56 protein-coding genes and 4 tRNA genes (1 of these 60 only partly in view) are annotated in these 56,886 nt (G+C 72.2%); 20 read left to right on the top strand and 40 right to left on the bottom strand.

Annotation, left to right across the window (positions count from 1 at the left end):
• A protein-coding gene (gene katG / locus QL987_RS02045) for a catalase/peroxidase HPI (protein WP_290156057.1) crosses the window boundary here: on the top strand, window positions 1–15 show its final stretch. It extends 2,292 nt beyond the left edge of the window; 15 of the gene's 2,307 nt are visible here — the last part of the coding sequence; the start codon falls outside the window, past its left edge; the stop codon is at window positions 13–15.
• Between the two features lie 182 nt (window positions 16–197).
• Window positions 198–683, top strand: a complete 486-nt coding sequence (locus QL987_RS02040) for a hypothetical protein (protein WP_290156056.1) — start codon at window positions 198–200, stop codon at window positions 681–683.
• Window positions 684–695: 12 nt separating this feature from the next.
• On the opposite strand, the gene QL987_RS02035 is transcribed toward QL987_RS02040, so the two are convergent.
• The 4 genes from QL987_RS02035 to QL987_RS02020 form a co-directional block, all read right to left on the bottom strand.
• Window positions 696–1,280, bottom strand: a complete 585-nt coding sequence (locus tag QL987_RS02035; RefSeq protein WP_290156055.1) for a hypothetical protein — start codon at window positions 1,278–1,280, stop codon at window positions 696–698.
• Between the two features lie 190 nt (window positions 1,281–1,470).
• Window positions 1,471–1,542 (bottom strand) — tRNA-Val (locus QL987_RS02030).
• A 23-nt stretch (window positions 1,543–1,565) separates the two neighbouring features.
• A tRNA-Cys gene (locus tag QL987_RS02025) sits at window positions 1,566–1,639 on the bottom strand.
• An 86-nt stretch (window positions 1,640–1,725) separates the two neighbouring features.
• Window positions 1,726–1,797, bottom strand: a tRNA-Gly gene (locus QL987_RS02020).
• A 248-nt stretch (window positions 1,798–2,045) separates the two neighbouring features.
• Between QL987_RS02020 and QL987_RS02015 the strand changes: the two genes are divergently transcribed.
• The 5 genes from QL987_RS02015 to QL987_RS01995 all read left to right on the top strand — a co-directional run bounded on the left by QL987_RS02015 (window position 2,046) and on the right by QL987_RS01995 (window position 8,408).
• A tRNA-Val gene (locus QL987_RS02015) sits at window positions 2,046–2,118 on the top strand.
• A gap of 110 nt (window positions 2,119–2,228) precedes the next feature.
• Complete coding sequence (locus QL987_RS02010; protein WP_253463026.1) at window positions 2,229–3,764, top strand: DUF3375 family protein; 1,536 nt, start codon at window positions 2,229–2,231, stop codon at window positions 3,762–3,764.
• Window positions 3,761–4,627: a DUF4194 domain-containing protein gene (locus QL987_RS02005; RefSeq protein ID WP_290156054.1), complete on the top strand. Its 867-nt coding sequence runs from the start codon at window positions 3,761–3,763 to the stop codon at window positions 4,625–4,627. The genes QL987_RS02010 and QL987_RS02005 overlap by 4 nt, the downstream gene beginning before the upstream one ends.
• Window positions 4,624–7,989, top strand: a complete 3,366-nt coding sequence (locus QL987_RS02000) for an SbcC/MukB-like Walker B domain-containing protein (RefSeq protein WP_253463022.1) — start codon at window positions 4,624–4,626, stop codon at window positions 7,987–7,989. The genes QL987_RS02005 and QL987_RS02000 overlap by 4 nt, the downstream gene beginning before the upstream one ends.
• Window positions 7,990–8,066: 77 nt before the next feature.
• Window positions 8,067–8,408, top strand: a complete 342-nt coding sequence (locus tag QL987_RS01995) for a hypothetical protein (RefSeq protein WP_253463020.1) — start codon at window positions 8,067–8,069, stop codon at window positions 8,406–8,408.
• A gap of 216 nt (window positions 8,409–8,624) precedes the next feature.
• On the opposite strand, the gene QL987_RS01990 is transcribed toward QL987_RS01995, so the two are convergent.
• The gene (locus tag QL987_RS01990; RefSeq protein WP_290156053.1) at window positions 8,625–10,088 is read right to left on the bottom strand and encodes an oligopeptide:H+ symporter; all 1,464 of its coding nucleotides are present in this window, start codon (window positions 10,086–10,088) and stop codon (window positions 8,625–8,627) included.
• Between the two features lie 232 nt (window positions 10,089–10,320).
• Between QL987_RS01990 and QL987_RS01985 the strand changes: the two genes are divergently transcribed.
• Complete coding sequence (locus QL987_RS01985; RefSeq protein ID WP_290156052.1) at window positions 10,321–12,441, top strand: acyl-CoA dehydrogenase; 2,121 nt, start codon at window positions 10,321–10,323, stop codon at window positions 12,439–12,441.
• 514 nt (window positions 12,442–12,955) lie between these two features.
• Here the strand turns inward: QL987_RS01985 and csrA are convergent.
• The 17 genes from csrA to aztB all read right to left on the bottom strand — a co-directional run bounded on the left by csrA (window position 12,956) and on the right by aztB (window position 27,919).
• On the bottom strand, window positions 12,956–13,207 hold the full coding sequence (csrA, locus tag QL987_RS01980; RefSeq protein WP_111044175.1) for a carbon storage regulator CsrA: 252 nt from the start codon (window positions 13,205–13,207) through the stop codon (window positions 12,956–12,958).
• 76 nt (window positions 13,208–13,283) lie between these two features.
• Window positions 13,284–14,243 (bottom strand): hypothetical protein, encoded by a 960-nt coding sequence (locus tag QL987_RS01975; protein ID WP_290156051.1) that lies wholly within the window; start codon window positions 14,241–14,243, stop codon window positions 13,284–13,286.
• Window positions 14,218–16,272 carry a flagellar biosynthesis protein FlhA gene (locus QL987_RS01970; RefSeq protein WP_290156050.1) on the bottom strand — a complete coding sequence of 685 codons (2,055 nt, stop codon included), beginning with the start codon at window positions 16,270–16,272 and terminating at the stop codon, window positions 14,218–14,220. Before QL987_RS01970 ends, QL987_RS01975 begins: the two co-directional genes overlap by 26 nt.
• A complete protein-coding gene (locus QL987_RS01965; RefSeq protein WP_290156049.1) occupies window positions 16,269–17,468 on the bottom strand; it encodes an EscU/YscU/HrcU family type III secretion system export apparatus switch protein in 1,200 nt (399 codons plus the stop codon). Before QL987_RS01965 ends, QL987_RS01970 begins: the two co-directional genes overlap by 4 nt.
• Window positions 17,469–17,472: 4 nt before the next feature.
• Window positions 17,473–18,234: a flagellar biosynthetic protein FliR gene (locus tag QL987_RS01960; RefSeq protein WP_290156047.1), complete on the bottom strand. Its 762-nt coding sequence runs from the start codon at window positions 18,232–18,234 to the stop codon at window positions 17,473–17,475.
• Complete coding sequence (locus QL987_RS01955) at window positions 18,234–18,509, bottom strand: flagellar biosynthetic protein FliQ (protein WP_110902510.1); 276 nt, start codon at window positions 18,507–18,509, stop codon at window positions 18,234–18,236. Before QL987_RS01955 ends, QL987_RS01960 begins: the two co-directional genes overlap by 1 nt.
• Before the next feature lie 24 nt (window positions 18,510–18,533).
• Window positions 18,534–19,361: a flagellar type III secretion system pore protein FliP gene (gene fliP / locus QL987_RS01950; protein WP_290156046.1), complete on the bottom strand. Its 828-nt coding sequence runs from the start codon at window positions 19,359–19,361 to the stop codon at window positions 18,534–18,536.
• Window positions 19,358–19,915: a flagellar biosynthetic protein FliO gene (locus QL987_RS01945; protein WP_290156044.1), complete on the bottom strand. Its 558-nt coding sequence runs from the start codon at window positions 19,913–19,915 to the stop codon at window positions 19,358–19,360. The genes fliP and QL987_RS01945 overlap by 4 nt, the downstream gene beginning before the upstream one ends.
• Window positions 19,916–19,919: 4 nt before the next feature.
• Complete coding sequence (gene fliN, locus QL987_RS01940; protein ID WP_290156043.1) at window positions 19,920–20,633, bottom strand: flagellar motor switch protein FliN; 714 nt, start codon at window positions 20,631–20,633, stop codon at window positions 19,920–19,922.
• A complete protein-coding gene (locus QL987_RS01935; RefSeq protein ID WP_290156041.1) occupies window positions 20,630–21,511 on the bottom strand; it encodes a flagellar motor switch protein FliM in 882 nt (293 codons plus the stop codon). Before QL987_RS01935 ends, fliN begins: the two co-directional genes overlap by 4 nt.
• Window positions 21,512–21,579: 68 nt before the next feature.
• On the bottom strand, window positions 21,580–22,509 hold the full coding sequence (locus tag QL987_RS01930) for a flagellar motor protein MotB (protein ID WP_221851386.1): 930 nt from the start codon (window positions 22,507–22,509) through the stop codon (window positions 21,580–21,582).
• 2 nt (window positions 22,510–22,511) lie between these two features.
• Entirely contained in the window at window positions 22,512–23,324 is an 813-nt protein-coding gene (locus tag QL987_RS01925; RefSeq protein ID WP_290156038.1) for a MotA/TolQ/ExbB proton channel family protein, read from the bottom strand.
• A 1-nt stretch (window position 23,325) separates the two neighbouring features.
• A complete protein-coding gene (locus tag QL987_RS01920; protein ID WP_221851382.1) occupies window positions 23,326–23,607 on the bottom strand; it encodes a flagellar FlbD family protein in 282 nt (93 codons plus the stop codon).
• An 85-nt stretch (window positions 23,608–23,692) separates the two neighbouring features.
• Window positions 23,693–24,922: a hypothetical protein gene (locus QL987_RS01915; RefSeq protein WP_290156035.1), complete on the bottom strand. Its 1,230-nt coding sequence runs from the start codon at window positions 24,920–24,922 to the stop codon at window positions 23,693–23,695.
• Between the two features lie 26 nt (window positions 24,923–24,948).
• Entirely contained in the window at window positions 24,949–25,860 is a 912-nt protein-coding gene (gene aztC / locus QL987_RS01910) for a zinc ABC transporter substrate-binding protein AztC (RefSeq protein WP_290156117.1), read from the bottom strand.
• Between the two features lie 8 nt (window positions 25,861–25,868).
• The gene (locus QL987_RS01905) at window positions 25,869–27,080 is read right to left on the bottom strand and encodes an ABC transporter (protein ID WP_290156034.1); all 1,212 of its coding nucleotides are present in this window, start codon (window positions 27,078–27,080) and stop codon (window positions 25,869–25,871) included.
• Window positions 27,005–27,919, bottom strand: coding sequence for a zinc ABC transporter permease AztB (gene aztB / locus QL987_RS01900; RefSeq protein WP_290156033.1), 915 nt, complete (start codon window positions 27,917–27,919; stop codon window positions 27,005–27,007). Before aztB ends, QL987_RS01905 begins: the two co-directional genes overlap by 76 nt.
• Before the next feature lie 50 nt (window positions 27,920–27,969).
• Between aztB and QL987_RS01895 the strand changes: the two genes are divergently transcribed.
• Window positions 27,970–28,599, top strand: coding sequence for an ABC transporter ATP-binding protein (locus QL987_RS01895; protein ID WP_290156031.1), 630 nt, complete (start codon window positions 27,970–27,972; stop codon window positions 28,597–28,599).
• A gap of 172 nt (window positions 28,600–28,771) precedes the next feature.
• Window positions 28,772–29,986 (top strand): DUF475 domain-containing protein, encoded by a 1,215-nt coding sequence (locus QL987_RS01890; RefSeq protein WP_290156029.1) that lies wholly within the window; start codon window positions 28,772–28,774, stop codon window positions 29,984–29,986.
• Between the two features lie 40 nt (window positions 29,987–30,026).
• Here the strand turns inward: QL987_RS01890 and QL987_RS01885 are convergent, their stop codons facing one another.
• The gene (locus QL987_RS01885) at window positions 30,027–31,616 is read right to left on the bottom strand and encodes a Na+/H+ antiporter (protein ID WP_290156027.1); all 1,590 of its coding nucleotides are present in this window, start codon (window positions 31,614–31,616) and stop codon (window positions 30,027–30,029) included.
• Between the two features lie 107 nt (window positions 31,617–31,723).
• Window positions 31,724–31,942: a hypothetical protein gene (locus QL987_RS01880; RefSeq protein ID WP_290156025.1), complete on the bottom strand. Its 219-nt coding sequence runs from the start codon at window positions 31,940–31,942 to the stop codon at window positions 31,724–31,726.
• A gap of 138 nt (window positions 31,943–32,080) precedes the next feature.
• Between QL987_RS01880 and QL987_RS01875 the strand changes: the two genes are divergently transcribed.
• On the top strand, window positions 32,081–33,613 hold the full coding sequence (locus QL987_RS01875) for a glycoside hydrolase family 36 protein (protein WP_290156024.1): 1,533 nt from the start codon (window positions 32,081–32,083) through the stop codon (window positions 33,611–33,613).
• Here the strand turns inward: QL987_RS01875 and QL987_RS01870 are convergent.
• A complete protein-coding gene (locus QL987_RS01870) occupies window positions 33,610–34,461 on the bottom strand; it encodes a DeoR/GlpR family DNA-binding transcription regulator (protein WP_290156023.1) in 852 nt (283 codons plus the stop codon). The genes QL987_RS01875 and QL987_RS01870 overlap by 4 nt on opposite strands.
• A 115-nt stretch (window positions 34,462–34,576) precedes the next feature.
• On the opposite strand from QL987_RS01870, the gene QL987_RS01865 reads away from it, so the two are divergent.
• The 3 genes from QL987_RS01865 to QL987_RS01855 are packed head-to-tail and all read left to right on the top strand — an operon-like array spanning window position 34,577 to window position 37,723.
• Window positions 34,577–35,917: an extracellular solute-binding protein gene (locus QL987_RS01865; RefSeq protein ID WP_290156022.1), complete on the top strand. Its 1,341-nt coding sequence runs from the start codon at window positions 34,577–34,579 to the stop codon at window positions 35,915–35,917.
• Between the two features lie 10 nt (window positions 35,918–35,927).
• Window positions 35,928–36,878, top strand: coding sequence for a sugar ABC transporter permease (locus QL987_RS01860; RefSeq protein ID WP_290156021.1), 951 nt, complete (start codon window positions 35,928–35,930; stop codon window positions 36,876–36,878).
• Window positions 36,878–37,723: a carbohydrate ABC transporter permease gene (locus tag QL987_RS01855; RefSeq protein ID WP_111073348.1), complete on the top strand. Its 846-nt coding sequence runs from the start codon at window positions 36,878–36,880 to the stop codon at window positions 37,721–37,723. The genes QL987_RS01860 and QL987_RS01855 overlap by 1 nt, the downstream gene beginning before the upstream one ends.
• A 117-nt stretch (window positions 37,724–37,840) precedes the next feature.
• On the opposite strand, the gene QL987_RS01850 is transcribed toward QL987_RS01855, so the two are convergent.
• On the bottom strand, window positions 37,841–38,542 hold the full coding sequence (locus tag QL987_RS01850; RefSeq protein ID WP_290156020.1) for an SDR family oxidoreductase: 702 nt from the start codon (window positions 38,540–38,542) through the stop codon (window positions 37,841–37,843).
• A 96-nt stretch (window positions 38,543–38,638) separates the two neighbouring features.
• On the opposite strand from QL987_RS01850, the gene QL987_RS01845 reads away from it, so the two are divergent.
• Together QL987_RS01845 and QL987_RS01840 are read left to right on the top strand one after the other, a co-directional pair.
• Window positions 38,639–39,043, top strand: coding sequence for a MerR family transcriptional regulator (locus tag QL987_RS01845; RefSeq protein WP_290156019.1), 405 nt, complete (start codon window positions 38,639–38,641; stop codon window positions 39,041–39,043).
• An 89-nt stretch (window positions 39,044–39,132) separates the two neighbouring features.
• A complete protein-coding gene (locus QL987_RS01840; RefSeq protein ID WP_290156018.1) occupies window positions 39,133–40,467 on the top strand; it encodes an LCP family protein in 1,335 nt (444 codons plus the stop codon).
• 67 nt (window positions 40,468–40,534) lie between these two features.
• Here QL987_RS01840 and QL987_RS01835 read toward each other — a convergent pair whose 3' ends face one another.
• Window positions 40,535–41,725 carry an MFS transporter gene (locus QL987_RS01835; protein ID WP_290156017.1) on the bottom strand — a complete coding sequence of 397 codons (1,191 nt, stop codon included), beginning with the start codon at window positions 41,723–41,725 and terminating at the stop codon, window positions 40,535–40,537.
• The gene (locus QL987_RS01830; RefSeq protein WP_290156016.1) at window positions 41,722–42,627 is read right to left on the bottom strand and encodes a helix-turn-helix transcriptional regulator; all 906 of its coding nucleotides are present in this window, start codon (window positions 42,625–42,627) and stop codon (window positions 41,722–41,724) included. Before QL987_RS01830 ends, QL987_RS01835 begins: the two co-directional genes overlap by 4 nt.
• 179 nt (window positions 42,628–42,806) lie before the next feature.
• On the opposite strand from QL987_RS01830, the gene QL987_RS01825 reads away from it, so the two are divergent.
• A complete protein-coding gene (locus QL987_RS01825) occupies window positions 42,807–44,399 on the top strand; it encodes a peptide chain release factor 3 (protein ID WP_290156015.1) in 1,593 nt (530 codons plus the stop codon).
• 123 nt (window positions 44,400–44,522) lie between these two features.
• Here the strand turns inward: QL987_RS01825 and QL987_RS01820 are convergent, their stop codons facing one another.
• The 7 genes from QL987_RS01820 to QL987_RS01790 all read right to left on the bottom strand — a co-directional run bounded on the left by QL987_RS01820 (window position 44,523) and on the right by QL987_RS01790 (window position 49,575).
• A complete protein-coding gene (locus tag QL987_RS01820; RefSeq protein ID WP_290156014.1) occupies window positions 44,523–44,981 on the bottom strand; it encodes a hypothetical protein in 459 nt (152 codons plus the stop codon).
• A gap of 46 nt (window positions 44,982–45,027) precedes the next feature.
• Window positions 45,028–45,969: a hypothetical protein gene (locus QL987_RS01815; RefSeq protein ID WP_290156013.1), complete on the bottom strand. Its 942-nt coding sequence runs from the start codon at window positions 45,967–45,969 to the stop codon at window positions 45,028–45,030.
• Window positions 45,966–46,892, bottom strand: a complete 927-nt coding sequence (locus QL987_RS01810; protein ID WP_290156012.1) for an NAD-dependent epimerase/dehydratase family protein — start codon at window positions 46,890–46,892, stop codon at window positions 45,966–45,968. The genes QL987_RS01815 and QL987_RS01810 overlap by 4 nt, the downstream gene beginning before the upstream one ends.
• Window positions 46,889–47,533, bottom strand: coding sequence for a MerR family transcriptional regulator (locus QL987_RS01805; protein WP_290156010.1), 645 nt, complete (start codon window positions 47,531–47,533; stop codon window positions 46,889–46,891). The genes QL987_RS01810 and QL987_RS01805 overlap by 4 nt, the downstream gene beginning before the upstream one ends.
• A gap of 64 nt (window positions 47,534–47,597) precedes the next feature.
• Window positions 47,598–48,407, bottom strand: coding sequence for an alpha/beta hydrolase (locus QL987_RS01800; protein ID WP_290156008.1), 810 nt, complete (start codon window positions 48,405–48,407; stop codon window positions 47,598–47,600).
• 88 nt (window positions 48,408–48,495) lie between these two features.
• Window positions 48,496–48,864 carry a YciI family protein gene (locus QL987_RS01795; protein ID WP_290156006.1) on the bottom strand — a complete coding sequence of 123 codons (369 nt, stop codon included), beginning with the start codon at window positions 48,862–48,864 and terminating at the stop codon, window positions 48,496–48,498.
• 99 nt (window positions 48,865–48,963) lie between these two features.
• A complete protein-coding gene (locus QL987_RS01790; RefSeq protein WP_290156004.1) occupies window positions 48,964–49,575 on the bottom strand; it encodes a class I SAM-dependent methyltransferase in 612 nt (203 codons plus the stop codon).
• 117 nt (window positions 49,576–49,692) lie between these two features.
• Here QL987_RS01790 and QL987_RS01785 point away from each other — a divergent pair, with 117 nt between their 5' ends.
• The gene (locus QL987_RS01785; RefSeq protein WP_290156002.1) at window positions 49,693–50,610 is read left to right on the top strand and encodes an aminoglycoside phosphotransferase family protein; all 918 of its coding nucleotides are present in this window, start codon (window positions 49,693–49,695) and stop codon (window positions 50,608–50,610) included.
• 4 nt (window positions 50,611–50,614) lie between these two features.
• Here the strand turns inward: QL987_RS01785 and QL987_RS01780 are convergent, their stop codons facing one another.
• On the bottom strand, window positions 50,615–51,031 hold the full coding sequence (locus tag QL987_RS01780) for a DUF4259 domain-containing protein (RefSeq protein WP_253462951.1): 417 nt from the start codon (window positions 51,029–51,031) through the stop codon (window positions 50,615–50,617).
• A gap of 184 nt (window positions 51,032–51,215) precedes the next feature.
• Window positions 51,216–52,364: an acyltransferase gene (locus QL987_RS01775; protein ID WP_290156001.1), complete on the bottom strand. Its 1,149-nt coding sequence runs from the start codon at window positions 52,362–52,364 to the stop codon at window positions 51,216–51,218.
• A 123-nt stretch (window positions 52,365–52,487) separates the two neighbouring features.
• Here QL987_RS01775 and QL987_RS01770 point away from each other — a divergent pair, with 123 nt between their 5' ends.
• Window positions 52,488–53,183 (top strand): response regulator transcription factor, encoded by a 696-nt coding sequence (locus QL987_RS01770; RefSeq protein ID WP_111073335.1) that lies wholly within the window; start codon window positions 52,488–52,490, stop codon window positions 53,181–53,183.
• Window positions 53,180–54,301 (top strand): HAMP domain-containing sensor histidine kinase, encoded by a 1,122-nt coding sequence (locus QL987_RS01765; protein ID WP_290155998.1) that lies wholly within the window; start codon window positions 53,180–53,182, stop codon window positions 54,299–54,301. Before QL987_RS01770 ends, QL987_RS01765 begins: the two co-directional genes overlap by 4 nt.
• On the opposite strand, the gene QL987_RS01760 is transcribed toward QL987_RS01765, so the two are convergent.
• The 3 genes from QL987_RS01760 to QL987_RS01750 all read right to left on the bottom strand — a co-directional run bounded on the left by QL987_RS01760 (window position 54,298) and on the right by QL987_RS01750 (window position 56,762).
• Entirely contained in the window at window positions 54,298–54,930 is a 633-nt protein-coding gene (locus QL987_RS01760; protein WP_290155996.1) for a hypothetical protein, read from the bottom strand. The genes QL987_RS01765 and QL987_RS01760 overlap by 4 nt on opposite strands.
• A gap of 171 nt (window positions 54,931–55,101) precedes the next feature.
• Window positions 55,102–56,277 (bottom strand): flagellar hook protein FlgE, encoded by a 1,176-nt coding sequence (locus tag QL987_RS01755; protein ID WP_221852683.1) that lies wholly within the window; start codon window positions 56,275–56,277, stop codon window positions 55,102–55,104.
• 44 nt (window positions 56,278–56,321) lie between these two features.
• Window positions 56,322–56,762 (bottom strand): flagellar hook capping FlgD N-terminal domain-containing protein, encoded by a 441-nt coding sequence (locus QL987_RS01750; RefSeq protein WP_110902389.1) that lies wholly within the window; start codon window positions 56,760–56,762, stop codon window positions 56,322–56,324.
• Window positions 56,763–56,886: the final 124 nt, after the last annotated feature.

The following is a 56,886-nucleotide window of genomic DNA, read 5'->3' as shown; positions in this document are numbered from 1 at the left end:
CCGATGGCGGCCTGACCGCGTCGGGTCGCGGACGCGACCACCTGACGGACGGGAGGCCCGGTGCCAGCTGGTACCGGGCCTCCCGTCCGTCGTCGGTGCGGGTGACCGAGAGCGATCCGACGGGTGACGTGGGCGCGCAGTCGTGCCACGCTGGAGGGCATGACGACCGACCTGGTGGAGCGCGGGGTGCGGGCGGCGTGACCGCGACGGACGGACGACGGGCGACCCGGCTGCGCGTGAGCCGGGCGCTGATCGCTGCCGCTGCCCTGTCGTGGGTGCCGTCGCTGGTGGTGGTGTTCGTGCGGACGACCTGGACCGGTGCGCCGACGCGGATCCCGGTGCACTGGTCGGGAGCCGGCGCCGACCAGTGGGGCTCGGCGTCGTCGCTGTTCTGGACGCTGCTCGTGCCGGGGTTGGCCGGCGCGGTCCTCTGCTCGGTGCTCGCCGTACCGCTGTCGTCCGACGTCAGCCGCCTCGGCGCCGCCGGGGTCCTGGGTGGCATCACCGCCGGGACCGGAGCGATCACGACCGTGTGGGTCGCGGCACTGCTGAGCGCCGCACGTGCGCCGGCACCGTTCCTCGTCGTGCTGGGCGCAGTCGTCTGGGGTGGCCTGGTGTTCGGCGTGTGTCTGCTCCGGGGAGCGGGCAGGTCGTCCTCGGACACGACGGCGGTCGACGGCTAGGGGCCGACCCCGTCACGCAGCCGGCTGTCGGTGCGCGACGTCGACCGTGTCGAGGACCGCGAGGAACCGGCAACGACGTCGGTCCTGCACGAGCGCAGTGACGACCGCGGCGACGACGAGCCCGACGGCGACGACGAAGAGGAGGATGGTGAAGCTCTCCACCTCGGTGCCGCCGAGCATCCGGGCCACCTGGTTCATCCCGATCGAGAGCCCGAGGCCGGCGTTCTGCACCGCATCGACCACGATGCTGTCCCGCGACGCGCGGGCGTACTCACCGGCCACCCGTCGGTCGTCCTCGGTCAGCCCGTCGACGGACCCGCGCCGCACCGCCCGACGCAGCCGACGGAGCGCCTCGACGTCCCCGAAGCGTCGACCGTTGGACCAGCTCGTCCCGAGCGACGCCCGCAGCGTGAACGCCGTGACCACGACGGCGAGGCCGGCGATCGAGGACCCGAACGCCACCGATCGCCAGTCGAACCCGGCGGCCAGGCTGATGAGCAGGCTCCCCAGGACGGCAGCGCTCAGTCCGACCACCAGCAGGCGGGTGACGACGACCCGCATCACCAGGCGTCCGTCCCCGTTCGTCACACTGTGCACGGAGCCCCCTCGGCCTCGGTCGTCCGAGCCTACTCAGTGTCCGGCACGGCAGTCCCTCACCAGGTGGCGCAGGAGCCCGGTGCTCCTTCGTGGCGGAGCAGACGATGGGTGCGTCTGGTCGCAACGTCAAAACGTCGAAACGGAGCCGGAAAACACGAAGACCCCCGGTTTCCCGGGGGTCTTCGTTCTGTGGGCGATACTGGGATCGAACCAGTGACCTCTTCCGTGTCAGGGAAGCGCGCTACCGCTGCGCCAATCGCCCAGATGAGTTCCGCCGGAGCGGACTGGAGGTGGGGACGGGATTCGAACCCGCGTGGACGGCTTTGCAGGCCGCTGCCTCGCCTCTCGGCCACCCCACCATCAAGGTCCACGTCTGGCGTAGTACCCGATCGGTGGGATACCTCTTCTGGAGAGTTGCTGTCTTCCGGAGAAGACAGGCACCTCGAGCGGATGACGAGATTCGAACTCGCGACCCTCACCTTGGCAAGGTGATGCGCTACCACTGCGCCACATCCGCATGGTCTGACCTGAGTCACACCGGTGTTGTCCGACCCGCTCTCGCGGCGACTCGTAAACTGTACCCAGTTCACGCTGTTTCTCCAAAACCCGTTCCGTTCACCGGGCGTGTCCCCCGGGTTCATGCGGATCGGCGGGGTCTCCACGGGCCTCCAAGGCGCCCGCACGGCCAGCGACGCGCGCGACAGGTCGCCGGTGTTCCGACCACGGCCGGACATCCGCTACTATCGATCCGCACGCAAGTGCGACGGGCGATTGGCGCAGTTGGTAGCGCGCTTCGTTCACACCGAAGAGGTCATCAGTTCGAGTCTGGTATCGCCCACGTGCCCGTTCCGGGCAGTCGAAACACCCGAAGAGCCCGACGCCACCGCGTCGGGCTCTTCGCATCCCGGCACCCGTGCCACAGCGAACCGTCCGACCACCAGGGGCAGCATGACCGACGTCGACCTCGAGTTCGCCCGGGTCCGCCAGGTACTCGACCGTCCGACGCTCCGACTGATGTCGCGTCCGACGAGCGCCGCGGTCGTCTCGGTCTTCCGCACGGTGTTCGACCGCGACGTGCAGTACGTCCCGGCCGACCGGATGCACCTGCAGGTCGAAGAGCACGTCGCCCGACTGCAGGCCACGGGTGCGCGGGTGCCGGCGAGCGACTCCACGACCGGTGACCTGCCGGCCGGCGAGGCCCCGCGTCCGAACGGCCGGTCCCTCTGCCGCGAGTGGGTGGCCGCGCAGTGGCTGGTGCGCTCGAACTCCCCCGACGGCGACGAGCAGTACAGCCTGACCAGTCACGCCCTCGAAGCCCTGAGCCTCATCGACGCGCTGTCCTCCGAGCGCGCACTCATCAGCGAGAGCCGCCTGGCGATGATCGTCGACGCCGTGCACCGCTGGGCCGCCCGTGCCGAACCCGACCGGGACACCCAGGTCCGCCGGCTCGACGCCCAGATCGCCGAGCTGCAGGCCGAACGCGACCGCCTGGCCCGCGGCGACGAGGTCGTCACGGTCGACGAGGACCGGATGCGCGACGGCTACACGAACATCACCGACCTGATCCGCCAGCTGCCGAGCGACTTCAAGCGCGTCGAGGAAGCGGTCGCGACGATGCACCGCGAGATCGTCGAGGACTTCCGACAAGAGGTCCGCCCGATCGGCGAGATCCTCGACGACTACCTCGCCCGCACCGACAACCTGATGGAGTCGACCCCCGAGGGCCGGGCGTTCCAGGGAGCGTTCGAGCTGCTGCGTGACGACGCCCTGCTCCTCCGGCTCCGCGACGACATCACCACGATCCTCGAGCACCCGTTCGCGGGCTCCCTCAGCCCGACCGAACGGCGGACCTTCCGTGGCACGGTCGGCATCCTCCGCCAGGGCATCGAGGACGTCCTCGCCCAGCGCCGGATGCTGACGGCCACGCTCCGCGACCAGATCGTCGCCCACGATGTGGTGCGCGACCGCGAACTCGACGCCGTGCTCCGCTCCGTCAACCGCGGCCTGGCTGCCTGGATGGACGCCGGCTCGGCCCGCGACCGCGTCCCGCTCGGACTGCTGCCGCCGTCCGCCGCGGTCGGCACGCTCCGCGAACGGTTCTACGACCCGGACGCCGAGTCCGTGCCGCCGCCGATCGAGGAACCGGACGACGACGTGTTCGAGGATCTCGACGTCGAGTCACTCCGCCGCCACGGCGGTCCGCTGCTCGCCGAGCTGCGCGACGTCCTGGCGCACGCTGCAACCGGCTCCAGCGTCGAGGCCTTCCACGCGCTGCCCGCCGAGCAGCGCCGGCCCGTCGAGCTCTTCGGACTCGCCCACCTGCTCACCGGACACGACGACTTCGAGGCGGGCACGGCCTCCGCCCCGCACCACACGGTCCGGCCCGACGGCGAGCCGGTCACCTTCCACATGCCCACCGCCGCCCTCGCCCCGGCGGGCGACGCACCGCACCACGACGACGAACCCGGCCAGGAGGCACGGTGAGCGACACGACGCCAGCACCCGTCCACGACGAGGTCACCTCGGTCGACGACGGACTCGACGACGCGACCGGTGCGTACGAGCACGCGGCCGAGTCCGAGTCTGAGTCCGAGTCCGAGCGGGACGAGAGCACCTTCGCGCTGTTCGAGGGTGACGAGGGTCGCCTCGACGAACCGCAGCGCCGTGCCCTGGTCGCGCTGCTGCGCCACCCGTACGTCAGCGCCCGCACACACAGTGACGAGTGGCGCGCCGTCCTGGACGCCGAACACCAGCTGCGGTCGCGACTCAACGACCTGTTCCTCGAACTGCACGTCGATCGGGACCGCGAGGTCGCCTTCAAGCGCCAGGCCCGGTCCGAGAGCACCCGACGCGGCTTCCCGACCCTGCTCCGTGACGCCCCGTACACCCGCGAGGAGACGATCGTCCTCGTCTACCTGCGGATGCGCCTGCGAGCCGACGCCCGACCGGGGCCCGACCAGGTCGTCGTGGACCGGGCCGAGATCCTCGGGCACGTCTCCGGGTTCCGGCCGGCGACCGCGACCGACCGCACCCGCGACGAGGCCCGCGTGGCGAAGGCGATCGAGCGCCTGGTGACGGCCCGGGTGCTGCTGAAGACCACCGACCCGGACCGCTTCCGGATCGCGAGCGTCATCGAGGTCCTCCTGCCCCTCGAGCGACTGGTCGAGCTCGACCGGTGGCTGACGAGCACGGCGCTGCGGAACGCGACCACCGACGGGGGTGCGGCGACCGACGGGGGCGATCCGGGCCTCCCGGCCAGCGAGGACGACACCGACGTCGAGACCGACACCGACGCCGAGCCGGACACCGGGACCGACGGCGACGACACCGAGGAGGACCGCGCGTGAGCACCGTCGACATCGACACCACGGGCATCCCCGCCCTGTTCGACACCGTCGCGCAGTGGCGCGCCGAGTCCATGCAGGTCGTCAACTGGGGCGGCTTCCAGGGCCACCGCCAGGTCGAGCTCTCCGGCACGGCGACGCTCATCTCCGGTGCCTCCGGAACCGGCAAGTCGACGCTGATGGACGCCTACCTGGCGGTCATGATGCCGTCCGACGTGCCGTTCAACGGCGCCTCGAACGACGCGACGACCGGGCGTGCCCGGAGCGCCGACCAGCGGAACCTGCTGACCTACCTGCGCGGCAAGGTCGACACCCGGCGTGACCCGGAGACCGGCGCGCTCAAGGACGTCACGCTCCGCGGCGACGAGCAGACCACGTGGGGCGCCGTCGCCGTCACGTTCCGGAACGACGACGAGCGGCGGTTCACCGTCCTCCGCGCCTACATCGTGCCGCGCCGTGCCCGCGGTGTGGCGGACATCCAGATGACCATGGCGACCGTCGACGACGTGTTCGACCTGCGTCGGCTCGAGGACTTCGTGCCCTCCCGGTTCGCCCACCTCGAGCTCACCGGCCGGATCCCGGGGCTCGTGATCCGCGACACCTACCAGGAGCTCGCGTACACGCTGCAGACCCGGCTGGGCATCGGCGACTCCGGTGGCGGCAACCGGGCGATGCGCCTGCTCGCTCGCATCCAGGCCGGGCAGCACATGCCGACCGTCGACGCCCTCTACAAGTCCCTCGTCCTCGAGACCCCCGGCACGTACGAGGCGGCCGACCGTGCCCTCGCGCACTTCGCCGCCCTCGACGAGGCGTACGAGGCGATGGACACCGAGGAGCGCAAGGTCCGCATCCTCTCCCCCATCACCGAGCTGCACGACGAGATCGAACGCTCCCGTGCGGCCGCGGCAGCCCTCGACGGCATCGCGACCGGCGCCGACGTCTCCCCCTTCGCGCACTGGACGGCGTCGCGGAAGCGGGAGCTGCTCGACCTGGAGGTCGAACGGAACACCCGTGAGCGCACCGCCACGCGCGCCGAGGTCGAGGCCGCCTCGGCCCGGCACGCCGCGGTGGAGGTCGAACTGCGGGACGCCGAGGCCCGGCTGCGCGACTCCGGCGGCAACGCGCTGGCGCAGCTCGAGGACCGCATCGACCGCGGCACCCGGGAACGCGCCGCCGTCGCCCGCACCCGCGAGGTCTTCGACGAGCGCACCGCTCCCCTCGGCGAACCGCTGAGCACCGAGGCCGAGTTCACCGAGGCGCAGCGTGCCAGCCACGAGTTCCTCGGCACCTACGGCGCCCGTCGCGACGACCTGGACAGCCGTCGCGACGCGCTCACCCGCGAGGAGTACCCGCTCCTCGACCGCGAGCGGACCCTGCGCCAGGAGCGCCGGTCGCTCGAGCACCGTCAGGGTGCCATGCCGCTGCCGATGCACGAGGCCCGCGTCGCGATGGCCCGGGCCGCCGGCCTCGACCCCGCTGACGTCCCCTTCGTCGCCGAACTGCTCGACGTGCTGCCCGCCGAGGAACAGTGGCGCGCCGCGATCGAGTCCGTGCTCGCCCCGGTCGCCCGCACCCTGCTCGTCGACGAGGACCGCCTCGACGACTTCAGCGCCGCCATCGACTCCCTGCGTCTGCCGGTCCGCGTGCAGTTCGAGGGGGTCCCGATGGGGCCACACCTCGACCTGCCGGGTGACAGCTCGATGGTCTCCGGCAAGCTCGCGATCAAGCCGTCGCCGTTCAGCACCTGGGTCCGGGAGCGCATCGAGTCCGACCGGATCGACGCACGCTGCGTCGAGGACGCCGCCGACCTGGGCGGTGGCGGACGCCGTGTCACCGCCGCCGGGCAGCTCCGCGACGGCCGCCGCGGCGCCCACGGCGACCGTCGCCAGGCGAACGTCATCGGCTTCACGAACGAGTCACGGGTCCGCTCCGTCGAGACCGAGCTCGCCGAGATCGCCGCGGACCTCACCGCCCTGGAGGCCCGCCGCACCGACATCGCGCAGGACCTGGCCGCCCTCGACGCGCTCCGCACCGCCCACCAGCACCGCGTGGACGTCACCTGGGACGCCGTCGACGTGGCCGGCGCCGACGCGTCGCTCACCCGCCTGGAGGACGAGCGGCAGGCCCTCCTGGCCGCCGATGACGGGCTGCGCACGCTCCGCGAGTCCGTCGCCCGCCTGCGTTCGGCACTCGACGAGGCCGCCGACCGCCGCTCCGCCGCACGCCTGAGCGTCAAGCGGCTGGAGGAGCGCCACGCGGTGCTCGTCGACGGCCAGGACGCCGCCAGCGAGATCCTCGAGCGTTTCACCGACGCTCCCGAGCGGCTGCCGGACGAGCAACAGGAACGCCTGCTCGCCGAGGCCTTCGACGAGGTCGGGGCCCCTGACGGCGTGGACGGCTTCGACGACGCGACCAAACGCCTCCGGAGGCGACTCGAGGAGCGGCTGTCGCAGGCCCTCGACGGCGCCGCGACCGCGTCGGTGGCGCTCACCACGACGTTCGAGCGGTACCAGGACGCGTGGGCGGACCCGAACCTCGGCACCGGGGTGGCGTCGTACCCGGACTACCGGGCGATCCTCGACCAGATCGTCGCCACGGGCCTCCACGCCCGACGCAGCGAGTGGCGTCGCCGGTTGTCGCAGTGGAGCGGCGAGGACCTCGTGCCGCTCTCCGGTGCCTTCGACCGCGCGGTCGTGGAGATCGAGGAGCGGCTCGAGCCGGTCAACGAGATCCTGCGCGACCTGCCGTTCGGCGCCAACCGGGACCGGCTGAAGATCGTGATCCGCCGGGTCACCCGCGAGGACGTCACCCAGTTCCGCAAGGAGCTCCGCGCGCTGTCCGCGTCGGTCGACACCGAGCTGACCGACGACGTCCTCGAGACCCGGTTCCGACGCCTGCGCCGGTTCATGGCCGTCATCCGGCCCGACCCGGAGTCCCCGCGCGGCCGGACGACGCAGCGGGACGCCGTCCTCGACGTCCGCCGGCACATGGAGATCACGGCCGTCCGCTACGACACCGCGGGCGACGACCTGGGCGTGTACTCGTCGCTCGGCGACAAGTCCGGTGGGGAGACGCAGGAGCTCGTGGCGTTCATCGTCGGCGCGGCGCTGCGGTACCAGCTCGGTGACGAGACCCGGCCGCGCCCGCGGTTCGCTCCGGTGTTCCTCGACGAGGCGTTCATCAAGGCCGACTCGGAGTTCGCCGGGCGTGCCGTGACGGCGTGGCTGCGACTCGGGTTCCAGCTCGTGGTCAGTGCACCGCTCGACAAGGTCACGGCCCTGGAGCCGTCGATGGAGCGGCTGCTGTCGATGCGGAAGCACCCGGACACCGGGTACTCGTCGGTGACGGAGATCCGGCGGGACTGAGCCCGGCTCCGGGTCCTTGCCGGTTCTGCCGGGTCGCTGCCGGTTCGTTCGTGGGGCTCCGGCGGTAGGGTCGTGGCGTGTTCGGACGTCGCGCTCCCCGCCCTGCTGCCCACGACGACCCCGCCGGGGCGGTGCCCTCGGACGTCCCGGTGCTCGGCATCGGTGCCGTCGTCCGGGTGGTCCCGTCGGACCGCGGCGACCAGTGGGCGGACGACCCGATCGGGCTCATCGTCGCTCCGGGAGGCGCGCAGCTCGCCGGGTACGCCGGCGCCGGTGTGCGGGTGGCCTGGGTCGTCGAGTTCGACGAGCCCGCCTACACGACGGACGGCCGCGGCCCGTTCGAGCGCGCGACCGTCCAGAGTCGTCAGTTGGTGCCGGTCCCGATGGAGCCGGAGACCGTGGACGCCGGAGCGTCCTGACCGGTCAGTACTCTTCGGAGCCGGACTTCATCATGGCGGCGAAGGCCAGGCAGGTCCCGAAGCCACCGAGGACGCCGATGCCGATGATGATGCCTGCGATGAGCTCGAGCATGGGGTGACTCCTCGTGGTCCGGTGCTGTTCAGCTGTGGCCAAGGCTACCGGATGGCGCCTGTCCGACGTGCGGTGCCGCGCGCGCTGCCCGCGGCGGCGCGGAGCTAGCGGATGCCGCGCATGAGTCGGAGGACCGGCCGGGCGATGACGAGCAGGACGATGCCGACCACGACGGCGACCAGGCCGAGGACCGTGAAGTACGGCGCCTCGTTCTCCGGGTCGTAGTACCGCGAGAGCACACCGGTCAGCGCGGTCCCGAGCGACACCGACAGGAAGAACAGCGCGACCATCTGCGTCTGGAACTTCGACGGCGCGAGCTTCGTGGCGACGGACTGCCCGGACGGCGAGAGCAGCAGCTCTGCGACCGTGAACACGAGCAGGATGCCGACCAGGGCGAGCAGCGGCGTGCCGTTCTCCCCGGTGCCGACGAAGGGCAGGAACAGCAGGAACGCCACACCCATGATCCCGGTGCCCAGGCCGAACTTGGTCGGCGTGGACGGCTGGCGGTCACCCAGGCGGGTCCAGAGCGCGGCGAAGAGCCCGGACAGCGCGATGATCATGATCGGGTTGATCGACTGCACCCACGACACCGGCATCGGGAAGCCGAACAGGTCGCGGTCCAGGCGCTGGTCGGCGTAGACCGTCACGACGGTGAACTGCTGCTGGTAGAGCGACCAGAACACCGCGCTGCCGATGAACAGCGGAATGAACGCGAACACCCGGGAGCGCTCGTCCGAGGTCAGGCCGCTGGACAGGATCACCACGAAGTACGCGATGGTGGCGACGACCACGACGGCGACCACCACGACCGGCAGCGTGGAGACGTTCAGCAGTCCGGTGAGCACGGCCACCGCGACGGCCACGACCGCGACGACGGCCACGACGACGACCAGCGGGTACCGCGACCGCGGCAGCGGGTTCGTGACGTGCTGCACCGCGTCGGGCAGCTTCCGACGGCGGATCGCGTACTGCACGAGTCCCGCAGCCATGCCGACCGCTGCGAGTCCGAAGCCGTAGTGGAAGCCGAGCGTCGACTGCAGCAGCCCGGTGAGCAGCGGCCCGGCGAACCCGCCGAGGTTCACCCCCAGGTAGTACAGCGAGAACCCGGCGTCGCGGCGTGGGTCGTCCCGCGTGTACAGCGAGCCGACGATCGTCGTCGCGGTGGCCTTGAGTCCGCCGGACCCGAGTGCGATGAGCACGAGGCCGACGCCGATGCCCGCGACGCCCGGCACCAGGGCGAGCGCGATGTGCCCGAGCATCACGACGACGGCGCTGCCGAACAGCGTGCGGTCCGCACCGATCAGCCGGTCCGCGACCCAGGCTCCGATGATCGTGAAGAGGTACACCGACCCGCCGTAGGCGCCCATGATCCCCTTGGCCAGACCCTCGTCGATGCCCAGGCCGCCACGCGTGACCGAGTAGTACATGTAGAGCAGGACGATGCCCTGCATGCCGTAGAACGAGAAGCGCTCCCACAGCTCGACGGCGAAGGGCGTGGACAGCTCGAACGGCTGCCCGAAGAAGGTGCGTCCGGCGCTGCGCCGCTCGGGCTTCGTGGTGCTCGACATGGCGGAGAGTGTGCCCCTGGAACGGGGGTCACACCGAATCGTTGCCAGGGTCTCGACGGATGTCCCGGGCGGGTCTTGGAGGGTTCCCACGAACGGCGCCGGGCCGCCGGGCCGCCCGGTTGTCGCCCTGGCACGGCTGTCATGCCATCCGCACCACCGGTGCCTACGCTGGCGTGGTCGGACCGCCGTGCAGTGACGCGGTCCGTGCACCGTGCAGTCCAGGAGGCACCCGATGGTCGACATCGCACCAGTCCGCAGCAACGCCGAACGCCGCCCGACCGACACCGACACCGGCAGCGCGCCGAAGGCCGACGCCACCGGCGACCCGGCGGTGGGGACGCCCACCGGCAGCACCGACACCGACGTCCGCATCGACGTCGACCTGCTCGCCGAGCACCTGCTCGGTCGTTGGGCGGAGGACCGCCGGATCTCCCGCCGCCTGGCCCGCGACCCCGCGCTGCACAAGATCGAGGGACAGCCGATCGCCGAACACCGCGCCCGGGTCTTCGAGCAGCTCCGCATCCTGGTCGACGCCGGTGCCATCCAGCGCCCGTACCCGCTCGAGTTCGGCGGCCAGGACAACCACGGCGGCAACCTGGCGGCGTTCGAGGAACTCACCGTCGCGGACCCGTCGCTGCAGATCAAGGCCGGCGTGCAGTGGGGGCTCTTCGCCTCCGCCGTGCACCACCTCGGCACAGAGCGGAACCACCGCGAGTTCCTGCCCGGCATCATCGCGTTCGACGTCCCCGGCTGCTTCGCGATGACGGAGACCGGCCACGGTTCCGACGTGCAGAACATCGCCACCAGCGCGACCTACGACCCGGAGACGCAGGAGTTCGTCGTGCACACGCCGTTCCGCGGTGCGTGGAAGGACTACATCGGCAACGCGGCCCTGCACGGCAAGGCCGCCGTCGTGTTCGCCAAGCTCGTCACGCAGGGCGTCGACCACGGCGTGCACGCGTTCTACGTCCCGCTGCGCGACGACGACGGCTTCCTGCCCGGGGTCGGCGGCGAGGACGACGGCGTCAAGGGCGGGCTCAACGGCATCGACAACGGACGGCTCTGGTTCGACCACGTCCGGATCCCCCGCACGAACCTGCTGAACCGCTACGGCGACGTCGCCGAGGACGGCACGTACTCCTCGCCGATCGAGTCCCCCGGCCGCCGGTTCTTCACCATGCTCGGCACCCTCGTGCAGGGTCGGGTCTCGCTCGACGGTGCCGCGGTCGTCGCGCAGAAGGTCGGGCTGCAGATCGCCCTGACCTACGCCATGCAGCGTCGGCAGTTCCCGACCGGCGACGGGCAGGAGGGCGTGCTCCTCGACTACGGCCGTCACCAGCGCCGCCTGATCCCGCGTCTGGCGACGGTGTTCGCGCAGTCGTTCGCCCACGAGAAGCTGCTGCAGACCTTCGACGACGTGTTCAGCGGACGGGCCGACACCCCGGAGCGCCGCGAGGACCTCGAGACCCAGGCCGCGGCGTTCAAGTCGATGTCGACCTGGTCGGCCCTCGACACGCTGCAGGAGTGCCGCGAGGCGACCGGCGGCGCGGGGTTCCTCGCCGAGAACCGGATCACGAGCCTCCGGTCCGACCTGGACGTCTACGTGACGTTCGAGGGCGACAACACCGTGCTGTTGCAGCTCGTCGGCAAGCGTCTGCTGACCGACTTCCGCAAGGCCGCGCCGCGGGATGCCGCGTCGACCGCGAAGTTCGTCGCCGCCCAGGTCGCCTCGAAGCTCGCTGACGCCACGGGCCTCCGTCGACTCGGTCAGACCGTGTCGGACCGTGGGTCGCTCGCGGCCTCGGTCGCCGACCTGCAGGACGCGAGCACCCAGCGCGCACTGCTGGCCGGGCGTGTCGAGACGATGGTCACCGAGATCGGGATGCGGCTGCGCACCGCGGGCAAGGACCGTGCCCGCGCCGCCGTGCTGCTCAACCGGTCGCAGCACGAGCTCATCGAGGCGTCGAAGGCGCACGCGGAACTCATGCAGTGGGACGCCTTCACCGACGCGATCGCCGACGTGCCGCCGGGTGACACGCAGACCGTGCTCGTCTGGCTGCGGGACCTGTTCGCCCTCGGGCTGATCGAGCAGCACCTCGACTGGCACCTGCTGCACGGTCGGCTCTCGGCGCAGCGTGCCCGCGCGGTGTCGGCGTACGTCGACCGGCTGGTGGCGCGGATCCGCCCGGTCGTCCCGCAGTTGCTCGAGTCCTTCGGGTACGAGCCCGAGCACGTCCGCTCCCCCATCGCCGCCGGTGCCGAGCAGGCCCGCCAGGACGAGGCCCGCGCCTGGTACGCCGCCGAGCGTGCCGCGGGCCGGCTCCCCGAGCAGGAGAAGAAGCCCCGCCCGTAGGCGCGAGCCGGACCTGCACGACGGCATCTGCCCGGTACCGCGACTTCACGCGGTGCCGGGCGGTTCCCGTTCGTGCCGCGGGCGGCGCTGGCGCGCGACCGCGCTGGCGCGGCGAGGACCCGCACAACAGGAACCCGCGCGAACCGCGGGATCCCGCGGCGCGGGATCCCGCGGCGCGGGCCGGCCGCGCAGGCGGGCGGCAGCGGGCCGCGGAGGCTGCCGCCGGCTGGCGCGAGCCGGAGCCGCACAAGAGGAACCCGCGCGAACCGCGGGATCCCGCGGCGCGGGGCGGACGCGGTTGGGCGCAGCCGAACCGCGCCGCGGGCGGGCGGTCGGCCCGCCGGGCGGGCGGTCGGCACGGCGGGCGGGCGGCCGCCGCCGGCCGGCGCGAGCCGGACCGCACAACAGGAACCCGTCCGCACCGCGGGATCCCGCGGCGCGGGATGGACGCGGTTGGGCGCAGCCGAGCGGCGCCGCGGGAGCCGCGCGCGCAGCGCGGCGGCAGCGCAGCGCGTCAGTCGGCGGCGGGAGGCCGCGGAGCGCCGAGCGCGGCGCGCAAGCGCGCCTCGGCGTCGTCGTCGGCTCCGGCAGCGGCGGCGACGTTCGCCTCGGCCACGGCCCGGACGACCTCTTCGCGCTGGATCTTCACGCCACGCGGGGCATCGATCCCGATGCGCACGCCGTCCCCGCGGGAGTCGAGCACCGTGATGACGATGTCGTCACCGATGAGGATCCGCTCGCCGACCTTCCGCGTGAGTACCAGCACCGGACCAGCCTAGCGACTCCCCCGCCGACGGCCCGGCAGCGACGAGCACCGGCACCAGCACCGGCACGGGCACGGGTCAGAGCGTGCGGACCGGGACCCCGAGCAGGCGGACGGTCTCCGGGGTGCTGGTCTCCTCGGCGCCGATGGCCAGGACGCCGGCGATCGGCACCCCGACCTCGACCACGGCCGTCAGCATCGCGACGGCGTCCTCGTGCTTCCGCCCGACGTCCACGACGACCCACACCTGGTCCGGCGCGAGCGAGGCGGTGGTCGCCACGTCCTTCCACGCGGCGACCGCGAGCAGCGCCACGCCGTCGCGGACCGCATCGGCACGGGCGAGGATCCCGCTCCGCCGGTCCGAGGCGGCTGTCGCACGCAGTCCGTGCCGGTTCGCGAAGACCCCGGCGGCGGCGTCCACGTCGGTCGCGCGGCCGACGAGCAGGACCAGGTCCCCGTCCGCCGACCGGACGGCGGGTGCGGGCGGTGGGACCGGCGTCGGCACGGCCGCTGCGACGGTGGTCGCGGCAGCCGCGGCGCCGGGGGCGAGCAGCTCGGCACGCAGGTCGGCCCAGGGGTCGGTCTCCGCGCCTCCCGGCAGGCTGGTGACGGCACCGTCGGTGACGGACGGGAGGCCCGACTCGCCCGGCACAGATCGGCCGGCGGCCCGGCGCGGCGGAGCCAGCCCGTCGGACGCGAAACCGTCGAGGACGGACGCGAAGGCGTCCGCACGGGTGCCCGCGGTGCCGTCGGTCTCGGCGATGCGGGACTCGGCCGCCTCGGCGTCCGCGAGGAGCGCCGCGATCCCGACCCGCTTGGCCGGGGACGAGGCGATGGCGACGCGGGCGGTCGGCGGGTCGAACGGGTCGGGGACCTCGATGACGGCCTCGACGTGTGCCTTCCGGAACAGCCCGGCGACCCCACCGCTGGTGACCCGTTCGGCGGAGACGATGCGGGCGCCGGGGCCGAACTCGGCGAGGACGCTGGCGCGGACCTCGTCGAGCGTGGCGCCGCTACGCTGCGATCGGATCGGCGGCACGGACCACTCCCACGGTCTCGATGGTGGAGCCCGCGGCGGTGGCCTCCTGGTACGACAGCACCGGCAGGCCGTTCGCCTGCGCGGACACCATGCGGTGCACGGCCGGGCGGAGCTGGGGTGCACAGACCAGGACGGCGGACAGGCCCTGGTCCTCGACGGCGCGGACCGAGTCGCGCACCGAGCCGAGGACCTGTTCGATGCGGTGTGTGTCGAGCAGGATCTGGCTGCCCTGTTCGGACGGTCGGAGTCCTTCGAGCATCGCCTGCTCGAGCACCGGGTCGATCATGATGACGCGCAGGACGGTGCCGTCGAGGTGTCGGGCGGCCAGCGCGGGTCCGAGTGCGGCGCGTGCCGACTCGACCAGGCCCTCCGGGTCGGTGGAGACCTTCGCGCGGAGCGTCAGGGCCTCGCAGATCCGGCCGAGGTCGTTGATCGGCACCCGCTCGGCGAGCAGTCCCTGCAGCACGCGCTGCAGTTCGGCCATCGACAGCATGGCGGGGACGAGTTCCTCGACGGCGGCGGGGTTGACCTGCTTGACGCCCTCGGCCAGGACCTTGACGTCCTCGCGGGTGAGAAGGCGGGCGGCGTTGTCGCCGATGACGGCCTGCAGGTGGGTGACGAGCACGGACACGCGGTCGATCACGGTCGCGCCGGTCATCTCGGCGGCGTGCCGGAGTTCCGCGGGGACCCACTTGCCGGCCAGGCCGAACACCGGCTCGACGGTCGGGTCGCCGGGCAGGCCGTCGAGCTGTTCACCGAGGGCCAGGACGCTCCGCGCGGGGGCGGTGCCTCGGCCGGCCTCGACCCCGGCGATGCGGATGGCGTAGGTCGCGGGCGGCAGGTCGATGCTGTCGCGGGTGCGCACCGGCGGCACGACGATGCCCATGTCGACGGCGATCTTCCGGCGGAGTGCCCGGACCCGGCCGAGCAGGTCGTCGGAGGCGCCGGAGACCATGTCGACGAGGTCGGGGGCGAGCAGGATCTCGAGGGCGTGCACGCGCATCTGCTCGAGGAGGTCCTCGGGGGTGTCGCTAGTGGGGACGGCTGCCTCGAGCGCCTGTTGCTCGGCAGCCGTGGCGGCGGCGCGTTTGGCGTTCTGCCCGATCCGCCACCCGGTGAACAGCAGCGTCGCGCCGATGAGCAGGAACGGCAGGATCGGCATGCCGGGGATGAACCCCATCGCGATCGCGGCGGCACCGGCGATCATCAGGGCGGTGCGGGACTGCGACAGCTGGTCGGACGCCGACGTGCCGATGTCGGACTCGGCGCCCGACCGGGTGACGATCATGCCGGTCGACACGGCCATCAGGAGCGCCGGGATCTGGGACACCAGGCCGTCACCGATGGTGAGGATGCCGTAGTGCGACAGGGCGTCGGTGATCGACATGCCGTTCTGCAGCATGCCGATCGCGATGCCGCCGACCAGGTTGATGACGAGGATCAGGATGCCGGCGATCGCGTCGCCCTTGACGAACTTCGACGCACCGTCCATCGCGCCGTAGAAGTCGGCCTCGGCGGACACCGCGGCACGCCGTTCCTTGGCCTGCACGTCCGTGATGAGTCCGGCGTTGAGGTCCGCGTCGATCGCCATCTGCTTGCCGGGCATCGCGTCGAGGGTGAAGCGTGCGCCGACCTCGGCGACGCGCTCGGCGCCCTTCGTGACGACGACGAACTGGATCACCACGAGGATGAGGAAGATCACCGCGCCGATGATGACCGAGCCGGCGACGGCGACGTGCCCGAACGCCTGGATGACGTCGCCGGCGAAGCCCTGTGCCAGCACGAGCCGGGTCGAGGCGACGTTGAGCCCGAGCCGGAACAGCGTCGCGACGAGCAGCAGCGACGGGAACACCGAGAAGTCGAGCGGCTTCTTGACGAACAGCGTCGTCAGCAGGATCACCAGCGCCAGCAGGATGTTGCAGATGATGAGGACGTCCAGCAGGAACGGCGGCACCGGCAGGATCAGCAGCAGGATGATGCCGACGATGAGCACCGGGACGGCGAACTTCGGCAGGTCGGCGCGCTTCATGCGGGGAGGGCCTCTCCGGGAGTGTGGTCGGTGACGGGACGCGGGGTCCGGAGCTTCCGGGGGCGGACGTCGCCGCTGAGCGTGGTCGGGTCGAGCACGGTGGCGACCTCCTCCGGGGTGGTGGGACGGGGCGGGGTGTGGGTGCCGGCGGTGGCCCCGCGGGCGGCGAGCGTCATGACGAAGGACAGGACGCGGGCGACGGGCGTGTAGAGGTCGACCGGGATCTCCTGGCCGAGCTCGCACGCGGCGTGCAGTGCCCGGGTGAGCGGGATGTCCTGCACCATCGGCACGCGTTCCTCGGTCGCCTTCTGGCGGATGGCGTCGGCGACCGGACCGGCGCCCTTCGCGACGACGCGGGGTGCGGACTTGCCGGCCTCGTACTTGATCGCGACGGCGTAGTGCGTCGGGTTGGTCATCACGACGTCGGCGGTGCCGATCGCGGCGATCATGCGGTTCCGGCTGGCGGCGAGTTGACGCGAGCGTCGCTGCGACTTCACGAGCGGGTCGCCCTCGGCCTGCTTGTTCTCGTCCTTCACCTCGCGCTTGGTCATCATGGTGCGCTTGCGGTTCCGCCGGACGACCACGAACACGTCGAAGGCGGCGAGGACGAGCCCGGCGGCGATCGCGGCCCGGAGCAGGGTGCCCGCGCCGTCCCCGGCGGCCTCGAGGACGCTCGTCAGCGGCAGGGACCCGCTCGACATCAGGACCGGGACGAGTCCCTGGACGGCGAACCAGAGCACCAGGCCGACGACCGCGGTCTTCAGCAGCGCCTTCAGCCCGTTCCAGAGCGCCTGGGTGCCGAACACCCGCTTCACGCCGGCGACGGGGTCGAAGTGCTCCGGCTCCGGGGTCAGCTTCTTGAAGTGGACTCCGCCCTGCGCGACCGCGACGGCGAGCACCGCGACCGCGACGACGCCGAGCATCGGACCGACGGTGCTGCCGATCGAGGCGAGGGCGTCGTCGAGCACGTGCCGCATGGTGCCGATGCTCGGGTCGGCGATGACGAGCGTCACGGCGTGCAGCTGCTGCTGCCCGGCGGCCGAGGCGTGCCCGATCGTGGACGGGATCATGAGCGCGGCGACGGCGATGCCGATCCACGCGCTGAGGTCCTGCGACCGGCCGAGCTGCCCCTTGCGGTGCACCTCGCGCATCCGCTTGTCTGATGCCTGTTCGGAGCGTTCTCCGCTGTCGGACACGTCGTCACCCCCTGCCCGTGATCGCCTGGACGGCGTCGCCGGTGAGCGAGGACACCACGCTCGGCAGCGCCATGAACAGCGCGCCGGCGAACAGGACGGTGAGGCCGATCTTGATCGGGAAGCCCATCTGGAACGCGTTGAGCGCCGGCGCGACACGCGTCAGCAGGCCGAGCCCGACGTCGGCCAGGAACAGCACGACGACGAGCGGGCCGGCGATCTGCAGCGCGGCGAGGAACATCTGCCCGAACGCGGCGACGAGCATCGGTGCGACGCCGTCGATCGGGAACCGGCCGTCCACCAGCGGGACGCCGTCGAACGAGCGCACGAGGCCGCCGATGATGAGCTGGTACCCGCCCGAGGCGAACAGCAGCGCGAGCGAGGCCATCTGGAACAGCCGGGTGAACTGGGCACCGTTCACCTGGGACTGCGGGTCGTACGCCTGCGCCAGGGTGAACCCGCCGAACAGGTCGACGAGCGCGCCGGCGGACTGCACGGCCGCGAACACCAGGTACACCATGAAGCCCAGCACCAGGCCGACGAGCAGCTGGGTGACGAGGGCGACCAGGAACGCCGCGGTGTCGAGCTGCTCGTACCCGGCGGTGACCTTCGGGGCGAGGCCGATCGCGAGCCCCAGGCCGAGGATGACCTTCACCACGCCGGGGAACGCCTTGTACGAGAACGGCGGCGCGACGACGAAGAACGCGACGAGCCGGACCCCGGCGAGCATCGTGCCCTCGAGTCGGGCGGAGTCGAAGACCAGGTCCATCAGCCGCTCCCGAGCAGCTTCGGGATCATGTCGAACGCCACGTGGGTGAACGCGATCATCTCGGAGATCATCCAGTTGCCGCAGACGACCAGCGCGATGGCGACGGCCAGGGCCTTCGGCACGAACGAGAGCGTGACCTCCTGGATCTGCGTCACCGACTGGAACAGCGAGATCGCGAAGCCGACGACGAGGGACGTGATGAGCACGGGCGCGGCGAGCTTGCCGGCGACGAGGAGCGCCTGGAGGGTCAGATCGATGACCGCCTGCTGGTTCACGAGGGGCCCCCGGACGTGGTGCGGCTAGACAACGTGGTAGCTCTCGATGAGGGACGTGATGATGAGCCCCCAGCCGTCCACCAGGACGAACAGCAGGATCTTGAACGGCAGCGAGATCATCACCGGCGGGAGCATCATCATGCCCATCGACATCAGTGCCGCGGACACGACGAGGTCGATGACCAGGAACGGGATGAAGATGACGAACCCGATGATGAACGCGCTGCGGAGCTCCGAGATGATGAACGCCGGGATCACGGTGGTCATCGGCACGTCGGCCAGGTCCTTCGGGTTCGCCTGACCGGCGGCCCGGGTGATGAGGGCGACGTCCTCGTCACGGGTCTGGTGCAGCATGAACGTCCGGAGCGGCTTGGTGCCGATCTCGACGGCCTGCTGGAAGTCGAGGTGCCCGGCCAGGTACGGCTGCAGGGCGTCGTCGTTGACGTGCCCGATCACCGGCGCCATCACGAACAGGGACAGGAACAGGGCGAGTCCGGCGATCACCTGGTTCGGCGGGATCGACTGCAGGCCGAGTGCGTTCCGGGTCATCGCGAGGACGACGAAGATCTTCGTGAACGACGTCATCATGAGCAGCAGGGCCGGGGCGACGCTGAGCAGCGTGATCCCGATGAGGGTGACGACGGCCGACGACGGCGTGCCGTCCGGGCCGTTCACGTTCACGCTGAAGCCGCCGGTGGACGGTGTCGGCGGGGCGGTCGGTGCCGTCGGCGCGGTCGGTTGGACGACGCCGGTCGCGTGCGCGCCGGTCGTGGTGAGCATGAGGTACCCGGCGACGACGGTCACGCCGAGCAGGACGAGCAGCAGGAGCCGACCCGTGCGGGCCGCGCTCACCCGGTCCGCCGGGAGCGGAGCGCCGACGCCGCCTGGCGCCAGGTGTCCGCGGAGAGGACCGAGCCCTGCAGCTGGGCGGCGGTCGGGACGACCGGGTTCGTCCGCGGTGCGGCACGCCGTCCGCGGGGCCGGAGCGGCAGCACGTCGTCGGACACGGTCGCGGCTGCGGCTGCGGTGTCGGTGTCGGACGGGAGGCCCGCCCCACCCTCGTCCTGCCGGTCCAGTTCCGCACGGAACGCGTCCGCCGTCGGCAGCGCGACCGGACCTGTGACGATCGTGAGCTCCGGCGCGGGCGCCTGGCGGCTCGTGAGGAGGGTCACGCCGTGCTCGGCCACGCCGAGGACGAGCCGCTGTCCGTCGACGTCCACCACGACGACGCTCGCCTTGCCGCCGACGCCCTGGCGGGCGACGACCTCGAGCGACGCCGAACGGCGCCCCCGGGTGCGTCCGGCGCCGAACTGCCCCTTCTGCATGCGTCGGTGCAGCGCCCACATGAGGGCGAGCACCACGCCGAGGGAGAGCGCGACGCGGAGCGCGATGACGAGCGTGTCCACCGGGTCAGACCGTCTCGGCGACGTCGAGGATCTTGGTGATGCGGACGGCGTAGTCCTGGTCGACGACGACGACTTCGCCGTGCGCGATGAGCCGGCCGTTGAGGAGCACGTCGGCGGGCGCACCGGCGGAACGGTCGAGTTCGACGACGGCGCCCGGCTCCATGCCGAGCACGTCGCGCACCGACATCCGGGTGCGGCCGATCTCCACGGTGAGGGTCATCTCGACGCTGTTGATCCGGCCGAGGTTGCCGGCGGACAGGACCGGGGCGGCCGTGACCGTTTCGGCGACCGTGCCGTTCTCGCGGATCCGGATCGCGACCCAGCCCATCGGCTGCCCGGCGGCGGTGAGGGCGAACACCACGGCCTCCGGGTCGGCGACGAGCGCGACGGCGGAGTCGCGGCGGCCCTCGCCGAGCACACCGGCCCCGAGCGGGGCGACCGCGGCCTCGAGCGAGGGGCGGAGCACGTCGGCGACGGACACGAGTCCGGAGTCGACGCCACCGGCGGCGGTGATCGCGGCGAGGTCGAGCAGCACCACGGCGAGGTCGGCCGAGACGCCACCGACGAAGGAGGCGACCACGGCGTCGGCGGCACGTGCCTGCAGGTCGGCGGACGGGCCTCCCGGCTGGGCGACGGCGACGAGCGGGACGGCGGTGGGCAGCGCGCTGGCGAGCGCCTCGGCGGCGGTCGTGTGCAGGGTGGAGGTGACGACGGTCATGCGGACGGCTCCGATGCGGTGGTGGTGACGACGACGCCCGCGAGCCGCGAGCCGTTCGCGCCGACGGCGGCGGTGCCGACGGGTTCACCGTCGACGGAGATGGTGAGCGGGCGGTGCTGCGGGTGCGGCAGCGGCAGCACGTCGCCGACGGCGAGGCCGAGGACCTGCGCCGGCAGCACGGTGGCCGGGGCGAAGCGCAGCGAGACGCCGACCGGGACGGACGCGAGCTGGGCGTCGAGCAGTGCCTTCGCGTCGGCTGTGGAGACGTCGGCGGGGCGGTCCACGAGCTGCGGCAGGACGGCCTCGGCGGGCAGCGCGAGGGTGCCGGCGGCGACGCGCTCCCCCACGCGGATCTCGAAGGACGCGACGATCATCAGGTCGGACTTCTGCGCGGCCTGGGCGAACTGGCTGTTGAACTGGAAGGCACCGGCCGTGACGGCCTGGTCGAGCAGCCCGCCGAGCGAGTACCGGAGGTCGTCGAGCGCGTCCTCGACCAGGCGGCGCACGAGGGCCTGCTCGATCGGGGTGAAGGTGCGCTCGGGCGTCGGCAGCGGCTTCGAGGCGCCGAGCGAGTGCGAGACCCACGTCAGGGCAGCGTCGAGCGGCACCTGCAGGACACCCTTGGCGGGGACACCCTCGATGGGCAGCAGGACCATGCCGGTGAGGGCGGGCAGCGACGCGGCGTACTCGTCGTAGGTCATCATCGCGACCTGCTCGCACGTGACCTGGCTGAGGACACGGACCTTGGCGGTCAGCTGCGTGCCCCACTGGCGGGCGAACGTCTCGAAGGCGAGCTCGAGGACCCGGGCGTGCTCACGAGCGAGCGTCGACGGGCGCGCGAAGTCGTACACCTCGGGCGCGGTCAGGGTCTCGGTCACGAGTCGTACTCTCGGCCGCCGGAGAGCGGCCGTCAGCTCTGGCCCCTCTTCTGGGGCGACGGTCGCGCCTACCCGGAACGGGCTCCGTCCTGCGCCTTCGCCAGGCTCGGCATGAGGGCGCTGACGTCCTGGTCGGCGTTCGACAGCACCACGATGTCGACCCGGCGGTTGAGCGCGAGGTCCTGGTCGGTGCTGCCCTTGGCGAGCGGCCGGCTGGAGCCGAAGCCGACGGACTGGATCCGGGCGGCCGGCATGCTGCCGCGTTCGACCAGGTCGCGGAGCACCCCGGTGGCGCGGGCGGCACTGAGCTCCCAGTTCGTGGCGTACGGGGCGGTGGAGTTCCGGCTGTCGGCGTGGCCCTCGACGCTGACGTCGTGGTCGGCACCGCGGAGGACCGGGGCGATGGCGTCCATGATCCGCTTCGCCTGGTCGGACAGGTCGGCGCTGTTCGTGCCGAAGTACGTCTCGCTGCCGATCAGCCGGACGGTGAGGCCGCGGGCGTCGACCGTGAACTGCACGTTGGTGGACTGCCCGGCCTTGTCGAGGTTGCCCTTGATCGCCGCCTCGATGGCCTTGAGGTCGTCGAGTTCGGCCTGCGCCGCCTTGACGTCCGCCTTGGTCGCGGTGGCCGGGACGACGGTCGAGGCCGGGTCGACGTTGGTGTCCTTCGTGCCCGACGCCGCGGTGGAGTGGTCGGCCTGGGCCTTGTCGACCGAGTAGCCGGAACCGTCCTCGACCTGGTCCTTCGTGACGACGGTGCCGGACGCGGTGTCGACCTTCTGCGACTTCACCTCGCCGAACCCGGTGGCGAGCGAGTTCTTCAGCGCGATGTACTTCTCCTGGTCGACGGTCGACATCGCGAACAGCACCAGGAACATGCACATCAGCACCGTGATCATGTCCATGTACGACGCCATCCAGCGCTCGTCGGGGTGTTCGGCCTCGTCGTGGCCGCCCTTCTTCCGACCGCGACCACGACCGCGGGGGTTGGCGCTCATGCTCAGGCCGCCAGCTGCTGGTCGTCGGCGCCGGCCTTCGCCTTCGCGCCCTTGCCCGAGTCCCCGCGCGCACTCGGCGGGACCATCGCGGTGAGACGCTCGCCGAGGAGACGCGGCTGACTGCCCGCCTGCACGGCCAGGAGGCCCTCCATCAGCAGCGTCTGCCGGTCGGACTCGAGCTGTGCGAGCTTCCGCAGCTTGCCGCCGATCGGCAGCCAGAGGAAGTTCGCGGTCAGCAGGCCCCAGAGGGTCGCCACGAAGGCGCTGGCGATGAGCGGACCGAGCTCGTCCGGCTTGCCGAGGTTCGCCAGGACGTGGGTGAGCGAGACGACGGTGCCGATGATGCCGACGGTCGGGGCGAAGCCGCCGAGTCCCATGAAGAACGAGCTCGCGCTCCGCATCGGTGCCGCGTTCGACTCGATCTCGTCCTCGAGCAGGATCCGGAGCTCGTCACCGTCGGTGCCGTCGGCGATGTTCTGCAGCGCCTTCTTCATGAACGGGTCGTCGTGCTTGTCGGCCTCCTGCTCGAGCGCGAGCAGGCCGTTCGAACGGGCGGTCTCGGCCAGCCCGACGACGTCGTCGATGACGGTCTGCGGCGGGGTGACCTTGCCGGTGAACGCCTTCGGGGCCGACTTGAACGCCGAGAGGGCGTCCTTCAGTGTGGTGCTGGCGATCCCGGCGCCGATGGTCGCACCGAACACGAGCAGGATCGGCGCGGGGAGGAACAGCCCACCGAGCTCGACGTGCTCCATCTCGATCATGCCGAAGAGGGCGCCGAAGGCCAGGAGGATGCCGACGATCGTCGCGATGTCCACGTCAGCGACCCCCGTCCTGCGTGCGGAGCGGAGCGACCGGCGCGAGCGTCGGCTGCGGGCCGGTGGCGTCGCGGCCGACGGGCAGGTCGGTGCCGTACGCCATGCTGACGATCCGTGCCCGGTAGGTGGCGATGCGGTCGATGACCTCGGCCAGGGACTCGCGGACGATGTACTTCGCCCCGTCGACCATGATGAGCGTCGTGTCCGGCGTCTCCTGGATGCGCTCCACGAGATCGGGGTTCACAGCGAATCCGCTGCCGTTCAGTCGTGTGACGACGATCATGGCCCGTCCTGGTTCTCGATCGACCCGCCGCCGTCCGTGGGGCAGGTGTTCGACCGCCCGTCCGTCAGGTGGTCGGGTCCGTGGGTCAGACGACCGCGATCTCGTTCGGCACGCCCGGCAGACGGTCGCTCGTCGCGACGACGTCGCCGGTCTCGAGGTCCACCGCGGTGACGCGGCGCTCCGCCGGGTCGGTGACGTAGGCGATGCCATCGACGACCTTGAGCGCGGGGTGGGCGTCCTGCCACTCGGCCGGTCCCTCCCACGCATCGATCACCGGGACGGTGTCGAGGGACTTCCCGGTCTCCTCGTCGAGGACGTGCAGGGCGCCGTCGCTGCCGAGGACGACCGCCGAGTCGCCGGGGCCACGCGCCAGGTCCCGGAAGGTGAAGCCGACGCCGTCGGGCAGGTCCGCGACCCGGTACTCGCCGGTTGCCGCGTCGACGAGGGCGACCTGGTCGAGCAGGTACCCCTCGGCGTCCGGGTCGTCGTTGAAGTCACCCACGGCGATGCTCGACGTCTCGGTCGTGAACAGGTTGCCGCTGCGGCCGTACTCGGTCGGTGCGTCGAGCTTCTCGAACGCCCCGTCCCGGTACACGAGCGCACCGTCGCTGCAGCCGAAGACGGCGACCTCGTCGGCCACCGCGCCCTCGCCGTGCACGTCGGGGCACTCCTCGCTGCGGGCGGTCTCCTGCCCGTCGGCGTCGAGCGCGCGGACGCCGGAGCGGGACTCCTCGGTGCCGATCGTGGTGAGGAGCGTGCCGTCCTCGAGCTCGATCGCGACGCCGTGGTGGGCGGCCTCGGACTCGGTCGTGTCGGCGTCCGGCAGCTCCCCCGACGCGACGGCGGTACCGAGGTCGGCGGTGTCGAAGGTGGTCACGTCGCCCGAGCCGTCGGCGAACAGCGCCGTGCGGTCACCGTGCACGACGACGTGTCCGCCGGTGTCCGCCGGGAACGTGAGGTCGGTCAGGGCCGTCTCACCGGTCGTGCCGGCGGCGGTGTCGAGGACGCGGAATCCGTCGGGCACGGTGACCAGGACGTGCCGGTCGTCGCCGGCCGGGTTGACGCGGGTGAAGCCGTCGACATCGTGCTCGCCGACGACGTGCAGGTCCTGGTCGAGGACGAGCAGGCCGCCGTCGACGGTCAGCGTGACGCGGTGGCCGGTGTCGGTGCGCGCGGGGTCGGTGCGCGTGCGGTCGGTGGTCGCGGCGTCCGAGGCGCGGGTGCCCGCCGGACGGTCGGCGCTGGCGCAACCGGTGAGGAGCAGGGCGGCGGTGCCGAGCAGCACGGCCGGGGCGAGGAGTCGTTTCGTCGTCATGGTCGACACTGTATTGATTCTCATTCTCATGTGCGAGCCGACAGGCCGTCGACGATCGCCGCGGTGTTCGAACGCATCATCTCCAGGTACGTCGCGGCACCCTGACCCTCGGCGCTGAGCGACTCGGTGGCGAGGGACCGGATCCGGACGTGGACGTCGGCCTCGTCCGCCAGCACCTCGGCGAGTCGGGCCGGTTGCGAGGCGTCGACGAAGACCGTGGGCACGCCGGCGTCCTCGATCGCCGTGGCCAGGTCACGGAGGTCGGCGGCACTCGGGGACGCCAGCGTCGTCCCGCTCGGGATCACCGCTCCGACGACGCGGAAGTCGAACCGGTCGGCGAGGTAGCCGAAGACGTGGTGGTTCGTCACGAGTGCCCGGCGGTCCTCCGGCAGCGCCGCGAAGGCCGCCGTCATGTCCTGGTCGAGGTCGGTCAGGTCGTCGCGGTAGTCGTCCAGCGCCGTGTCGAGCCGGGCGTCGTCGAGCCCGGGGACGTCGTGCAGCTCGGTCCCGAGTGCGTCGACGACAGCCCGCATCCGCGCGGGGTCGGTCCAGAAGTGCGGGTCCGGTCCGCTGGCGTCCTCGGTGGTCCACTCGAGCACGTCGATCGCGTCCCCGGCCGTGAACACCCGGGCGCCGTCGGTCTCGGCTGCCCGGACGTGCTGAGCCACCCCCTCCTCGAGCCCCAGACCGTTCTCGACCACGAGGTCGGCGGAACGCATCCGCGCGGCCTGCTGGGCGGAGACCTCGAACGAGTGCGGGTCGGCACCCGCGGACATCAGCACCTCGACGTCCGCGCTCTCGCCGACGACCTGCTCGACGACGTCGCCGAGGATGTTCGTGGTGACGACGACGAGCGGTCGGTCACCCCCGCCGTCGGCGGTGCAGCCAGCAGCTCCGAGCGTCGCGAGCACCGCGGCGGTGGCGAGGGCGGCGCGCAGGACCCGGGTCACCGGCCGACCTCGGCGAGGACGTCGGGGCGGACCAGGACGTCGATCGACCGGGCGAGGCGCGCGTCGTCGGCGAAGTCGATCTCGTGCACGACTGACCGCGACGGGTCAGCCAGGTAGGCGCGATGCGCGTCGAGCTGCAGCGTGGCGTCGGCGGCGGGCGCGACCAGCGGTCCGGTCTCGACCCGGTGCCGCTGCCCGTCGGACCAGACCACGATCCTCCCGTCCGTGTCGAGGGCGACGACGTGCTCGTCGGCGTCGTCGACCGCGACCACCTGCACGAGTGGACGCTCGGTCGGGACGTGCTCCCAGGTGCGCTCGCGTGTGTCGAGGAGCCAGTACCCGGTGTCCCCGGCGAGGGCGGCGACCGTCGGCCGACCGGTGCGGCTCGCGAAGTCGGTCGCGCGCGGCAGACCAGCGGGTGCGGCGATCGTCTCGACGACGGGGTCGCCGCCGTCGGGGTCCTCGGTCACGAGGACGGCACCGTCGGCACATCCGACCACGGCACCGACGCGGGTCGTGATGCCACCCGAGGGGTCGGCGCAGTCAGCTCCGACGCCGGTCGACCGGCCGTCACCGGCGAGCACCTCGACGCGGTCCCGCTCGGCGTCGCCGGCGACGAGGGACGTGCCCAGCGGCAGGAGCACCCCCGCGCCGTCGACGGTCGCGGTGGGCCGGACCTCCCCCTGGCCGAGTGCGGCACGGTCGAGCGCGACGGCGGTCGCCGCGTCCGGCCACGCCACGGTCGTGACGGTCTCGGAGGACGCCACGGTCAGGGAGCCGCCCGTGTCGAGCGAGCCGACGACGCGGGCGGAGGCGTCGTAGTAGTGCGTGTGGTCACCGTGGTCGACCGTCCACGAGCCGCCGTCGACGATCGTGGAGCCGGAACCGTCGCTGGTGACGAGGAAGCGTCCGTCGGTCGCCGCGTGCCGCGGTGCGGGGACGGCGTCGAGCGCGTCGGACTCCCCCGTGAGCAGGTCGTGCAGCGCGACCCGCCCGTCGGTGTCCGCCACGACCAGCCGGAGCTGGGGTTCCGGGGCTTCGGTGGCGCCGGCGACGAAGCCGTGCGGGGCGGCCGTCGCGGACGACGACGCACCGCGTTCCGCCCCGGGGGGACCGGACGGGGAGCAGGCGGTCAGGACGAGCGTGGCTGCGACGCCGAGGGACGCGGGGCCGACGATCCGGCCAGGGTGGGTGCGGAGATGGTGCATGGTTCCTTCCGGGGGTTCGGGACGAGGAGCTGGACGGCACGACGGAGTCCGTGCGAGGCGGCCACGGCGACGATCGCGACGAGGGCGATGCTCGCGCCGGCCGCGGTGCCGGCGTGCCACGAGACGAGGAGCCCGGTGGCGACCGCCGCGACCCCGAGGACCGCGCCGAGCACCATCGTCTGGGCGGTGCCGCGGGTCCAGGCCCGGGCGGCGGCCGCCGGGGCCAGGAGCAGTCCGACGACCAGGAGCGTGCCGACGGCGCGGTACGAGGCCACGACCGCCAGGGTCACCAGGGCGACGAGGACCACCTCCGCCAGCCGTGGCCGCAGCCCCAGCGTGCGGGCCTTCCGCGGGTCGAAGGCGGTGGCGGTGAAGGACCGGTGGAAGAGGCCCGTGACGACCAGGGCGACGGCGGCCGCGACGGTCAGCGTGACGACGTCGGTGGTGGTCACGGCCAGCACGTCGCCGAACAGGATCGCGGTGACGTCGGTGGCGAAGGAGCGCGACCCGGACACGATGATCACCCCGAGCGCGAGCATGCCGACGAAGAGCAGTCCGATCGCGGTGTCGACCGACAGCCCGCGTCGTCGACGGAGCGCCTGCACACCGAGCACCATCACGCCGGCACTGACCGCGGCGCCGACGACCGCCGGCACACCGGTCAGTGTGGCGACCGCGACCCCGGGGAGCATGCCGTGTGCGAGCGCCTCGCCGAGGAACGCCATCCCCCGGACGAGCACCCACGTGCCGACGACCGCGCAGAGCACCGCGGCGGTTGCCCCGGCGGCGAGGGCTCGGAGCATGAAGTCGACGGAGAACGGTTCGGTCAGCCAGGTCACGGTCCCGAACGCTACATGAAAACGATTCTCCTTACTGATAGTCTCCTCAGATGCCCCACGAGCCCGTCCGACTGCACGCGGTCACCGTCCGCCGCGGCCCCCGGACCGTCCTGCACCGCACCGACGCGCACTTCGACGCCGGCACCGTCACGGTCGTCGCCGGCGCGAACGGCTCAGGCAAGTCCACCCTGCTCGAAGCCGTCGCCGGCACCCTGCCCACCGCCGAGGGGCGGGTCAGCGGCACCACACCGGGCCGGGTCGCGCACGTCGCCCAGACCGTCCCAGACCCCGGGCCACCGCTCACCGTGCGCGCCACAGTCACGATGGGCAGGTGGGGCGCCCTCCCCTGGTGGCGTCCGCTCGGCCGCCGGGACCGCGACCTCGTCGACGAACAGCTGCACCGACTCGAACTCGCCGACCTCGCCGACCGACCGCTCGCCGAGCTCTCCGGCGGCCAACGGCAACGCACCCTCGTCGCGACCGGCCTCGCCCAGCGCGCCCCGGTCCTCCTGGTCGACGAACCGACCGCCGGCGTCGACGCCCGATCACTCCGACTGGTGCTCGACGCGCTCGCCGCCGAGGCGCAGCGCGGGGTCGTCGTCGTCCACGCGGCCCACGACCCGGCCGCCCTGGCGTCGGCGGACCGCGTGCTCACGCTCCACGACGGCGCACTCCACTGACCGTCGGGCTCCCGCGGGATCGTCGGACTACCCGACCGCAGCGACAGCTGCCCCTCCGGTCCGCGGAAGGGGGGACGGGCCGTCACCCGACCCGGGGAACCGGCCCGTTCCTCCAGGCCGTTGCCCAGGCCCACCCCAGCACCGGCGCAGGTCGGGAGCGCTCCATGGGGCGATGGCCAGATCCCTGCTGACCGTCCCCCTGTCCCTCACCGTCGTCGCGGCCGCCCTCGCCTGGGTCGTCCTCGGCCCCGCCGCCGCGGTCGCCTTCATCGCCCTCGCGGTGCTCGAGATCGCGATGGCCGCCGACTCGTCGGTCCCGATGGCCGGGATCGCCGGCCGCCTGCACTCCCCCGCCAGACGGCTGTTCCTGTCGCTCGGCATCGTCGCCGGCGTCCTCACCATGCGCCTGCTGCTGCCACCGGCAGCGGTCGTCGTCGGGTCCGCCGAGGACCCCGCCGCCACCGTCGGCGAGGCCGTCTTCGCCCCCGGCGCCTTCGCCGCCCACCTGCAGGAGGTCCGACCCGCGCTCGCCGCGTTCGGAGCGGCCTTCATCTGGCTGGTGTTCGCCGAGTACCTCTTCAACACCGACCGCGCGTCCCGCAAGTCCTGGCTCGGCCGACTGGAGGCCCGCCTCGCCGCCGTCGCCCGGCCGCGCGTCTGGTCGCTGGTCACCGCGGCGACCGGCGTGGCGCTGACCTCCTTCCTCGTCGCGGTCACGGCGGAGGGGCGACCGACGTCCGTCCTGCTGGGTCAGGTCGTGCCGGTCCTGGTCGGCGGGCTCGCCGGGATCGCCGCGTACCTCGGGTCGAAGCGGCTGGCGCGGTGGGCGCTGCAGGGGCGTCCGGCTGCCGGCTCGGACACCGGCTCGATCGGCACCGCGGGTGGCGCGTGGCGGATCCACCTCTACGCGTCGACGGTCGTGTTCGAGCGCGGGCTCGTGGTGTTCATGCTGTTCGAGATCCTGGACGGCGTGTACTCGCTGTCCGGCTCGGGGGTCCTCGGGACGGACGGACTCGGGGCGGTCGAGCAGGTCGCGGTCGGGGCGGCGGCGATCGGCGTCGGCGCGATGTTCCTCGCCCGGCTGACCTCGCACCTCGACCAGGCCGCCGGACTGCGGCGGCTGCGGTACCTCAAGGCCGGGGCCGCGTACGTGCTCGGGGTGCTCGCCGTGCTGCTCTGGACCAGCTTGCTCGTGCCGGTGCCGGGGACCCTCGTCGCCTGGTTCGGCACGGTCGTCATCGGTGCGGCGCTGGCGTCGTCGCTGCCGTGGCGGGCGTGGGCGCGGCGTGCGCGGGCGACGTCCGCCGACCGGTCACGAACCGTCGCTCTCGCCGCCGGGGAACGACGATCCGTGACCGCTCGGCGAGACGGGAACGGGGTGTCGTGACCGGTGGGAAGGGCCTTCGCGGCTGGGCTGGCGAGCTCGGCTACTCGCGCTGGTCGAGCCGGAGGAGGCGGGTCTCCTCGGCGTCGTACTCGGCCCGGACCTGGCGCAGGACCAGGTCGTCGATCTCGCCCTGGTCACGCAGCCGCAGCACGGTCGCCGCCTTGAGCCGGACGAGGGCGAGCTCGAGTTCGACGGCCGCCCCGCGCTGCACGAGCAGCGGGTGCTCCTCGTCGTCGCTCTCCTCGGCCTTCACCAGCGCCAGGTGACCCTCGTAGTCCTCGCGGATCCGGTCGACGATCTCCGACTCCGCTCCGGTCTTCCGGGCGAGCCGGGGCAGCGCGTCGAGCGCCGCCTCGATCGCCGTGCGCTCCGCCGACCGGCGCTCCTCGAGCACCTCACCGCTGCCGTCGAACGCCGCCCAGCGCACCACGGCCGGCAGCACGAGCGACTGCCCGACGATGGTGACCACCACGACGCCCGCGGTGACGAACACGATGAGGTCGCGGTCCGGGAACGCCCCACCGCTCTCGACCACCCGCGGGACGGCGACGGCGGCGGCGAGCGAGACGGCGCCGCGGAACCCGGTCAACCCACTGACCAACCGGTCGCGGTGTCCTTCGCGGGGTGAGCCTCCCGTCCGCAGCGTGACGAGCCGGATCGTGCCCCACGACAGGTTGAGGAACGCGAACCGCAGCACGACGACGGCGACCGACACGGCGCCGATCAGACCGAGGCCGACGACGATCTCGCTGCCAGCGAGGTTGCGGACCGAGATCGTCGCCTCGATGCCGACCAGCACGAACAGCGCGCCGTTCAGCAGGAACGTCGCGAACGACCAGAACGACCGCACCTGCTGACGGGTCTCGGCGCGGTCCAGCTTCGGCGCGACCTGGCTGACGACGAGCCCCGCGACCACGACGGCGAGCACCCCGGAGGCGCCGACCGCCTCGGCCAGCAGGAAGGCGGCGAACGGCACGAGCAGCGTCAACAGGTTCTCGAGCACGACGGCGTGGATCCGACGGAGGACCAGCATGCCGAGCCACGAGGTGAGCAACCCGGCCGCGATCCCGCCCACGTAGGACAGGACGAGCATCCCGGAGACGTTCCAGACGGTGAGCTCCTGCTCGCCCGCCGTCACCGCGACGGCGATGCCGTAGATGACGAGGGTCGTGCCGTCGTTCACCAGCGACTCGGCACGGAGGACCGTGGTGTTCCGCCGGGGCAGCGACCGGGTGAGCGCGCCGACGGCGGTGGCGTCGGTCGGGGCGACCGCGGCGCCGAGGACCCAGGCCGGACCCCACGGCATGCCGAGCAGGTGCAGGAGGGTCGCGACGCCGCCGGCGGTGAGGACGACGAGCAGGGTACCCATCAGGACGATGCCGCGGAGGTTCGCCCGGATCTCCCGGAGCGAGATCGTCAGGCTCTCCCAGTAGAGCAGCGCCGGCAGGAACAGCAGCAGCACCGCGTCGGCCGGCAGCTCCACCTCGCCGAACACCGGGATGAAGGCGATCGCGGCGCCGAAGGCGAGCAGGAGGACCGGGGGCGCGACGCGCAGCCGGCCGGAGACCGCGGTGGCGACGGCGATCGCGACCACGAGCACGACGACGAGTTCGGGCGCGATGAGTTCCATGGGGAGTCCAGCCTGACAGGGTGCGGATGCGCGCACGTACGGATCGTCCGCGCAGCGTCGCCGTGCGGAGCGCGCCGCCGCTCAGCGCTGCTGCTCGGCGGTTGCGCTCAGCGTTGGCGTTCGGCGCGTGCGGTGAGCACCAGGAACGTGACGTGCCCGAGCAGGGCGATGCCGAAGAACACGAGGGCGACCGCGTAGACCCGGTCGAGCGAGCCGTCGCCGGTCAGCAGGAGCACGATGCACCCGACGACCGCGGCCGACAACACGCCGACCTGCACCATCGACCACGTCTTCCGCCACCGCGGCTGCTGTCCCTGACCGTCCACGGGCTCATTCTCCCCCGAGACGCCGTGCCCGACCGACCGCTGGCGCGCAGTCGCGGTGCTCGGTTCGGTCTGCCGGGTCACCGCGGCTCCTACGATCGTCGCGCGCCGCAGGTGGTGGTGCAGGGAAGGACCGTGGCCATGGCGACGAGGCAACTGCACTTCGACGGCTCGGGGGTGCCGGACGGCGAGGGCGTCGTCGCGACCCGGCTGGGATGGCTGCTCGACCCGGGAGACGTGCTCGTCGCGCTCGCCACGGACGGCACCGGGGCGACGGACTTCCACCGGGGCGGCTGGAACTCGTGGTCGCCGACCGGCTGGGCCTCGCTCGACGAGAGTCCGCTCCGCATCTGGGGCGACGAGGAGCGGCGGCTCACGGCGGACGACGCGGCGAACGACACGCCGGACCGGCACGAGGGCAACGGGTTCGGCGCGCTACGGCTGGCCGACGGCCGGGTCCTGCTCCTCGGCGCGCTCGGCCTCGGCACCCCGCGGGTGGGCGGCGCAGCGAAGGGCCTCTGGGCCACGGTCGAGACCGACGACGGCGACGGGTGGTTCCTGGGCGTCGGAGCCGAAGCCGCCGTGTTCGCCCGCTACGCGGAACTCCTGCGCGACCGACTCGGCACCCCGTCCGCCGCGCCAGTGTCGACGCTCTGGTGCAGCTGGTACTCGTCCTTCGAGGACATCGACGAGGGGCTGATCGCCGACGCGACGGCCGGGCTCGGCGACCTGCCGGTGGACGTCGTCCAGATCGACGACGGGTGGGAGGAGATCGTCGGCGACTGGGTGCCGAACGACCGCTTCCCGTCCGGCATGGCGGCCACCGCGGCGACGGTCGCGGCTCGGGGGTCGCGCCCGGGGCTCTGGCTCGCCCCGCTCATCTGCCTGCCCGGGTCACGGACGGCGGCCGAGCACCCCGACTGGCTCGTGCAGGACCCGGGCGGCGGTCCGCTGGTCGCCGGGTACAACTGGGACTCGCACTACTTCGCGCTCGACACCACCCACCCTGCGGTGCAGGAGCACCTGGACGCCGTGGTCCGGACAGTCGTCGGGTGGGGCTTCCGCTACCTCAAGCTGGACTTCCTCTACGCCGGGGCCCTGCCGGGCGTCCGACACCGGGACGTGCCGCGGGAACGGGCGTACCGGGAGGCGCTGCAGCGGATCCGTACCGCCGCCGGGCCCGACGTGTACCTGCTCGGGTGCGGTGCGCCGATGCTCCCGTCCGTCGGGGTCCTCGACGGCGTCCGGGTCGGCCCGGACACGGCGTCCGACTGGGCACCGCCCGGGAGCGTCGCCGACCCGAGCCACGAGGGCGGACGGAACGGGGCCACTGCCTCGCTCGCCCGACTCTGGATGCACGAGCTGTACCAGGTCGACCCGGACGTGGCGTACTTCCGGTCGATCGACACGACGATGAGCCCCGAGCAGCGTCAGGTCGGCGTCGACCTGGCGATCGTGGCCGGCTTCCGGTCGACGTCCGACCCGGTGGCCTGGCTCGACGCCGGGGAGCAGGCGGCGCTCCGACGGTTCCTCACCGGTGGCCCGGTCATCGAGCCGGCAGGCCCGGACCGCTTCGTCGTCGACGGCCGGACGGTCGACTTCGGCCCGGTCGTCCGCGAGGCCCGCGTGGGTCGGGAACACCTGACCGAGGAGCGCGACCAGCGACCCCGCTAGTGCGGTGACCGCACGGCCACCGGGGCACCGGGGAGCCCGGGCACCGCGACGGTGTGCACCCGGACGCCGTGCCGACGGATGCGGTCGAGCTCGTCCGGGTCAGCCGCGTCGTCCGTGACCAGGTCGTCGACGTCGTCGAGCCCGGCGACCCAGGCGGTGGTGACGCGACCGATCTTCGACGAGTCCGCGACCACGACGACCCGCTGGGCCCGCCGTGCCATCACGCTGTTCGTCCGCGCCTCGGTGCCGTCGTGCGTCGTCGCCCCGCCGGCCGCGCTGACACCGTCCATGCCGAGGATCGCCGTCCTGACGGTCACCGCGTTGAACGTGCTCTCGGCCAGCGCACCGACGAGTTCCAGGGAGTGACCCCGGACGACACCGCCGGTGACGACCACCGTGAGGTTCGGCCGTCCGCCGATCTCGGAGGCCGTCGTCACCGAGTTCGTGACCACGGTCAGGTCGTTCCGGAACATCAGGGCACGTGCGACCCCGGCGGCGGTGGTGCCGCCGCCGATCGCCACCACGCACGGCCCCTCGGGCAGCAGGGTCGCGGCGCACCGGGCGATGCGGGTCTTCGCCTCGCGGTACTGCGCATCACGCAACCCGACCGGCACCTCGGACGCCGGCAGGGTCCGCGCTCCACCGTGGGTCCGGGCCAGGAGCCCCTGGTCCTCGAGGTCCGCGAGGTCCCGTCGGATCGTTGCCGGGGAGACGCCGAACGCCCGGACCAGGTCGTCCAGGCCCATGCTCCGACGTTCGCGGACGGCCGTGATGATCGCGATCTTGCGGCTGGACCGCTTCGACGACCCGGACTGCAGAGACCGGGCGGACTCGAGGAAGTGCGTCACGGATTCCCTTTCGCTCAACTGGACTGCGCGTTTCTGGTCGTTCATTGCGACAACTGCTCAAAACCACACAGTATGCCTCCACGACGCATCCCACCGTTCGACGAAGGAGTTCTCGGTGCCGACACCACGACGCACGTCCCCCCGCCGACCACGGACCAGACGACTGCGGGGTGCCGTCCTCGGGATCGCGCTCGCGGTCACGACGACGACGCTCAGCGGCTGCGCCACCCCGGGCGCGACCGTGCTCGACGTCGACGCGCCGGTCACCATCACGATGTGGTCCGGGCAGAGCGACCAGGCCGAGAAGCTCCTGCAGCGGCTCGTCAACGAGTTCGAGGACGAGCACCCGAACGTCACGATCGACATGTCCGCCGGCTCGTCGTCGACGGAGGAACTGCTGCAGAAGCTCGCGGCGTCCTTCGCCGGCCACGACTCCCCCGACGTCTCCTACACGTTCGGGTCCTGGGCCAGCCAACTCGAACGCTCCGGTCGCACGCTCGACCTGCGTGACGTGGTGTCCGACCCGGAGGTGCGGTGGGACGAGTTCTCGTCGGCGGCCCGGGCGACCGCGCAGCCGACCGGGGGCAAGGTGATCGGGTTCCCGGCCGTCGTCGACAACATCTCCCTGCTCTACAACAAGACCGTGTTCGACCGCGCCGGTGTCGCCTACCCGACCGCGGACTGGACCTGGCGCGACTTCCGACGCGCGGCGGAGCGGCTGACCGACGCCGACAGCCACACCTACGGGTACGGCTACTCGGTGTCCGGCAGCGAGGAGACGACCTGGCAGCTCTGGCCGCACCTGTGGCAGAACGGCGGCGCGATCCTCAGTGAGGACGGCGAACGGTCGGCGTTCGACTCCGAGGCCGGTGTGCGAGCGGTCGCGTTCCTCCGCGGCATGGCCGTCGACGACCGCAGCGTCTACCTGGACCAGACCGACACGAAGGCCGCGCAGCTGTTCGCGAGCGACCGGATCGGGATGATCACCTCCGGGCCGTGGCAGCTCTCCGCCCTGCAGACCGCGAAGACCTCGTACGGCGTCGTGCAGCTGCCGGGCACCGACGGCGACCACCAGACGGTGTCCGGCCCGGACCTCTGGACCGTCTTCGACAACGACGACGTGAACCGTGCGCACTGGGCGACCGAGTTCACCCGCTGGCTGACGTCGGCGGAGCAGGACGAGCGGTTCAACGTGGCCGTCGGCAACCTGCCACTCCGCTCCAGCGAGACCTCCAGCGCCGCGTTCCGGAAGCAGGTCGCCGCGCTGCCGGGGCTCGACGTGATGCAGGCCAACTCCGCGAACGCGCGGCAGGCCCGACCGACCGTGCCCGGGTACAACGGCCTGTCCGAAGCCGTCGGCAACGGGGTGGCCCGGGTCCTCCAGGGCGAGGGCACCCCCGCCGAGACGCTGCGGCAGGCGACCGTCGCCGCCGACAAGGCACTGCGCCAGGGCTAGGAGCCACGACATGACCACCTCCACGATCCAGCCTCCGAAGCCGCGGGAGCAGACCCCCACGAAGGCCGCGGCCCGCCGGCGGTCCGCCCGCTCCCGGCGGGAGGCAGCGGCCGGCTGGGGGTTCGTCGCCCCCGCGCTCGCCATCGTCCTCGGCCTGACGGTCTTCCCCGGGGTGTGGGCGCTCGTCCTGTCCTTCCAGAGCTGGGACGGCTTCAGCCCGGCCGCCCCGGTCGGCACGCAGAACTACCAGGACCTGGTGACCGATGCCTCGCTCGGCGCCGCCGTCCTGCACACCGGCCTCTACACGGTCCTGTTCGTGCCGGCGTCGCTGTTGCTCGGGCTGTTCCTCGCGGTGGCCCTGAACCGGAAGATCCGGTTCATCGGGCTGTACCGCACGGCCGTCTTCGTCCCGTTCGTGGCCTCCGCGGCAGCGACCGGCATCCTCACCACCTACCTGTTCAGCCCACAGTTCGGCATCGTCAACAACGTCCTCCGGGTCCTGCACCTGCCGCAGCAGGGCTGGCTCGAGGACCGGAGCGAGGCGATGCTCGTCATCATCGTGATGTCCCTCTGGGGCCAGGCGGCGTTCACGACGGTGATCTACCTCGCCGCGCTGCAGGACGTCCCCGGCGAGGTGATCGAGGCCGCCCGCATCGACGGCGCGAACGCGTGGCAGACCTTCTGGCGGGTCGTGTGGCCGCAGCTGACACCGGTCACCACGTTCGTCGCGATCTACCAGACCCTGCAGGCGGTGCAGCTCTTCGACCTGGTCTACGCGACCACCCGGGGCGGGCCGCTCGACGCGACGCAGACCATCGTCTACCACCTGTGGAAGGTCGCGTTCCAGAACCTGCAGTTCGGCTACGGCTCCGCCATCGCCTACGGCCTGTTCTTCCTCACCCTCGTCACCACGGTCATCGTCACGGTCGCGCAGCGTCGCGCCGGAAGGAGCACGCCCTGATGTCCACCGGACTGCCCACCGCCCGACGACGACGCCTGCCGTTCAGCCCCTGGCACCTGTTGCTGCTGCCGATCTCGCTGCTCTTCCTGGTGCCGTTCATCGAGATGTTCACGACGTCGCTCGAGCCCGCGTCGGAGATCAACAGGTTCCCGCCGGCGTTCATCCCGACGCACTTCACGCTGTCCGGCTACGAGCGGCTCTTCGCCGAGAGCGACGTCCTGCACTGGCTGCTCAACACCGTCATCGTCTCGGCGTCGGCGATCGTCTCGCACCTGGTCCTGTGCTCGCTCGCCGGGTACGGGTTCGCCCGGCTGCGGTTCCCCGGGCGCACCTTCGGGTTCCTGGCCGTCCTCGCCACGATCATGATCCCGTCGCAGCTGCTCATGATCCCGACCTACGTCATGTTCGCGCGGCTGCACCTCGTCGACCACCTCGGCGCCGCGATCGTGCCGTGGCTGGCGTCCGCGTTCGGCATCTTCCTGATGCGCCAGTTCTTCCTCTCGCTCCCCGCCGAACTCGAGGAGGCCGGCATGATCGACGGCTGCAGCCGCCTGCAGGTCTTCTTCCGGATCGTGCTGCCGCTCGCCCGTCCGGCACTCGCCACCCTGGCGGTCTTCACGCTGCTCGGCTCGTGGAACGACCTGGTCTGGCCGCTCATCGCGATCAACAACGAGGACGCCTTCACGCTGCAGCTCGGCCTGACGAACTTCCAGGGGGTCCGACGCACCGACTGGTCGCTGCTGATGGCCGGCAACGTCGTCGCGACCCTGCCGCTGATCCTGCTGTTCCTCGTCGCGCAGAAGCAGTTCGTCGCCACGATGGCCTCCGCCGGTCTCAAGGGCTGATCGACCGCTGCTGACGGACGGACGCACCCGACGGACGGGAGGCCCGTGGCGGCGCCGCCACGGGCCTCCCGTCCGTCGTGTCCCCGGTCCGGAACCGGTCAGCCCGCGCCGACCGGGTCAGCCGATCTGTGCCGTGAAGTCCACCGGATCGCCCGCCAGGGAGGCCTTGACCATGCGGGTCCAGTCGTCGACGAGCACCTCGGTGGCGTCCCGTTCGACCCCGTCGAGGGCGGCGCGGACGACGTCCGCCGGGTCGGTCATCGGGCCGTCGTAGCCGGCCATCATGTCGGTGTCCGCGGCACCGAGGTGGAGACCCTGCACGGTCACGCCCCGGCCGACGAGCTCGAGTCGGACGGCGTTGGTCATGTTCCACTCGGCGGCCTTCGCGATGGCGTACCCACCCGCACCCGGTGCCGAGAACCACGAGAGTGCGGAGAGCACGTTGACGATCGCGCCGCCGCCGTTCCGCTCGATGACGGGGGCGAAGGCCCGGACCATCTCGAGCGTTCCCCACAGATGGGTGTCGACCGCGCGCCGGGCGTCCGCCAGGTCGTCGGTGAGCAGCGAGCCGGACGACAGGACGCCGGCGTTGTCGATCAGCAGGGTGACGTCGCCAGCGGCCGCTGCGGCTGCCGCGACCGAGGCCGGGTCGGTGATGTCGAGGGCGAGCACCTCGACACCGGGGACGTCGACGAGTTCGGGCCGACGGGCCGTGGCGTAGACCTTCGACGCGCCGCGCTGCAGGAGCTGCTCGACGAAGTGGCGTCCGATGCCGCGGTTCGACCCGGTGACGAGGGCGACGGATCCGGTGATGTCCATGGTGGTGTCCTTCCGCCGAACGGGTCCGTCCCGCTGCGGCTCGGTTACGGTAGGACCTCACATCAATGTCAGGGGCAAGCCCCGAACGGAGACGACATGCGCATCGGGGACCTCGCCGCCCGGACCGGGGTGAGCGTCCGCTCGCTCCGGTACTACGAGGAGCAGGGGATGCTCACCGCCACCCGGACCGGCAGTGGCCAGCGGACCTACGGAACGGGAGCCGTCGACCGGGTCCGCCTGGTGCAGCAGCTCTTCGCCGCCGGACTGCCGAGCCGCACGATCGTCCAGCTCCTGCCCTGTGTCGACGCGGGTACCGCGACGCCCGAGTCCTTCGCGCTGCTCGTGCAGGAACGCGACCGCATCACGACGCAGCTGGCGGAGCTGACGGCGGCGCGCGACCGGCTCGACGAGGTCATCCACATCTCCGAGCACCCGACCCCCGAGCACTGCCCGACGCTCCGGACCGCCCCGTTCCCTGAGGACGCGGAAGCCGCCGCCTGACGTTCTCTCAGGTGTCTTGACGGTCGGGAGCCTCGCCGTCCGGCATGATGGCGAGACCGGGGCTCCTCTCGGTCGGTACTGGGAGATGCATGTCGGACGACGGACGAGCGCACGCGGAACAGTCGACGACCCCGGCGCCGCCCACGCGGCACGGCAGACTCCGCCGCCGCAGTCCGTTCGGCTTCGTGCTGCGGGGCATCGCCGTCGTCGCGGCCGTCGCCGTGGTCGGCTCCGGTTCGATCGCCGCGATCGCCACCTGGCAGGTCCTGCAGAACGCGCAACCCTCGGTCTCGCTCGCGATGCCCGGCACCACGGCGAAGAAGGCGCCCGCACTGACGGCGCAGTCCGGCGAGGTGAACATGCTGCTCGTCGCGACCGACACCCGCGACGGTCAGGGTGCCGGGTTCGACGACGCGGCGAACCAGAAGGCGAGCAACGGTGTCGGCAACAACGACACCAACATCCTGGTGCACATCTCGGCCGACCACACCAACATGTCGGTCATCAGCTTCCCGCGCGACCTCGTCGTCCCGATCCCGGCATGCACGAACGACGAGGGCACCGTCACACCGGCATCGTCCGCGGCGATGCTGAACACCGCGCTCTCCCGCGGTGGCGAGAAGCACGGTCTGGCCTGCGTCGCGAGCACGATCGGCAAGCTCACCGGCCTGCAGATCGCCTACGCCGGCAAGATCACCTTCGACGGGGTCGTCCGGATGGCCGACGCCGTCGGTGGTGTCACGGTCTGCCTCGCCACCCCGATCAAGGACGACGACGTCACGCCGGCGCTCGACCTGCAGCCCGGCAACCGGGAGCTCAAGGGCGCCGAAGCCGCCGCGTTCCTCCGATCCCGGCACGGCGTCGGTGACGCGAGTGACCTCGGCCGCATCAGCAACCAGCAGACCTTCATGTCGGCGCTGGCCCGCCAGACCGTCTCCGCCGGCACGCTCACGAACCCGGCCAAGGTGCTGCGGCTGGCCGACACGGCCTTCAAGAACATGGTGCTGTCGGACACCCTGAACGACCCGGCGACCCTGGCCCGCCTGGCCCTGGCCGTGAACACCGTCGGACTCTCCAACATGGTGTTCCTGCAGTTCCCGGTCGTCGATGACCCCGCCGACCCTGCGCGCGTCCTGGTCTCCGAGGGGCCGGCCGCCACCCTGACCGCGGCGCTGCAGGCCGACGAACCGGTGCAGCTCGCGCCGGACAGCCTCGGCCGCTCGGCGGTGCGCGATCCGGACGCGCCCACCGCGGCACCGTCGGCTCCGGCCAGTGCGTCGGGCACCACCACCCCGCCCGCAGCCGGCAGTCCGACGACGGCTCCGGCGACGCCCCGGGCGAGCGCGTCCGCCGCCGAGCTGCCGGACTCTGTCTCCGGGCAGACCGCCGACACGGTGACCTGTGCGGCGAAGTCGAAGTACTAGGCCGATCGCAGAGGCCGGGCCTCAGACCCCGGTCACCAGCCGCCGCACCCAGCGACCGGAGCGGCCGTCATCCGCGAGCGGCGAAGGTCCCCCGGCAGACCATCGTCACCGCCAGTGCCAGGGCCCCGAGCACGGCCATGAACACCGCGAGGACCAGCCCACCCGAGAACCCCAGGAGCAGCGCTCCGACCAGGCCCGCGGCGGAGATCGCCAGGTTGAAGGCGACCGGCAGGAACGCGTTGGCGAGGTCCGACTCCGGGCCGCCGGCGTTCGTCAGAGCGCTCTGCAGCTGCGGCGACGCTCCACCGAAGGTCAGCCCCCAGAGCACGGCGGCACCGAGCACGACCGCGGGCGACCCGTGTCCGACGAGGAGCAACACCGCGGCGGACACGAACCCGCCGAGGCTCGCCCAGAGCAGCCCCCGCGGGTGCCGGTCGATCAGCGCTGCCGTCAGTGCGACACCACCGATCGAGCAGACGCCGTAGACCAGGAGCACCAGGTCCGCCGAGAGCCCGGTCCCGGTGTCGCGGAGGAACGGCGCGATGTAGGTGTAGATCGTGTTGTGGCCGAGCATCCACAGGACGATGACGACCAGGACGCCCGGGACCCCGGGCAGCAGGAACACCCGTCGTAGGGGCAGGCGCCCACCGGCTGCCTGCCCCGCGACGTCGGGCACGAGCAGCACGACGAGGACCAGCAGGACGATGCCGAGCAGTGACATGCCGATGAACGACCACCGCCAGTCCAGGACGCCGCCGACCCAGGCGCCGAGTGGTGTGCCGAGCGCGAAGCCGACCGGTGCGCCCGTCGACACGACCGCCAGGGCAAGCCCGCCGCGTTTCGGCGGGCTGATCCGGCGCCCGTACGCGGCCAGCATCCCCCACAGGACACCCGTCGCCGCGCCGCCGACGAAGCGGGACACGAGCGACAGGACGACGTCCGACGAGAGTGCCGTGACCGTGTTCGCGAGCACCAGGCAGGTCAGCGAGGCGAGCAGCAGCGGCTTCCGACGGATCCCGCGGGTCAGGGTGATCGCGGGGACAGTGACGACGACGGTGCCGAGGGCCCAGACGCTGATGAACTGACCGATGACGCCCTCGCTGGCGCCCAGGTCGCCGGCCATCAGCGGCAGCAGTCCGGCGGGCATCGTCTCGGCGGACAGCAGCAGGAACCCGATCGCAGCGAGGGCGACCAGCGCCGCCCAGGGCATCCGGGTGGCTGTGTGGTCGGTCGTCGGGGTGGGCGCGGTGGTCGTCACCGGGTTCCGCCCCGGGTCACGTCCTCGGCCCGGGAGGCGCCGCTCGCGTCCGTCGTGCGGGTCGCGGCCCAGCTCGCCAACAGCTGCAACGACTCCGCGTCCGCACTGCCCGGTTCCGCCGCGTAGACGATGACGCTGTGCTCGTCGTCGAGCCCGGGCGTCAGGTTCTCGAAGTGCAACCGGACGTCGCCGACCGCGTGGTGGTGGAACGTCTTGACGCCGTGGGTGTGCAGCCGGACCTCGTGCGCCGCCCACTTCTGCCGGAACTCCGGACTGAGGGTCGCGAGCTCACCGATCAGGTCCCGCAGGGCGCGGTCGTCCGGGTGTCGTCCGGCCGCGGTCCGCAGCATCGCGACCGAGGTGTCCGCCGCTCCTTCCCAGTCCGGGTAGAGCCGACGGGACAGGTCCTGGTGCAGGAACGCGAAGCGGGCGAAGTTCGGCTGATCGCCACCGGCCATGATGACGTCGCTGTAGAGCGCCCGGCCGAGGTCACTCATCGCGACGACGTCGAGTCGGGTGTTCTGGACGAAGGCGACGACGTCGTGCATCGCCTCGAGTGCGTGGCGGAGGCCCGGGCGGACGGAGGCCGGAGCCGTCGGACGACCACGGCGCACCGGGGACGCGTTCGCCGACCGCGCCAGGTCGAACAGATGCGCCCGCTCGGAGTCGTCGAACCGCAGGGTCTGGGCGACGGCGTCGAGCACCGTGTCGGTGACGCCGGTCAGGTTCCCGCGTTCGATGCGTGCGTAGTACTCGGCGCTGACCCCGGCGAGGACGGCGACCTCGCCACGACGGAGGCCGGGCACGCGTCGACCGGGTCCACCCGGCAGGCCGACCGATTCGGGTGTGATCCGGGCACGGCGGGACATCAGGAAGTCCCGCACCTCGTTCTCGTTCGGCATGCGCCCACGGTACGGCCGGGCCTCCCGGGGAGGGGTTCCCTGTCGTGCCACCTGACCGGGACGGGCCTCCCGGAGGCTTCCGGTTCGTCGACTGTCCGGGGCAGTCGGTATCGTCGTGGGGTGCAGAAGTCGGAACGCCCAGGTCTCGCCGTCGGTCGACGCCCCGAGCGGGGCGACGCGTGACCGGTCCGTCCCCGGCGGACGCAGCGCTCGCCGGCACGATCGAGCGGGAAGCCGACCGCCGTCGCACCGTCGCCGTCATCGCCCACCCGGACGCCGGTAAGTCGACGCTCACCGAGTCGTTGACCCTGGCGGCCTCGGCCATCGACGAAGCCGGCGCGGTGAAGGGCAAGGCCACCCGCCGTGCGACCGTCTCCGACTGGATGGAGATCGAGCGCAGTCGCGGCATCTCGATCAGCTCCGCGGTCGTCCAGCTCGACGCCGGCGGCACGCTCATCAACGTCGTCGACACCCCGGGTCACGCCGACTTCTCCGAGGACACCTACCGCGCGCTCGCGGCCGTCGACTGCGCGGTCATGCTGATCGACGCGGCGAAGGGCATGGAGGCGCAGACGATCCGTCTGTTCGAGGTGTGCCGCACGCGCGACATCCCGGTGATCGCCGTCGTCAACAAGTGGGACCGCCCGGGCCGCGAAGCCCTCGACCTGCTCGACGAGCTCGAGGAACGCACCGGCCGTGCGCCCACCCCGGTCACCTGGCCCGTCGGCGAGGCCGGCAACCTGCAGGGGCTGGTCGACACCGCGACCGGGACCCTGACGACGTACGAGTCCACCGGTGGCGGCCACCTGCCGGTCGCGACCGAGCGCCCCGCGGCCGAGGCCGCCGAACTCTTCGGCTCTGCATGGGAGACCGCGCTCGAAGAGGTCGAACTCACCCGCGAGGTCCGTGGGCTGCCCGACCAGGACGACTTCCACGCCCGGGTCAGCATGCCGGTGTTCTTCGGCGTCGCCACCAAGCACCTCGGCACGGTCGACCTGCTGCGCTTCCTCCGCGACACCGCTCCCCCGGCCCTGCCCCGCCGGACCGAGGACGGCGCTCCCCGCCCGGTCACCGAGCAGTTCGCCGCCCAGGTGTTCAAGGTGCAGGCGAACATGGACCCGGCCCACCACGACCAGGTCGCCTTCGTCCGCATCTGCTCCGGCCGTTTCGACCGCGGGATGATGCTGACCCACGCACAGTCCGGCCGTCGCTTCAACACCAAGCACGCGCTCAGCGTCTTCGGTCGGGAGCGCGACACCGTCGACGTCGCCTGGCCCGGGGACGTCGTCGGTCTGGTGAACGCCACGATGCTGCACCCGGGTGACACGCTCTACAGCGACGAGGCGGTCGAGTTCGAGCCGCTCCCCCGGTTCGCGCCCGAGATGTTCGCGACCGTCGCGCCGACCGACCCCAGCACCGCGAAGAAGTTCCGGAAGGGCATGCAGCAGCTCGCCGGCGAGGGCGTCGTGCAGCTGCTCGAGTCCGAGCGCCGGACCGCGCAGGCCCCGATGGTCGGTGTCATCGGTTCGCTGCAGCTGGAGGTCCTGACCTCGCGTCTGCAGGCCGAGTTCGCCACCGCCGTCCGCGTCGAGCCGCTGCCCTGGACGATGGTCCGCACCGTCACCGACTCCGACCTGACGCTGCTCGAGCGTCGCCGTGACCTGGAGATCGTCACGACGGACCGCGACCGCTACGGGCTGTTCCGCGACCAGTGGCACCTCAATTCCGTGATGCGCGAGCTCAAGGGCCTGGAGTTGCCGGCGCCGGTCTGACCGACGCGACGATCAGACCGGCGGCGCCGGCTCACTCACGCCGTCCCGGACGGGAGGCGCGGTGCGGGCGGGTGCCGCGCCTCCCGTCCGGCTCCGGTCACGCTCGTCAGCCGGATCACACGGTCAACCCGGGGACGCCGGCAGGCGCATCGTGACGCGTCCGGACGACGGCCCGCCGCACGGGTCCGCCGCGTGCGGGCTGTCCCAGCGGATCGTCACCGCCTGCTCGACGAGCAGCTGACCAGAACGGTCGTACACGGCGACCGCGCCGTGGTGCGGCGTGTCCATGCCGAGGTGCACCGGCCAGCGGACGCCACCGGGCACCGGCGTCGGCGTGCTGCCGGGGTCGGCCTCCGGTGGGTCGGCGAGCGGATCGTCGGCGGTGGGCGGAGTGCATCCAGCCCCGCCGCACGCCGTCACGGTGGCGACCGCCGAGGTGTCGCCGAGCAGCGTCAGCTCGACGCCGTTCGCCCAGCCGATCGCGGTGCACGCCGCCGGGCCAGCGCAGCCGGCGACCCCGAGGACGACCACGATCGCGGTCGACACTGCCCCGCTGATGCCCGCCGCCCGCCCTGTCCCCATGCGACGATCCTGCACCGGTCGCTCGCGGCTCCGGGACACGGTTCGGTCACGTCGTCCGGAGTACCGGTGCCGGTCGGCGGAGGAGCGTCAGCACCGTCGCGGCGGACGCGGCCAGGAGGATCGCCCCGGCCACCGCGGCCACGGCTGCGGACGGGTGCACCACCGACTGACCGGCTGCCGCCTGCAGGGTGAGCAGGACCGTGCCGCAGGCGTAGGCGAGCGCGACGATGACGACGATGCGCACCTGCGTGGTGTCCGAGCGGAGTCGCGGGACCCGGCGCGCGAGGACCGTGAGCGCCAGTGCCACGAGTGGGATCAGCTGGAGGGCGTGCATGCCGACGAAGTGCGCGACCCGGTAGTCGCCGCCGGTGGTGCTCCACCCGAGGACCGGCAGGCCCGGACCGCCGTCAGCCACCCCGACCGCGTGCGCGCCGACGATGCCGTCCGGGCTCGTCAGCTGCGTCGGGGTGGGACCGGTCATGAGGAACGCGACACCGATGCCGCCCAGGGCGATCACCGCGCCGAGCCGGACCGCCACGGTGAGCGCGGGTGTCGGCAGGCGCAGGAAGAACAGCGCGGCCGAGGTCACGAAGGTGCAGAGGTACAGCACGGTGATCGACACCGCCATCACGCCCCACACCACGACGTGCAGGGGTGACGAGACGTTGAAGTGGCTGGTGGTGCCGGTGGCGGCCGCCCAGAGGATGAGCGCCTGTTCGACGAGCAGTGTGACGGCGATCACCGTGCCGAGCCGGTGCGCCAGCCGCCGCCATCGGGGCAGGTGCGCGATCAACCACGCCCAGGTGACGGCGTACAGCAGGATCGAGACCGAGAACTTCAGCGGCTTCGCCCACAGCGGCGCGCCGAGGACCGTGCGCGGGTCGACGAGCAGCCCGACGACGCTGACGACGGCGAAGAGGGCCATGACCGCGGCGACCGTCATGAGCGCCGGGTGCCAGGCGACGGCGCGGCGGAACGCGGGGTTCACCGGGACACCGAGCGGATGTGCGCGAGTGCTGCGGGGATGCTGACCTCGAGCGGGGTCGGCGCGATGCCGAACGTCCGCTCGAAGGCGCCCGAGTCGAGGACCGACGGCTCCGCCCACTGGTACCGCATCTCGAGTGTCTCGCGAGCGGCCGCGGAGAACACCCCGCCGAGCCGGAGCATCGCCGAGCCCATCACCGCGGTCTGCGTCGCCGGGAGGCCGGCGAGTTCGACGACCTGCCGACCGGTGCGGGCCGGAGCGGTGGGGAGGTGCCAGGTCCGGCCCGCGGCCCGCTCATCGGTGCCGAGGACCACGAGGGCGTCACCCACGTCGACCGTCGATGTCAGGGAGTGCGGCTGGCCCGCGTCGAGGAGCCACGTCGGTCGCTTCCCGGCGGCGATGCGGTCGAGGACGAAGCCGTTGAGGACGCTGGTCGTCGCCCCCGGGCCGAAGAAGTCCGCGCTGCGGCCGATCGTCACCCGCAGGCCGTCAGCGGCGGCGGACGCGAGCTGGTCCAGGGCCTCGGCACGGACCCGGCCCTTGCGGCTCACCGGGCGGATCGGGGTGTCCTCCGTCATCGGTCCGGAGACCCGGCCGTAGGCGTAGACGTTGTCGAGGTACACCAGGTGGGTGCCGTGGCGGCGAGCAGCCGCGATCGTGTGCCGCACCATCGTCGGCCACTGCTCCGCCCACACCGACGCCGAGTAGGGCAGCCCGGCGACGAAGTACGCCACGTCGGCACCGTCGAGGGCTCGGCCGACGGCGTCCGCGTCGAGGAGGTCCGCGGTGAGCGACGCGTCCGTGTGGTCGACCGCGGGGCGTCGGCCGACCGACACCGGGTCGAGGCCGTGGAGGCGGAGGGCGCGCAGGGTCTCGCGGCCGATGACGCCGTTGCCGCCGAGCACGACGTGCCGGGGCGCGGTCACGAGGTCGCGCCGTCTGTGGGCACGGGGAACAGGTCGTGGGTCGCGTCCTCCTGGGCGATGCGCCGGAGTCCGGCGAACAGCGGATCACCCAGCACGGTGCCGACGACCATGAGCTCGGCGATCGCGTCGCGGCCGTCCCGGCTCTGCAGCGCGGCGACGTCGGCACGGGCCGCGGTGGCGGCCGCGGTCAGGTAGGCGTCGAGGTAGTCGTCCGGGGCGTCGAAGCCGATGGTGGCGAGGCCGTCCAGCGCCCGTGCTGCGGTCTCGTGACCGGGGTTGTCGGTCGTGGTGGCCCACCCGGCAACGGTGACCCGGTCTGTGATGCGGTCACGGGCCTCCCGGCTCGCGGCAGCCTCCGGTGACCGCGGGGCGGTCATGGAGTACTGGGCCACCTCGAAGACCTCGGCGAGCGGGGCGTCGTCGGTGTCGAGGACGGCGAGGACCTGCTTGGTGACGGCGACCGACAGGCCGCCGGTCTCGAGCAGCGCGCGGACCAGGCGGACCCGCTCGACGTGCCGCCGGTCGTACGCGGTCTGGTTCGGGGCGGTCTTCTCGCCGGCGGGGAGCAGTCCTTCGCGCTGGTAGTACTTGACGGCGGTCAGCGGTGTCGCGGCCTCTCGGGCCAGATCAGATATTCGCACTCTCGGAGAGTACGACTATCTGTTGACGGGACGCAAGAGCTCGAACCGGATCGACGCCGGTTGTTCACCCGTGGCCCGGTCGACGGCCGATCCACTCGGCGATCAGGGCGGTCCCGGTGGTGAAGGCCGGGAGGCCCGGGCGGTTCAGGAAGGCATGCGCACTGTCCGCCAGGACGTGGCGTTCCACGTCGGTGCCCGCGTCGGCGAGTTCGGAGGCGAAGCGGCCTCCCGACGTCCGCATCGTGTCCCGCTCGGCGTCCACGACGAGCGTCGGCGGGAACCCGGTGAGGTCGTGGCCGCCCGGGAACGCGTACCGGTGTGCGAGCGCCTGACGCGTTCCGGCGTGGTTCCGGTTCGCGACGTCGAGTGCCCACGGTGCGTGAGTGATGCGTCGGTGTCCGCGTGATCGGTGCGCCGGGTCACCGTCCCGCGGGTGCCGGGCGTGGAAGAACCCGTACGCGAAGATCGCGCCGACCGGAGGCGCGCCGTCGTCGAGCGCGTGCAGGGTCGCGGCGGCGGCCAGGCATGCGCCGGCGCTCGCGCCGCCCAGGACGACGCCGTGGGGCGACACGGCCGACACCGCTCGTGCTGCGGCGACGACGTCGTCGAGTGGCAGGCGGAAGCGTTCCTGCGGGCCTGCCGGTCGGGGCCTGAACCTCCCGGTGCCGGGGAACGGTGCCAGGCGGTAGGCCGCGGTCACCACCGTGACGCCCTGCTCGGCGAGGACGCGGGCGACGTCGTGCGCCTCGGGCTGCTCGGGCGTGCCGCGGAAGAACCCGCCGCCGTGCAGCCAGAGGAGCGTCGGGCCGGGGGCGCGGGCCTCCCGGATCGGGCGGTACCAGCGCAGCGAGTCCGCACCGACGACGTTCCCCATGCGAGTTCCCCCTCGTTCCCGGGTGGTGCTCCCCTGGCACTCCCCGGTGCGACCGTACCGGGTACCCGACTGGGCGCTCGCCCGGTGGTCAGAGGACCGGGCGGACCTCGATGCGCCGGTTGCACGCCCGTGAAGCCTCGTGCGCCAGCCGGAGGGCTGTGTCGTCGTCCGGCAGGTCCCAGATCCAGAAGCCCGCCACGTGCTCCGGGGCGTGCCCCGCCACCTGCTCGGGCACGTCGACGGCCGGGCCGCGGTGCACGAGTCCGGCACCACCGCGGTCGTCGACGACGGTCGACCGCGACGGTTCCGACAGCCCCGCGGCGAAGACCCACTGGCCCGCTGCGCGGAGCTGTTCGTTGAAGTCGTCGACCGCCGCTGCCTCCGCGTCCGAGGCCCGCCCGGTCGACTCCGTTCCGGATGCGGGCCAGCTGTCCAGGACGTTCACGAGGTAGTGCATGTCGTCTCCCGTTGCAGCTCCGGGACGGCACCGTTGCCGCTCCTCACGACAGTGTGCGCCCGCACCGGTCCGGTGTCACGCGTGCCGACCTCAGCCGCATCAGGCCGAGGAACGGACGCGGGCGAGGACCGCCCCGTGCGGGCGCGGTGTCCCGGTCGCCGCGATACGGGTGTGGGTCTCGACGACGTCGAAGCCGGCGGCCCCCAGTTCGTGCTCGAGCGCCTCGGTCGGCCAGCGCCAGGCCGTCACGACGGCGTGGTCGAACGCCTCGACCACGGGGCCGACGAAGAACCCGACGAGGAGCATCCCACCCGGCCCCAGGACCCGCGCGAACTCGTCGAGCGGGCGCCGGATGGACCCCGGGTCGTGGTGGATCAGGGAGTACCAGGCGAGCACCCCGCCGTGGGTGTCCGCCGCCACGTCGAGGGCGTCGATGCTGCCCACTGCGAACGGGACATGCGGGTGACTGCCGCGGGCATGGTCGACGAACGCCGGCACGCTGTCGATCCCGTGGACGTCGTGGCCCTGCTCCGCCAGGAACGCCGTCCAGTGTCCCGGACCGCACCCGGCGTCGAGCAGCGGGCCTTCCACCTCCGCTGCCCACGCGCTGACGAGCTGCACGTCCGACGGGTGCACCGACGCCATCGTCCCGAGGTGCTCGACGTACTCGGCAGCCCGGTCGGTGTACGCGGCCTCGACGTTCGTCACCATCCGGGCAGGCTACCGACCGGGGGCGACGGACGCGGGAGGTCTGTGCGAGGCTCGGCCCATGCAGAACGACGGCGGAGCACAGCCCCGTTCCCGCCCCGACCTGGTCCGGGGGCCCCGGTGAGCGACGTCTTCGCGTTCGGGCCCACACCGCAGCGCAACCCGGTCACGACCGAGGTCGTCCGTGGCCTGGTCGCAGAGCAGTTCCCGCAGTGGCGTGATCGACCGGTGCGACCGGTCGACGACGGCGGTTGGGACAACTGGACCTTCCACCTCGGTGACGACCTGTCGGTCCGGTTGCCGAGCGCCGCCGAGTACGCACTCGCGGTCGAGAAGGAGCACGAGTGGCTCCCCCGGCTCGCCCCGCACCTCCCGTTCCCGATCTCGGAGCCCGTGGCGCTCGGCCGCCCCAGCGCGGACTACCCCTTCGACTGGTCGGTCCGGCGGTGGATCGAAGGAGCCCCCGCCTCGACGGCCGCGATCGCTGACCTCGATCGCCTCGCGACCGACCTCGCCGGGTTCCTCGCCGCGCTGCAGCGGATCGATCCGAGCAGCGGTCCGGGTCCGGGAGTGCACAACTGGTTCCGCGGCGGATCACTCCGGACCTTCGAACCGTTCACCACCCGTGCGCTGGCGACGCTGCAGCACCGGGTCGATGTCGACCTGGCGTGGGCGATCTGGTCGCAGGCGGTCGACGCGCCCTGGGACGGCGCCGTGCGCTGGTTCCACGGTGATCTGGCCGCCGGCAACCTCCTGCTGCGGGACGGGCACCTCGCAGCAGTCATCGACTTTGGAACGTGTGGGGTCGGCGACCCGGCATGCGACCTCGCCGTTGCCTGGACGCTCCTCGACACGACGAGCCGCCGAGGGTTCCGTGACCTGCTCGACGTCGACGACGCGTGCTGGGCGCGCGGCCGAGGCTGGGCGCTGTGGAAGGCGCTGTCGACCGTCGCGAACACTCCCGACCCGGACGAACCGGCCGCGGTGGCGGCACGCCGTGCCGTCGATCAGGTGTTCGCCGACTCCAGAGGACGCTGACGCCCTACCGATCGGCGCTGAGGCTCGCGGTCAGGCGGGTGATCGACTCGCGCCACTCGGCGAGGTCGTCCGATCCGGCGTCGTCCCAGAGCTCGGCGAGTTCACCTTCCGGGCTCCCGGCCGCGGTGACGGCCTGCGCGGCGAGGCTGACGAGCGCCTCGTCCGGCTTGCCGGCCCGCTCGACGAACTGCGCGATGCTCGCGGTGTAGGCGTCGTCCTGGGTCGGGCGTCCGACCCCGTGCGCGACGACCTCGGCGGCGGCGAGGGCGAGTTCGGCCACATCGCTGTCCATCTCGGGTCCCGCGTCGGTCGCCGCGGTGAGTGCCGCCTGCACGACGGCCCACCCGCGCTCGTCCTCGAGATCACCGACGAAGTCGGCTGCCGAGTCGTTGCCCACCGGTTCTGCACTCCAGGTCCCCATGCGGCCACCATAGACGGCCGGGAGGCGCGGTGACCGCTTGCTCGGGTGACGGTCGATCCCCGGGGGTGGACGTGCCGCGGCGGGAACCGCGCCGGTGCTCCCCCGCCGCCCCGCGCCTCCCGTCCGGATCCGCGCTCGGCTCTGGACCCGCGCTCTGGTCCGGATCCATTGGGCGGACGCCTCGTCACCGCGTGACCACCGACACCCTGGACGGAGCGAACAGCCCGGGGACCGCCAACAGTGCCGTGCGTGCAGGCCGTTCCACCAGGCGGTGGAGCACGGCCGCGACCAGCAGCGCGACGGCCAGCGCCAGGACGGTGAGTGTCAGCCCGCCGATCGCCGGGCGCGGATCAGCGACCGGCCAGAGCGCGCCGAGTGTGTCGATGACGAGCAAGTGGACGAGGTAGAACGCGAAGGACCGTTCACCGAGGGCCACGAGCGGCCGCGACGACAGGACGGTCCGGACGCCGGCGACGTCGGCGCGGGCGAGGGCTCCGATCAGCAGCGTGAACCCGATCAGGGTGAAGCCGATCAGGGCGAACGGTGACCCCGGGTACCGGTCGGCTGCGACGAAGCCCGCGACCGCGACGACCGCCGAGACCGCCAGGCCCGGTCCACGCCAGGCGCCGGACCGGATCAAGCACGCGACCGTCACACCGAGCACGAACTCGGGCAGCCGAGCCGGCGGCCAGTTCGCCGCGGACAGCTGGCCGGGCAGGACGGCGACCAGATGCGGCACGACGACGACCGACAGCACCGACAGCGCCACGGCAGCCCAGAGCACCCCGGCCCGCGCCCCGTGCAGGACCCGGATCAGCAGGGGGAAGACCAGGTAGAAGAACGCCTCACAGACCAGTGACCACGACACCGGGTTGCCCGCCTGCCACCAGGGCCCGTGCCAGGAACTCACCAGCAGGAAGTTCGCCAGGAGCGCCTTCGACGACGTCGTGACGATGCTCGGCATGAGGACGTGCGCGACCACGACGGCCAGGACCACGCCGACGAAGTGCAGCGGGTAGACGCGGGCGACGCGGCGCCACCAGAACGTCGTCGGCCGCGTTCCGGGTCGGTACGCCCAGGCGAGGACGAACCCGGACAGGACGAAGAACAGGGACACGCCGGTGGCGCCGGCACCCATCGTGTCGGCCAGGAGCCCCTGGGCACGTCCGGAGAAGTAGCCCAGGTTCCGCACGTGGTACGCGAAGACGACGAACGCGGCCACCCATCGCAGGCCGGTGAGCGACGGCAGCAGCGGCGTCACCAGGGCCGGGTCGGCGGTGGGACGGGCCGTGGCTGGCACGCCGGCGGTGGGTTCAGTTCGGGAGCGGTGCATGCGCCCAGCACACGAGATCGGCCGTTGCGGCAGCGTCGGCGTTCCTCCTTACGGCGTCCTTACACGGGGTGTGTTCTGATGACCCTGCCGTCGTGCTCCCCGCACTGCGGCGTGAGGAGCACGGTGCGCGTACTCGTGGTCGAGGACGAACCGTTCCTCGCGGACGCCATCCAGGCGGGCCTCCGACTCGAGGCGGTCTCCGCCGACGTCGTCGGGAACGGTCTCGACGCCTTGGAACGGCTGGCGGTCAACCGGTACGACGTCGTCGTCCTGGACCGGGACCTGCCCGGCATGCACGGTGACGAGGTCTGCGCCCGGATCGTCGCGTCCGAGGACGGCCCGAACGTCCTCATGCTCACCGCGGCGACGACGTTGGGCGACCGGGTCGACGGCCTCCGGCTCGGTGCGGACGACTACCTCGGCAAACCGTTCGACCTCGAGGAGCTCGTCGCGCGCCTCCGTGCCCTCAACCGACGCAGCCGCCGACGCCTGCCACCGGTCCTCGAACGCGCCGGGATCCGCCTGGACCCGTTCCGGCGCGAGGCGTACCGCGACGACCGGTACCTGCGCCTGTCGCGGAAGGAGTTCGCCGTGCTCGAGGTCCTGCTGCGCGCCGAGGGTGGGGTCGTCAGCGCCGAGGAACTGCTCGAGCAGGCGTGGGACGAGAACGCCAACCCATTCACGAACGCCATCCGCGTCACGATCTCGGGCCTCCGGCGACGGCTCGGCGACCCGGACCCGATCCGCACCACGCCCGGGGTCGGCTACGCGATCGCACCCGACGCCCGAGCTCCGTCCGTGTCCGAGGAGCGACCGTGACCGAGCAGCCTCGACGGCTGACGATCCGGCTCCGTCTGACGCTCACCTACACGGCACTCATCCTGCTCACCGGCGGGGCGATGCTCGCCACGGTGTTCGCGGTGCTGGCGATCGTGCCCGGGTACGCGTTCACCGCCGGCCCGTTCCCCTACGGCACGACCCACGACCTCTACACGATCAACGGACGCGACGACGTGTTGCGGCTGTTCCTCATCGTCTCCCTGCCGGCGCTGCTCGTCATCGGCGGCGTCGGGGGTGTCGTGAGCTGGTTCGTCGCCGGCCGACTGCTGCAGCCGCTCCGGCAGATCGCGGCCACCGCCGAACGACTCGACGACCGGAATCTCGACGCGCGCATCGCGGTCGACGGGCCCCACGACGAGATCCGCGACGTGGCCGACACGGTGAACGCGATGCTCGACCGCCTGGAGGCGTCCTTCACCAGCCGGTCAAGGTTCACCGCGAACGCGTCCCACGAACTCCGCACCCCGCTGGCGAGCATGAAGACGATGCTGCAGGTGGCACTCCGGTCGGACCACCCGCCCGAGACCGCCCGGACCCTCGACCGGCTGCACACCACGGTCGACCAGATGACCTCGATCACCGCTGCGCTCCTCGAGCTCGCGCGCGGCGACTCCGACCTGACGGCGCGACCGATCGCACTGCGGAACGAGGTGGCGTCCGCCCTCCGTGCCGTGGACGCCGAGCTCGTCGCCCGCCGTCTCCGTGTGTCGGTGCACCTCGACGACGCGGTCGTCCCCGGTGAACCGGTCCTCGTCCGGCAGCTCGTCGTGAACCTGGTCCGGAACGCCGTCGTCCACAACGTCCCGGGCGGCTCGATCGACATCACCGTCACCGCGCAGCCCGACGTGCGGTTGACCGTGGCGAACGACGGCCGACGGATCACCGCTGCCGAGGCGGCGACGCTGACCGAACCGTTCCGTCGGCTCGACCGCACCCGCAGCGACGGCAGCGGCTTCGGACTCGGACTCGCGCTGGTCCAGAAGGTCGCGACCGCACACGGCGCGACCCTGGACCTCACGCCACGGAGCGACGGCGGACTGCTGGCCGTCGTGGCCTTCCCGGTCGTGGACGACGACCGGCAGCGCGACCGCGACTAGACGATGACGACCTGCGCGTGGACGAGGATGTCGTGCAGGTCCGGACGCAGAGACTCCTGCGACGTCGTCTTGACCTTCACGATGAGCGCGGCACCGGGCTTCGCGAACGCACGCGCGACGGTCGCCGACCACGAGCCGTCCGAGTTGTGGCCCGCGATCGACAGGAACTGTGCCGTGCCGTCGGTCATCGTCGGCAGGAGCTGCTCCTCGAGCTGCTCGGCGGGCAACCCGGCGGCCGTGAACAGCTGCTCGGTGGCCGCACGGTCGCCGATCGTCGGGTCCAGGTCGGTGATCCGCTGCTGCGTGATCGTCGCGACGGAGCCGTCGGACTTCGTGTACTCCCGCGTCCCCGTGGCAGGGTCCTCACCGGTCTGCTTCCAGTCGGCGAGGGCGGAGACCTCGAGGCTGAACGCCGGCAGCTTGGTCGTGGAGAGCGCGGCGCCGTCCTCGAAGGTCAGGTTCTCCGGCATCGCGGCGTCGGCCGTCGGCGTCGGCGTCGCTGACGATGCCTTCGACGTCGGGCGCTCACTCGCCGGCGCGGTGCTGCCGGGTCCGGCGCAGCCGGTCATGGCGACGGCGGCGATGATCGCGGTCGCGCCCGCGATGGTGATCCTGAACGTGATCGACATGTGTTCCCCCTGGTTCCGCCGTGCGCCCCGTGCACCGGCGAGTACCCGACCGAGCCTAGAGGTCGGGAACGGGTACCGCGCACCGGTCGTCCGACACGTGTGGGACGGTCACGAAGAGGACCCCCGCTCCCCTGCCGAGCGGCAGTCGGGATCGGGGGTCCTCGTCGTTCATCAGCGCTTCAGGTTCGTCAGCTCCTGCAGCACCTCGTCCGAGGTGGTGATGATGCGGGCGTTCGCCTGGAAGCCGCGCTGCGCGACGATCAGGTTGGTGAACTCCTGAGACAGGTCGACGTTCGACATCTCGAGCGTGCCGGCGGCCAGCGAGCCGACGCCCGCGGATCCCGGGACGCCGACGGTGGCGGCACCGGAGTTCGCGGTCGCGCGGTAGCCCGACGCGCCGGTCTTCTCCAGGCCCGCCGGGTTGGCGAAGGTCGCGAGGGCGATCCGGCCGACGGCCAGCGAGGCGCCGTTCGAGAACGTGCCCATCACGGTGCCGTCCTTCGAGATCGAGTAGCTCTTCAGCGAGCCGGCCTCGTGCCCGTTCTGGGACGAGATCGACGCGGTGTTCAGCGCGGCGAACCCGGTCAGCTGGGTCATGTCGACCGCGACGCCACCGACCTGCAGGGTCGCACCGCGCGTGATCTTGCCGTCGGCGCCGAACGCGACGGTGCCGGTGGCCGAGGCGCCCTGCCCGTTCGAGGCGGCGACGGTCCACCCGGTGTCGGTCTTCGTGTAGGCGAGCGACAGGGTGTGCTTGGTGCCGTACTGGTCGTAGACGGTGGCGTCGCGGTTGAGCACCTCGCCGGTCTTCGTGTCGGAGGGCAGGTTGCCGGTGACACCCGCGGTGCTGGTCGCGGTGGCGGGAGCGGCGGCCTGCAGCGGCAGGGTGATGTCGCTCATCTGGCCGCCGTCGTTGACGACGCCGTCCGTGGCCGAGTAGCCCTGGACGATCTTGCCGTCGGAGCTGACCAGGCGGCCGTCGGCGTCGAAGTCGAACGCCCCGGCGCGGCTGTAGACGGTGTCGTTGCCCAGGCGCGTGACGAAGAAGCCGTCGCCGGAGATCATCAGGTCGGTCGCCTTGCCGGTGGCCTGCGCGGACCCCTGGGCGAAGTTGGTGGAGACGCCGGCGACCTGCACGCCGAGGCCGATCTGCGCCGGGTTCGTGCCGCCGATGCCGGTCTGGGGACCACCGGCACCCTGGGTCATCTGCGACAGGGTGTCCTGGAAGACGGTGGTCGACGACTTGAAGCCGACGGTGTTGACGTTGGCGATGTTGTTGCCGGTGACGTCGAGCATCTCCTGGTGGGAGCGGAGGCCGGAGATGCCGGAGTAGAGCGAGCGGAGCATGGTGCGTCCCTTCGTGGACGAGCAGTGTGTGGGAAAGAGCTGGGTCAGGAACCGGAGGCGGTGGTGATACCGGAGATCACGTCGAGATCGACCTCCTTCCCGTTCACGGTCACGGTCGGCACGCTCTTGGCGTAGGACACCGCGGTGGCGGTCCCCGTCACGGCCGCGCCGGAGGCGGCGTCGGTGTAGCTGACCTGCTTCCCGACGAGGTTCGCGGCGGCCATCCGCATCTGCAGCGAGAAGTCCTCGTTGGCCGTCGTGGTCTGGTTGGTGACCTGTTCCATCATCGCGAGCTGCGTCTGCTGGCTGATCATCTGGTTCGTGTCCATCGGCGACGACGGGTCCTGGTTGCGGAGCTGCGTCACGAGGAGCTTCATGAAGACCTCGGAGTCCATCGTCTGCGACCGCGACGAGGTCGGGTTGGCGGCGACTGCGGCGGCGGCCGTGGCGGTGTCCACGGAGCCGGTGATCCCGTCGAGTGGCATGGTTCTCGTTCCTTGTCGTGGTGGCCGGTCAGGCGAGGACGTCGAGTCCCGCGGTGCGGACGGTGGTCGGGGCGGACGGGAGGGACGGGGCGGGGCCGGTGCGGGCCTCCCGGCTGGCGGGGTG

Origin of the sequence: Curtobacterium sp. APC 4022, assembly GCF_030407555.1 — a bacterium.
Classification (GTDB): domain Bacteria; phylum Actinomycetota; class Actinomycetes; order Actinomycetales; family Microbacteriaceae; genus Curtobacterium.
This window is presented reverse-complemented; position numbering and strand designations above follow the sequence as displayed.

Excerpts from the sequence above, each read along its gene's own strand:
- QL987_RS02010 (WP_253463026.1), top strand. The coding sequence starts at position 2,229 with ATGACCGACGTCGACCTCGAGTTCGCCCGGGTCCGCCAGGTACTCGAC.
- QL987_RS01990 (WP_290156053.1), bottom strand. The coding sequence starts at position 10,088 with ATGTCGAGCACCACGAAGCCCGAGCGGCGCAGCGCCGGACGCACCTTC.
- QL987_RS01985 (WP_290156052.1), top strand. The coding sequence starts at position 10,321 with ATGGTCGACATCGCACCAGTCCGCAGCAACGCCGAACGCCGCCCGACC.
- QL987_RS01970 (WP_290156050.1), bottom strand. The coding sequence starts at position 16,272 with ATGAAGCGCGCCGACCTGCCGAAGTTCGCCGTCCCGGTGCTCATCGTC.
- QL987_RS01960 (WP_290156047.1), bottom strand. The coding sequence starts at position 18,234 with ATGGACCTGGTCTTCGACTCCGCCCGACTCGAGGGCACGATGCTCGCC.
- fliN (WP_290156043.1), bottom strand. The coding sequence starts at position 20,633 with ATGACCGTCGTCACCTCCACCCTGCACACGACCGCCGCCGAGGCGCTC.
- QL987_RS01930 (WP_221851386.1), bottom strand. The coding sequence starts at position 22,509 with ATGAGCGCCAACCCCCGCGGTCGTGGTCGCGGTCGGAAGAAGGGCGGC.
- QL987_RS01920 (WP_221851382.1), bottom strand. The coding sequence starts at position 23,607 with ATGATCGTCGTCACACGACTGAACGGCAGCGGATTCGCTGTGAACCCC.
- QL987_RS01915 (WP_290156035.1), bottom strand. The coding sequence starts at position 24,922 with ATGACGACGAAACGACTCCTCGCCCCGGCCGTGCTGCTCGGCACCGCC.
- QL987_RS01905 (WP_290156034.1), bottom strand. The coding sequence starts at position 27,080 with ATGCACCATCTCCGCACCCACCCTGGCCGGATCGTCGGCCCCGCGTCC.
- QL987_RS01895 (WP_290156031.1), top strand. The coding sequence starts at position 27,970 with ATGCCCCACGAGCCCGTCCGACTGCACGCGGTCACCGTCCGCCGCGGC.
- QL987_RS01890 (WP_290156029.1), top strand. The coding sequence starts at position 28,772 with ATGGCCAGATCCCTGCTGACCGTCCCCCTGTCCCTCACCGTCGTCGCG.
- QL987_RS01885 (WP_290156027.1), bottom strand. The coding sequence starts at position 31,616 with ATGGAACTCATCGCGCCCGAACTCGTCGTCGTGCTCGTGGTCGCGATC.
- QL987_RS01875 (WP_290156024.1), top strand. The coding sequence starts at position 32,081 with ATGGCGACGAGGCAACTGCACTTCGACGGCTCGGGGGTGCCGGACGGC.
- QL987_RS01860 (WP_290156021.1), top strand. The coding sequence starts at position 35,928 with ATGACCACCTCCACGATCCAGCCTCCGAAGCCGCGGGAGCAGACCCCC.
- QL987_RS01855 (WP_111073348.1), top strand. The coding sequence starts at position 36,878 with ATGTCCACCGGACTGCCCACCGCCCGACGACGACGCCTGCCGTTCAGC.
- QL987_RS01850 (WP_290156020.1), bottom strand. The coding sequence starts at position 38,542 with ATGGACATCACCGGATCCGTCGCCCTCGTCACCGGGTCGAACCGCGGC.
- QL987_RS01845 (WP_290156019.1), top strand. The coding sequence starts at position 38,639 with ATGCGCATCGGGGACCTCGCCGCCCGGACCGGGGTGAGCGTCCGCTCG.
- QL987_RS01840 (WP_290156018.1), top strand. The coding sequence starts at position 39,133 with ATGTCGGACGACGGACGAGCGCACGCGGAACAGTCGACGACCCCGGCG.
- QL987_RS01830 (WP_290156016.1), bottom strand. The coding sequence starts at position 42,627 with ATGCCGAACGAGAACGAGGTGCGGGACTTCCTGATGTCCCGCCGTGCC.
- QL987_RS01820 (WP_290156014.1), bottom strand. The coding sequence starts at position 44,981 with ATGGGGACAGGGCGGGCGGCGGGCATCAGCGGGGCAGTGTCGACCGCG.
- QL987_RS01800 (WP_290156008.1), bottom strand. The coding sequence starts at position 48,407 with ATGGGGAACGTCGTCGGTGCGGACTCGCTGCGCTGGTACCGCCCGATC.
- QL987_RS01795 (WP_290156006.1), bottom strand. The coding sequence starts at position 48,864 with ATGCACTACCTCGTGAACGTCCTGGACAGCTGGCCCGCATCCGGAACG.
- QL987_RS01790 (WP_290156004.1), bottom strand. The coding sequence starts at position 49,575 with ATGGTGACGAACGTCGAGGCCGCGTACACCGACCGGGCTGCCGAGTAC.
- QL987_RS01780 (WP_253462951.1), bottom strand. The coding sequence starts at position 51,031 with ATGGGGACCTGGAGTGCAGAACCGGTGGGCAACGACTCGGCAGCCGAC.
- QL987_RS01775 (WP_290156001.1), bottom strand. The coding sequence starts at position 52,364 with ATGCACCGCTCCCGAACTGAACCCACCGCCGGCGTGCCAGCCACGGCC.
- QL987_RS01760 (WP_290155996.1), bottom strand. The coding sequence starts at position 54,930 with ATGTCGATCACGTTCAGGATCACCATCGCGGGCGCGACCGCGATCATC.
- QL987_RS01755 (WP_221852683.1), bottom strand. The coding sequence starts at position 56,277 with ATGCTCCGCTCGCTCTACTCCGGCATCTCCGGCCTCCGCTCCCACCAG.
- QL987_RS01750 (WP_110902389.1), bottom strand. The coding sequence starts at position 56,762 with ATGCCACTCGACGGGATCACCGGCTCCGTGGACACCGCCACGGCCGCC.